Source organism: Neorhizobium huautlense (genome assembly GCF_030811685.1).
Lineage (GTDB): Bacteria > Pseudomonadota > Alphaproteobacteria > Rhizobiales > Rhizobiaceae > Neorhizobium > Neorhizobium huautlense_A.
In genome coordinates, this window is record NZ_JAUSRF010000010.1 from 57,672 (window position 1) to 114,033 (window position 56,362).

General features: G+C 60.2%; 55 protein-coding genes, 1 tRNA gene and 1 other RNA gene (1 of these 57 running past the window's edge). 22 read left to right on the plus strand and 35 right to left on the minus strand.

Annotated features, from left to right (window positions below; translation table 11 throughout):
• A protein-coding gene (locus tag J2T09_RS15655; protein ID WP_306836280.1) for an ABC transporter permease crosses the window boundary here: on the plus strand, positions 1 to 3 show its 3' end. Its footprint begins 750 nt before the window's first position; the window shows 3 of its 753 coding nt (coding positions 751-753); its start codon lies off the left edge, out of view; the stop codon is at positions 1 to 3.
• A gap of 74 nt (positions 4 to 77) precedes the next feature.
• Here J2T09_RS15655 and J2T09_RS15660 read toward each other — a convergent pair whose 3' ends face one another.
• Positions 78 to 1,184 carry a DUF475 domain-containing protein gene (locus J2T09_RS15660; RefSeq protein ID WP_306836282.1) on the minus strand — a complete coding sequence of 369 codons (1,107 nt, stop codon included), beginning with the start codon at positions 1,182 to 1,184 and terminating at the stop codon, positions 78 to 80.
• A 400-nt stretch (positions 1,185 to 1,584) separates the two neighbouring features.
• Here J2T09_RS15660 and rbfA point away from each other — a divergent pair, with 400 nt between their 5' ends.
• From rbfA to J2T09_RS15690, 6 genes are all read left to right on the plus strand, one after another.
• Positions 1,585 to 1,998 (plus strand): 30S ribosome-binding factor RbfA, encoded by a 414-nt coding sequence (gene rbfA / locus J2T09_RS15665; protein WP_306836284.1) that lies wholly within the window; start codon positions 1,585 to 1,587, stop codon positions 1,996 to 1,998.
• A gap of 6 nt (positions 1,999 to 2,004) precedes the next feature.
• Entirely contained in the window at positions 2,005 to 2,934 is a 930-nt protein-coding gene (truB, locus tag J2T09_RS15670) for a tRNA pseudouridine(55) synthase TruB (RefSeq protein ID WP_306836286.1), read from the plus strand.
• Between the two features lie 171 nt (positions 2,935 to 3,105).
• Positions 3,106 to 3,375 (plus strand): 30S ribosomal protein S15, encoded by a 270-nt coding sequence (rpsO, locus tag J2T09_RS15675; RefSeq protein WP_112729456.1) that lies wholly within the window; start codon positions 3,106 to 3,108, stop codon positions 3,373 to 3,375.
• Positions 3,376 to 3,701: 326 nt separating this feature from the next.
• The gene (gene pnp / locus J2T09_RS15680; protein ID WP_306836289.1) at positions 3,702 to 5,834 is read left to right on the plus strand and encodes a polyribonucleotide nucleotidyltransferase; all 2,133 of its coding nucleotides are present in this window, start codon (positions 3,702 to 3,704) and stop codon (positions 5,832 to 5,834) included.
• A gap of 104 nt (positions 5,835 to 5,938) precedes the next feature.
• The gene (locus J2T09_RS15685; RefSeq protein ID WP_306836292.1) at positions 5,939 to 6,946 is read left to right on the plus strand and encodes a class I SAM-dependent methyltransferase; all 1,008 of its coding nucleotides are present in this window, start codon (positions 5,939 to 5,941) and stop codon (positions 6,944 to 6,946) included.
• An 88-nt stretch (positions 6,947 to 7,034) separates the two neighbouring features.
• Complete coding sequence (locus J2T09_RS15690) at positions 7,035 to 8,090, plus strand: endonuclease/exonuclease/phosphatase family protein (protein ID WP_306836296.1); 1,056 nt, start codon at positions 7,035 to 7,037, stop codon at positions 8,088 to 8,090.
• A gap of 42 nt (positions 8,091 to 8,132) precedes the next feature.
• Here J2T09_RS15690 and J2T09_RS15695 read toward each other — a convergent pair whose 3' ends face one another.
• The 5 genes from J2T09_RS15695 to fabA form a co-directional block, all read right to left on the minus strand.
• A complete protein-coding gene (locus tag J2T09_RS15695) occupies positions 8,133 to 8,528 on the minus strand; it encodes a type II toxin-antitoxin system HicB family antitoxin (protein WP_306836298.1) in 396 nt (131 codons plus the stop codon).
• A 9-nt stretch (positions 8,529 to 8,537) separates the two neighbouring features.
• Entirely contained in the window at positions 8,538 to 8,720 is a 183-nt protein-coding gene (locus tag J2T09_RS15700; RefSeq protein WP_306836300.1) for a type II toxin-antitoxin system HicA family toxin, read from the minus strand.
• Between the two features lie 105 nt (positions 8,721 to 8,825).
• Positions 8,826 to 9,632, minus strand: coding sequence for an enoyl-ACP reductase FabI (fabI, locus tag J2T09_RS15705; RefSeq protein WP_306836302.1), 807 nt, complete (start codon positions 9,630 to 9,632; stop codon positions 8,826 to 8,828).
• A 6-nt stretch (positions 9,633 to 9,638) separates the two neighbouring features.
• Positions 9,639 to 10,862, minus strand: coding sequence for a beta-ketoacyl-ACP synthase I (fabB, locus tag J2T09_RS15710; RefSeq protein ID WP_306836306.1), 1,224 nt, complete (start codon positions 10,860 to 10,862; stop codon positions 9,639 to 9,641).
• A gap of 47 nt (positions 10,863 to 10,909) precedes the next feature.
• Positions 10,910 to 11,425, minus strand: a complete 516-nt coding sequence (gene fabA, locus J2T09_RS15715) for a 3-hydroxyacyl-[acyl-carrier-protein] dehydratase FabA (RefSeq protein ID WP_306836308.1) — start codon at positions 11,423 to 11,425, stop codon at positions 10,910 to 10,912.
• A gap of 312 nt (positions 11,426 to 11,737) precedes the next feature.
• On the opposite strand from fabA, the gene irrA reads away from it, so the two are divergent.
• Together irrA and J2T09_RS15725 are read left to right on the plus strand one after the other, a co-directional pair.
• Entirely contained in the window at positions 11,738 to 12,154 is a 417-nt protein-coding gene (gene irrA, locus J2T09_RS15720; RefSeq protein ID WP_373458488.1) for an iron response transcriptional regulator IrrA, read from the plus strand.
• 125 nt (positions 12,155 to 12,279) lie between these two features.
• Positions 12,280 to 12,750: a hypothetical protein gene (locus J2T09_RS15725; protein WP_306836311.1), complete on the plus strand. Its 471-nt coding sequence runs from the start codon at positions 12,280 to 12,282 to the stop codon at positions 12,748 to 12,750.
• Here the strand turns inward: J2T09_RS15725 and J2T09_RS15730 are convergent, their stop codons facing one another.
• The 10 genes from J2T09_RS15730 to J2T09_RS15775 all read right to left on the minus strand — a co-directional run bounded on the left by J2T09_RS15730 (position 12,751) and on the right by J2T09_RS15775 (position 22,073).
• Positions 12,751 to 13,476 carry a YoaK family protein gene (locus tag J2T09_RS15730; protein ID WP_306836314.1) on the minus strand — a complete coding sequence of 242 codons (726 nt, stop codon included), beginning with the start codon at positions 13,474 to 13,476 and terminating at the stop codon, positions 12,751 to 12,753.
• A 72-nt stretch (positions 13,477 to 13,548) separates the two neighbouring features.
• On the minus strand, positions 13,549 to 14,376 hold the full coding sequence (locus tag J2T09_RS15735; RefSeq protein WP_306836316.1) for an alpha/beta hydrolase: 828 nt from the start codon (positions 14,374 to 14,376) through the stop codon (positions 13,549 to 13,551).
• A 63-nt stretch (positions 14,377 to 14,439) separates the two neighbouring features.
• A complete protein-coding gene (locus J2T09_RS15740) occupies positions 14,440 to 14,997 on the minus strand; it encodes a winged helix DNA-binding protein (protein ID WP_306836319.1) in 558 nt (185 codons plus the stop codon).
• Positions 14,998 to 15,179: 182 nt separating this feature from the next.
• A complete protein-coding gene (locus J2T09_RS15745; RefSeq protein WP_373458477.1) occupies positions 15,180 to 15,731 on the minus strand; it encodes a DNA-3-methyladenine glycosylase in 552 nt (183 codons plus the stop codon).
• Positions 15,732 to 15,797: 66 nt separating this feature from the next.
• The gene (locus tag J2T09_RS15750) at positions 15,798 to 16,805 is read right to left on the minus strand and encodes an ABC transporter ATP-binding protein (RefSeq protein WP_306836320.1); all 1,008 of its coding nucleotides are present in this window, start codon (positions 16,803 to 16,805) and stop codon (positions 15,798 to 15,800) included.
• A gap of 22 nt (positions 16,806 to 16,827) precedes the next feature.
• Positions 16,828 to 17,889, minus strand: coding sequence for a Gfo/Idh/MocA family protein (locus J2T09_RS15755; protein WP_306836322.1), 1,062 nt, complete (start codon positions 17,887 to 17,889; stop codon positions 16,828 to 16,830).
• Entirely contained in the window at positions 17,886 to 18,725 is an 840-nt protein-coding gene (locus J2T09_RS15760) for a carbohydrate ABC transporter permease (protein ID WP_306836325.1), read from the minus strand. Before J2T09_RS15760 ends, J2T09_RS15755 begins: the two co-directional genes overlap by 4 nt.
• Positions 18,726 to 18,736: 11 nt before the next feature.
• A complete protein-coding gene (locus tag J2T09_RS15765) occupies positions 18,737 to 19,687 on the minus strand; it encodes a carbohydrate ABC transporter permease (RefSeq protein ID WP_306836327.1) in 951 nt (316 codons plus the stop codon).
• 179 nt (positions 19,688 to 19,866) lie between these two features.
• Entirely contained in the window at positions 19,867 to 21,132 is a 1,266-nt protein-coding gene (locus J2T09_RS15770) for an ABC transporter substrate-binding protein (RefSeq protein ID WP_306836329.1), read from the minus strand.
• A gap of 50 nt (positions 21,133 to 21,182) precedes the next feature.
• Positions 21,183 to 22,073, minus strand: coding sequence for an N-acetylmuramic acid 6-phosphate etherase (locus J2T09_RS15775; RefSeq protein ID WP_306836331.1), 891 nt, complete (start codon positions 22,071 to 22,073; stop codon positions 21,183 to 21,185).
• 207 nt (positions 22,074 to 22,280) lie between these two features.
• On the opposite strand from J2T09_RS15775, the gene J2T09_RS15780 reads away from it, so the two are divergent.
• Genes J2T09_RS15780 through J2T09_RS15800 form a run of 5 tightly spaced genes read left to right on the plus strand, consistent with a single transcriptional unit; the run spans position 22,281 to position 26,570 of the window.
• Positions 22,281 to 23,168, plus strand: coding sequence for a BadF/BadG/BcrA/BcrD ATPase family protein (locus tag J2T09_RS15780; protein ID WP_306836333.1), 888 nt, complete (start codon positions 22,281 to 22,283; stop codon positions 23,166 to 23,168).
• Entirely contained in the window at positions 23,165 to 23,929 is a 765-nt protein-coding gene (locus J2T09_RS15785; protein ID WP_306836334.1) for a GntR family transcriptional regulator, read from the plus strand. Before J2T09_RS15780 ends, J2T09_RS15785 begins: the two co-directional genes overlap by 4 nt.
• 14 nt (positions 23,930 to 23,943) lie before the next feature.
• Positions 23,944 to 24,972, plus strand: a complete 1,029-nt coding sequence (locus J2T09_RS15790; RefSeq protein WP_306836337.1) for an SIS domain-containing protein — start codon at positions 23,944 to 23,946, stop codon at positions 24,970 to 24,972.
• The gene (gene nagA / locus J2T09_RS15795) at positions 24,969 to 26,123 is read left to right on the plus strand and encodes an N-acetylglucosamine-6-phosphate deacetylase (protein ID WP_306836339.1); all 1,155 of its coding nucleotides are present in this window, start codon (positions 24,969 to 24,971) and stop codon (positions 26,121 to 26,123) included. Before J2T09_RS15790 ends, nagA begins: the two co-directional genes overlap by 4 nt.
• A 42-nt stretch (positions 26,124 to 26,165) precedes the next feature.
• Positions 26,166 to 26,570: a hypothetical protein gene (locus tag J2T09_RS15800; RefSeq protein WP_306836340.1), complete on the plus strand. Its 405-nt coding sequence runs from the start codon at positions 26,166 to 26,168 to the stop codon at positions 26,568 to 26,570.
• A 53-nt stretch (positions 26,571 to 26,623) separates the two neighbouring features.
• On the opposite strand, the gene J2T09_RS15805 is transcribed toward J2T09_RS15800, so the two are convergent.
• Positions 26,624 to 26,699: transfer RNA gene (locus tag J2T09_RS15805), tRNA-Ala, on the minus strand.
• 152 nt (positions 26,700 to 26,851) lie between these two features.
• Entirely contained in the window at positions 26,852 to 27,238 is a 387-nt protein-coding gene (locus J2T09_RS15810; protein WP_306836343.1) for a TIGR02300 family protein, read from the minus strand.
• A 264-nt stretch (positions 27,239 to 27,502) separates the two neighbouring features.
• Here J2T09_RS15810 and cmk point away from each other — a divergent pair, with 264 nt between their 5' ends.
• Together cmk and rpsA are read left to right on the plus strand one after the other, a co-directional pair.
• On the plus strand, positions 27,503 to 28,135 hold the full coding sequence (gene cmk, locus J2T09_RS15815; RefSeq protein ID WP_306836345.1) for a (d)CMP kinase: 633 nt from the start codon (positions 27,503 to 27,505) through the stop codon (positions 28,133 to 28,135).
• A gap of 159 nt (positions 28,136 to 28,294) precedes the next feature.
• Positions 28,295 to 29,998: a 30S ribosomal protein S1 gene (gene rpsA / locus J2T09_RS15820; RefSeq protein ID WP_306836347.1), complete on the plus strand. Its 1,704-nt coding sequence runs from the start codon at positions 28,295 to 28,297 to the stop codon at positions 29,996 to 29,998.
• Between the two features lie 84 nt (positions 29,999 to 30,082).
• Here rpsA and J2T09_RS15825 read toward each other — a convergent pair whose 3' ends face one another.
• The 3 genes from J2T09_RS15825 to J2T09_RS15835 all read right to left on the minus strand — a co-directional run bounded on the left by J2T09_RS15825 (position 30,083) and on the right by J2T09_RS15835 (position 33,775).
• Positions 30,083 to 31,840 (minus strand): hypothetical protein, encoded by a 1,758-nt coding sequence (locus tag J2T09_RS15825; protein ID WP_306836349.1) that lies wholly within the window; start codon positions 31,838 to 31,840, stop codon positions 30,083 to 30,085.
• Positions 31,841 to 32,021: 181 nt separating this feature from the next.
• A complete protein-coding gene (locus tag J2T09_RS15830; protein WP_306836351.1) occupies positions 32,022 to 33,065 on the minus strand; it encodes a hypothetical protein in 1,044 nt (347 codons plus the stop codon).
• Positions 33,066 to 33,151: 86 nt separating this feature from the next.
• A complete protein-coding gene (locus J2T09_RS15835) occupies positions 33,152 to 33,775 on the minus strand; it encodes a ribonuclease D (protein ID WP_306836353.1) in 624 nt (207 codons plus the stop codon).
• A gap of 438 nt (positions 33,776 to 34,213) precedes the next feature.
• Between J2T09_RS15835 and J2T09_RS15840 the strand changes: the two genes are divergently transcribed.
• From J2T09_RS15840 to J2T09_RS15855, 4 genes are all read left to right on the plus strand, one after another.
• Entirely contained in the window at positions 34,214 to 35,968 is a 1,755-nt protein-coding gene (locus tag J2T09_RS15840) for an alkaline phosphatase (RefSeq protein WP_306836356.1), read from the plus strand.
• 166 nt (positions 35,969 to 36,134) lie between these two features.
• Positions 36,135 to 36,566 (plus strand): hypothetical protein, encoded by a 432-nt coding sequence (locus J2T09_RS15845; protein ID WP_306836602.1) that lies wholly within the window; start codon positions 36,135 to 36,137, stop codon positions 36,564 to 36,566.
• 4 nt (positions 36,567 to 36,570) lie between these two features.
• Entirely contained in the window at positions 36,571 to 37,260 is a 690-nt protein-coding gene (locus J2T09_RS15850) for an ABC transporter ATP-binding protein (protein ID WP_306836358.1), read from the plus strand.
• Complete coding sequence (locus tag J2T09_RS15855) at positions 37,257 to 38,651, plus strand: ABC transporter permease (protein WP_306836359.1); 1,395 nt, start codon at positions 37,257 to 37,259, stop codon at positions 38,649 to 38,651. The genes J2T09_RS15850 and J2T09_RS15855 overlap by 4 nt, the downstream gene beginning before the upstream one ends.
• A gap of 18 nt (positions 38,652 to 38,669) precedes the next feature.
• Here J2T09_RS15855 and J2T09_RS15860 read toward each other — a convergent pair whose 3' ends face one another.
• From J2T09_RS15860 to rimP, 8 genes are all read right to left on the minus strand, one after another.
• The gene (locus J2T09_RS15860) at positions 38,670 to 39,662 is read right to left on the minus strand and encodes an Ldh family oxidoreductase (RefSeq protein ID WP_306836361.1); all 993 of its coding nucleotides are present in this window, start codon (positions 39,660 to 39,662) and stop codon (positions 38,670 to 38,672) included.
• 92 nt (positions 39,663 to 39,754) lie between these two features.
• Positions 39,755 to 40,708 (minus strand): energy transducer TonB, encoded by a 954-nt coding sequence (locus J2T09_RS15865; RefSeq protein ID WP_306836363.1) that lies wholly within the window; start codon positions 40,706 to 40,708, stop codon positions 39,755 to 39,757.
• The gene (exbD, locus tag J2T09_RS15870; RefSeq protein WP_306836365.1) at positions 40,705 to 41,217 is read right to left on the minus strand and encodes a TonB system transport protein ExbD; all 513 of its coding nucleotides are present in this window, start codon (positions 41,215 to 41,217) and stop codon (positions 40,705 to 40,707) included. The genes J2T09_RS15865 and exbD overlap by 4 nt, the downstream gene beginning before the upstream one ends.
• A 5-nt stretch (positions 41,218 to 41,222) precedes the next feature.
• Positions 41,223 to 42,428, minus strand: coding sequence for a tonB-system energizer ExbB (gene exbB / locus J2T09_RS15875; RefSeq protein WP_373458480.1), 1,206 nt, complete (start codon positions 42,426 to 42,428; stop codon positions 41,223 to 41,225).
• Positions 42,429 to 42,762: 334 nt separating this feature from the next.
• Positions 42,763 to 45,507: a translation initiation factor IF-2 gene (gene infB / locus J2T09_RS15880; RefSeq protein WP_306836367.1), complete on the minus strand. Its 2,745-nt coding sequence runs from the start codon at positions 45,505 to 45,507 to the stop codon at positions 42,763 to 42,765.
• A 101-nt stretch (positions 45,508 to 45,608) separates the two neighbouring features.
• Complete coding sequence (locus J2T09_RS15885; RefSeq protein WP_306836368.1) at positions 45,609 to 46,301, minus strand: RNA-binding protein; 693 nt, start codon at positions 46,299 to 46,301, stop codon at positions 45,609 to 45,611.
• Positions 46,298 to 47,914: a transcription termination factor NusA gene (gene nusA, locus J2T09_RS15890; protein WP_306836370.1), complete on the minus strand. Its 1,617-nt coding sequence runs from the start codon at positions 47,912 to 47,914 to the stop codon at positions 46,298 to 46,300. Before nusA ends, J2T09_RS15885 begins: the two co-directional genes overlap by 4 nt.
• A gap of 56 nt (positions 47,915 to 47,970) precedes the next feature.
• Positions 47,971 to 48,567: a ribosome maturation factor RimP gene (rimP, locus tag J2T09_RS15895; RefSeq protein ID WP_306836372.1), complete on the minus strand. Its 597-nt coding sequence runs from the start codon at positions 48,565 to 48,567 to the stop codon at positions 47,971 to 47,973.
• A 265-nt stretch (positions 48,568 to 48,832) separates the two neighbouring features.
• On the opposite strand from rimP, the gene J2T09_RS15900 reads away from it, so the two are divergent.
• The gene (locus J2T09_RS15900; protein ID WP_306836373.1) at positions 48,833 to 50,464 is read left to right on the plus strand and encodes an MFS transporter; all 1,632 of its coding nucleotides are present in this window, start codon (positions 48,833 to 48,835) and stop codon (positions 50,462 to 50,464) included.
• Positions 50,465 to 50,486: 22 nt separating this feature from the next.
• Here J2T09_RS15900 and J2T09_RS15905 read toward each other — a convergent pair whose 3' ends face one another.
• On the minus strand, positions 50,487 to 51,728 hold the full coding sequence (locus J2T09_RS15905) for a lytic murein transglycosylase (protein WP_306836375.1): 1,242 nt from the start codon (positions 51,726 to 51,728) through the stop codon (positions 50,487 to 50,489).
• 13 nt (positions 51,729 to 51,741) lie between these two features.
• Positions 51,742 to 52,347 carry a recombination mediator RecR gene (gene recR, locus J2T09_RS15910; protein ID WP_306836376.1) on the minus strand — a complete coding sequence of 202 codons (606 nt, stop codon included), beginning with the start codon at positions 52,345 to 52,347 and terminating at the stop codon, positions 51,742 to 51,744.
• A gap of 212 nt (positions 52,348 to 52,559) precedes the next feature.
• On the opposite strand from recR, the gene J2T09_RS15915 reads away from it, so the two are divergent.
• Complete coding sequence (locus J2T09_RS15915; protein WP_306836378.1) at positions 52,560 to 53,180, plus strand: hypothetical protein; 621 nt, start codon at positions 52,560 to 52,562, stop codon at positions 53,178 to 53,180.
• A gap of 12 nt (positions 53,181 to 53,192) precedes the next feature.
• On the opposite strand, the gene J2T09_RS15920 is transcribed toward J2T09_RS15915, so the two are convergent.
• From J2T09_RS15920 to ffs, 4 genes are all read right to left on the minus strand, one after another.
• On the minus strand, positions 53,193 to 53,804 hold the full coding sequence (locus tag J2T09_RS15920; protein WP_306836380.1) for a LysE family translocator: 612 nt from the start codon (positions 53,802 to 53,804) through the stop codon (positions 53,193 to 53,195).
• 70 nt (positions 53,805 to 53,874) lie between these two features.
• Positions 53,875 to 54,198: a YbaB/EbfC family nucleoid-associated protein gene (locus J2T09_RS15925; protein WP_306836382.1), complete on the minus strand. Its 324-nt coding sequence runs from the start codon at positions 54,196 to 54,198 to the stop codon at positions 53,875 to 53,877.
• A gap of 12 nt (positions 54,199 to 54,210) precedes the next feature.
• The gene (locus J2T09_RS15930) at positions 54,211 to 56,106 is read right to left on the minus strand and encodes a DNA polymerase III subunit gamma/tau (RefSeq protein ID WP_306836384.1); all 1,896 of its coding nucleotides are present in this window, start codon (positions 56,104 to 56,106) and stop codon (positions 54,211 to 54,213) included.
• Between the two features lie 75 nt (positions 56,107 to 56,181).
• An RNA gene (ffs, locus tag J2T09_RS15935) (signal recognition particle sRNA small type) lies at positions 56,182 to 56,278 on the minus strand.
• Positions 56,279 to 56,362 lie beyond the last annotated feature (84 nt).

Consider the following 56,362-nt stretch of genomic DNA (forward strand, 5'->3'; position numbering starts at 1 on the left):
TGACCCTTCGCCGCAAAAGAAAACCGCCTGTCACGGGTGCGACAGGCGGTTTTCGATTTCAAGCGATGTGTGACAGATCAGGCTTCGCTCGGCTTCACTTCCACCGGGCGGTCCAGCGTACCTGCCTGCTTGTCTTCTTCGACATGGCGGCGATTGTAGCGGATCGAGGACCACAGCGAGATACCGATCAGGGTCGCGCCGCCAAGGCCGGTAATGACTTCCGGAATGTGGAACATCGTCTGCACATACATGATCACCGAGAGGATCAGGATGGCATAGAAGGCGCCGTGTTCCAGATAGCGGTAATGCGTGAGCGTACCCTTTTCCACCAGCATGATCGTCATGGAACGAACATACATGGCGCCGATGCCAAGGCCGATCGCGATGATGAACAGGTTGTGGGTCAGCGCAAACGCGCCGATGACGCCGTCGAAGGAGAAGCTGGCATCCAGCACTTCGAGGTAGATGAACGCGCCGAGGCCGCCCTTGGCTGCCGCCGACATGGTCTGCTGCTGTGCATCCAGCAGGCCGCCGATCACTTCGACGATCAGGAAGGTCACGAGACCGTAGATGGCCGAATAGACAAAGGTATCCGCGTCTTCGCCGCCCAGAATGCGGGAGAACAGCAGGATCAGCAGCAGGACCACGGCGATCTCGATACCCTTGATGCCGGCAAAGCGTGCCATCGGGGTTTCGAGGAACGGAATCCAGTGCACGTCCTTCTCCTGGTTAAAGAAGTAGGACAGGCCCACCATCATCAGGAAGGTGCCGCCGAAGGCGGCGATCGGCAGATGCGCGTCATGCATGATGCGCGAATATTCTTCCGGCTGGCTGGCCGCCAGAACGATGGCTTCGATTGGCCCGATCTGGGCGGCAATCACGACGATCAGCAGCGGGAAGACGATACGCATGCCGAACACGGCAATCAGAATGCCCCAGGTCAGGAAGCGATGCTGCCATTCCGGGGTCATGTCTTTCAGCTTGTTGGCGTTGACGATTGCGTTGTCGAAGGACAGCGAGATTTCCAGCACTGCCAGAACGACGCAGATGAAGAAGATTGTGGCGGTTCCGCCGACCGTGCCGGTCGATTGCCAGCCGAGAACCCCGCCGAGGATCAGGCCGAGTGCGGTGACGATGAAAGCCCAGCGGAAATAGCCGAGCGTTGTGGTGGTGGACTGGCTCATGCACGTGTCCCCCTGGTGGAGTGAACAGGCATGCAGGAGATGGACATGCCGCACGCGGCATCCATCCCGAAAAGATGGGATTGTGTCATGACATTACTAATCCGCCGGCTATTTTGCAGGCGGTACCGACATCGCGAGAGCGCCGTAAAAACTCTCGCCAGAGGGGCCCGGCACCAGGTTTCTTTCGCGGGCTCGGTAATGCGCGCGAAGAGATTTGCGAAAAATCGGCTTTTTTGTGTTTCCCGTCAAGAGGGGCTCCTGTCATCCGGGGAGATGGTCGGCGCCGCGATCTTGACCTTTGCCCGCCAAAAAGGCATGGAGCACGCCTGCCCGCGCCAAACGACGATCTTTCTGATAGGATCAGCATCGAAGCGGACACGAAAAGAAAGAAAAACAACACATGAGCAAAGCAACGTCTTCCGCGCCTTCGCAGCGGATGCTGCGTGTGGGCGAACAGGTACGCGCCGCGATTACGCAGGTTCTCCAGCGTGGTGAAGTGCGCGACGATCTGATCGAAAAGACCGTGATTTCCGTTTCGGAAGTTCGCATGTCGCCGGATCTCAAGATCGCCACCGCTTACGTGACGCCGCTCGGCCTGCCGGACCACGAGGCGGTGATCGAGGCACTCAACCGCAATGCCAAATATATTCGCGGTCGCCTTGGCGGTCAGCTGCGCCAGATGAAATACATGCCCGAAGTGCGTTTCCGCGACGATACCAGCTTCGACAATTACAAGAAGATCGACGAACTCTTGAAATCGCCTGAAGTGCAGCGCGATCTCGGGGCGAAGGCCTCCGGCGACGAGCAAGAATAGAGAAGAATGTCCAAACCGCGTAAACCCAAGGGCCGGCCGGTTTCCGGCTGGCTTATCCTCGACAAGCCCGTCGATTTCGGTTCCACCGAAGCTGTTTCCAAGATCAAGTGGCTGTTCAATGCCCAGAAGGCCGGCCATGCTGGCACGCTCGATCCGCTGGCCTCCGGCATGCTGCCGATTGCGCTCGGCGATGCCACCAAGACAGTGCCTTACGTCATGGATGGTCGCAAGATCTATGAGTTCACCGTCACCTGGGGCGAACAGCGCTCTACGGACGATCTCGAAGGCGACGTGATCGAGAGCTCGGATAAGCGTCCGGCCGAGCAGGACATTCGCGATATCCTGCCGAACTATACCGGTGTCATCAGCCAGATCCCGCCGCAGTTTTCGGCCATCAAGATCGCCGGCGAGCGCGCCTACGATCTCGCCCGCGGTGGTGAGGTGGTCGAAATCCCGTCGCGTGAAGTCGAAATCTTTCGCCTGACATTGCTCGGTGCCGAAGAGAACTGCGCACATTTCGAAGTCGAATGCGGCAAGGGCACCTATGTTCGCGCGCTTGCCCGCGATTTTGGTGTCGATCTCGGTTGCTTCGGTCACATCTCGAACCTGCGCCGCACCTTCGTTGCTCCGTTTGCGGAAGAAAAGATGGTGCCGCTGGCCGAGCTCGTGGCGCTGGAAGCCATCGAGGACCGCGACGAGCGACTGGCAGCTCTGGATGCGCTGATGGTCGATACGGTCGAGGCGTTGTCGGACCTGCCGCATCTGCCGCTCAGTGAAGATCAGGCCTATCGCATCCGCATGGGCAATCCGGTCATCGTGCGTGGGCGTGATGCTCCGCTCGAAGCGCCTGAAGTCTATGCCACATCCAAGGGGCGTCTGGTTGCCATTGGCGATATCGCCCAAGGTGAGTTCCGTCCGAAGCGGGTGTTCGGCTGATAGGCCGCCAGCCTCTTCAAAATGCGGGCCTCTTCCCATTCCATGCCGAATGGTCTATAGGCAGCGCCAGCTAGGTGCCGCCAATTGGCATGTTCCCGGCATTCACGGCCAAGGCTGACCGACATCTCGGCCTTTGGCGACCCTATTCCTCTTCATATAAAGGATCATACGATGTCGATCACTGCAGAGCGTAAGGCCGAACTCATCAAGGAATACGCAACCGTTGAAGGCGACACTGGTTCGCCGGAAGTACAGGTTGCGATCCTCACCGAGCGCATCACCAACCTGACCGAACACTTCAAGGGCCACAAGAAGGACAACCACTCCCGTCGTGGCCTTCTGACCATGGTTTCCACGCGCCGTTCGCTTCTTGACTACGTCAAGAAGAAGGATGAAGCCCGTTACACCAAGCTGATCACCAGCCTGGGTATCCGTCGCTAAGACCTTTTCCGGCGGGCGCTCCTTAGCGGAGTGTCCGCCGGACCTGTTTCCGGGCTTTGCCCGATCATTGCCTGTCGCGTTCATGATGTGCGCGAAAACTGTCGGCGAAACCGGATGGCCGGTTTGCCAGATCAACCCCGACCTGTCATGGGGCAGGATTGCCGGATGCTTTGTTGGCCGAGATTTTTGATAAATCTTGGCCAATGTCTCCCTTCAAGAGGGATAGGAGCTTCTCGTTGTCTTGCCCGTGATGTGTCACATCTGCGGTCGATTGTGCCGGCGCCCTTAAACGGGTTCACGTCATTCCCGCATTGAAGGACAACTTGATGTTCAATACCCACTCTGTTGAAATCGAATGGGCTGGCCGCCCGCTGAAGCTGGAAACGGGCAAGATCGCCCGCCAGGCAGACGGCGCCGTCCTCGCGACCTACGGTGAAACCGTCGTTCTCGCCACCGTTGTTTCGGCCAAGTCGCCGAAGCCGGGCCAGGACTTCTTCCCGCTGACCGTCAACTACCAGGAAAAGACCTACGCTGCCGGCAAGATCCCGGGTGGCTATTTCAAGCGCGAAGGCCGTCCGTCGGAAAACGAAACCCTGGTTTCGCGCCTGATCGACCGTCCGATCCGCCCGCTCTTCCCGGAAGGCTACAAGAACGACACCCAGGTCGTCGTCACCGTCGTCCAGCATGACCTCGAGAACAACCCGGACATCCTGTCCATGGTTGCCACCTCGGCCGCCCTGACGCTCTCGGGCGTTCCGTTCATGGGCCCGATCGGCGGCGCCCGCGTCGGTTACATCAACGGCGAATACGTTCTGAACCCGCATCTCGACGAGATGGACGAGTCGGTTCTCGACCTCGTTGTTGCCGGCACCCAGGACGCCGTCCTGATGGTTGAATCGGAAGCCAAGGAACTCAACGAAGAGATCATGCTTGGCGCCGTCATGTTCGGCCACAAGGGTTTCCAGCCGGTCATCGACGCGATCATCAAGCTCGCTGAAGTTGCTGCCAAGGAACCGCGTGATTTCCAGCCGGAAGATCATTCCGAACTCGAAGCCGATATGCTGAAGCATTTCGAAGCCGAGCTTCGCGAAGGCTACAAGATCACCCAGAAGGCTGATCGTTACGCCGCCATCGACGCCGTCAAGGCCAAGGTCAAGGCGCATTATTTCCCGGAAGGCGTCGAGCCGAAGTACACCGCCGAAGTCATCGGCGCGATCTTCAAGCACCTTCAGGCCAAGATCGTTCGCTGGAACATCCTCGACACCAAGAGCCGTATCGACGGCCGTGATCTGTCGACCGTTCGCGCGATCACCTCGGAAGTCGGCATCCTGCCGCGTACCCACGGTTCGTCGCTGTTCACCCGTGGTGAAACGCAGGCGATCGTTGTTGCCACGCTCGGCACCGGCGAAGACGAACAGTACGTCGACAGCCTCACCGGCATGTACAAGGAGCGCTTCCTGCTCCATTACAACTTCCCTCCCTACTCGGTTGGCGAAACTGGCCGCATGGGTTCCCCGGGTCGTCGCGAAATCGGTCACGGCAAGCTCGCATGGCGCGCTATCCGTCCGATGCTGCCTTCGGCTGAGCAGTTCCCCTACACGCTGCGCGTCGTTTCCGAGATCACCGAGTCGAACGGCTCGTCCTCGATGGCAACCGTCTGCGGCACTTCGCTTGCTCTGATGGATGCCGGCGTTCCGCTCGCAAAGCCGGTTGCCGGCATTGCCATGGGTCTGATCCTCGAAGGTGAACGCTTTGCCGTTCTCTCCGACATTCTCGGCGATGAAGACCACCTCGGCGACATGGACTTCAAGGTAGCCGGCACTGCCGATGGCATCACCTCGCTGCAGATGGATATCAAGATCGCCGGTATCACCGAAGAGATCATGAAGGTCGCTCTTGCCCAGGCACAGGGCGGTCGTACCCACATCCTCGGCGAAATGGCCAACGCCATCTCCGAAGGCCGTTCGCAGCTCGGCGAATTCGCACCGCGCATCGAAGTCATGAACATCCCGGTCGACAAGATCCGTGAAGTCATCGGTTCGGGCGGCAAGGTCATCCGCGAAATCGTCGAAAAGACCGGCGCCAAGATCAACATCGAAGACGACGGCACCGTGAAGATCGCATCTTCCTCGGGCAAGGAAATCGAAGCGGCCCGCAAGTGGATCCATTCCATCGTTGCCGAGCCGGAAGTCGGCGTGATCTACGAAGGCACCGTTGTGAAGACCGCCGATTTCGGCGCCTTCGTCAACTTCTTCGGCGCCCGCGACGGTCTGGTCCACATCTCGCAGCTCGCTTCCGAGCGCGTTGCTAAGACCTCCGACATCGTCAAGGAAGGCGACAAGGTCTGGGTCAAGCTGATGGGCTTCGATGAGCGCGGCAAGGTTCGCCTGTCGATGAAGGTCGTCGACCAGGCTACCGGCCAGGAAATCAAGAAGGCCGAAGGCGAAGCAGCCGAATAAGCTTTCGTCTATCGAGAGATCGAGGCGCGGAAGCTCTGTCTTCCGCGCCTTTTCTTTATCCGTTCAAGAAACAAAACCGCTCCCAATTCCCAAGGTCCGACATCATGAGCCGAGACGCCCTCAAGACGCTTTTCCATCCCTTTGCCACCGATGCGGTGCCGATGCCGGGCGAGGGCGAGCGTGTGCTCTTCCTTGGCGCCGAGGCCGGCCATGCCAAGCCTTCGGACTTTCTGGGCGATATCACTGCCGTGCAGCCGTTCCGTCCGCTGTTTCGCGCGCTGGGCGACAACGCCTTCCCGGAAGCTGACGGTGATGATTACGATTTCGGCCTCGTGCTTTGCGGCAAGCACCGCGGCGAAAATGAAAACCGCGTTGCCGAGGTTCTGGCCCGTGTAAAAGTCGGCGGCATCGTTGTGATCGCCGGTGGCAAGGAAGATGGCATCCAGTCGCTCCGCACGACGCTGCTGAAGCTCGGTATCATTCTCGACTACGCGCCAAAATATCACGGCGTCGCCATCTGGTTCGGTCGTCCTGAGGATGCGTCCTCCAGCATCAAGGCGCTGCGCAAGACCGCAGGCATGGTCGAGGGACGCTTTGAGACCATTCCTGGCATCTTCTCCCATGATCACGTCGATCCGGGCTCAGAGCTTCTCGCAAGCCGCCTGCCGACCGATTTCGACGGCAATGCTGCGGACTTCGGCGCAGGCTGGGGTTACCTCTCCGTCATGCTGGCCGAAAAGTCACGCCGCACCAACCGTATCGACCTCTTCGAGGCCGATTGGCAGGCGCTGGAATTCGCCAAGCGCAACGTCGCCGGCAATTGCCCGGATCTCGCCACCCGTTTCTTCTGGCAGGATCTGGGGGCAGAGCCACCGAAGGAAAAATACGACCTCGTCATCATGAACCCGCCTTTCCATGAGGCGCAGGCGGCCGATCCCGAGCTTGGCAAGACGATGATCCGCACGGCAGCCAGTTCGCTGCGCAGCGGTGGCCAGCTGCTGATGGTGGCCAATCGCGGCCTGACCTATGAGCCGGTCCTCGCTGAAGCGTTCAGGGAAAGCGGTGAAACCTGCCGCAATTCGAAATTTAAGGTTCTCTGGGCGAAGAAGTAACCGAGCCCGCCAGCGGCGTCATCATCCTGTAGAAATCCGATCGCACACTTCCCTCCATGGTGGAAAAAACCTTGGAAGGGAACGTGTGATGGCGCTTAAACGGCTGACGATCGGGACTTTTAATCTTCTCAATCTCAATGAACCGGGCTTGCCGATCTATACCGGTGCCGGCTGGACAGAAGAACAGCACGATCGCAAGATCGAATGGACGGCGCGCAACATCAGACAGCTGAAACCGGACGTTTTCGGATTTCAGGAAGTCTGGCACGTCACCTCGCTTGAAAAGGCGCTGACGAAATCCGGTCTTGCCGATGACTACGATCTCATCGTGCCGCCGGATACCGCAGGCAAACGGATCGTCTGTGCTGCCATCGTCCGCAAGGGCCTTCTGACCGGCACGCCGGAATGGATCGTCAATTTTCCGGACAAATTTCGCCTTGAAAGCTCTGGTGACGACCCGCAGACAAAGGCGATCTCCGTATCGATCGACAGTTTCTCCCGCCCCGTCCTGCATTTCACCATCAAGCCGCATGCCGACCATGAAGACGCGCATGTTTATGTCTGCCATTTCAAATCCAAGGCGCCGACACGGATCGATGCCGAGGACTGGTATCGCGACGAAAAGAGCGTCTACAGCAAGCATTCGACGGCAATAGGCGCTGCCATATCGACGATTCGTCGCACGGCCGAGGCTGCGGCATTGCGTTTCCTGCTGACGGATCAGATGAAGGGCAACCGCAAGTCCGTGGTGGTTCTCGGCGATGTCAACGACGGCCAGCTCAGCAATACCGCCAATATCCTGACAGGCCAGCCGCGCTTCCTCGTGGGAGACAGCCTGGGCGGCGGTGATACGGCGCTCTACACGGCGCAGACGCTGCAGGAATATCGCAGCACGCGGGATATCTATTACACCCACATCCATCAGGACATGATGGAATCGCTCGACCACATCTTTGTCAGCGAGGAATTTTACGACAACAGCCGCCGGCGCATCTGGATGTTCGATGGCCTGACCATCAATAACGACCACCTTCATTTTGACGATCACAGGGAAAGCGGGACGAACGACCACGGCATCGTCTGCGCCGCCTTCAAATACAAGCCGATGAAGACGGAAGCCGCGGATATCGTCGGGAAGAGTTGAAGACTTGTCTTCCGCCCGGGATAAGCGTGGATGAGGCCGTTTTCAGGCGGCCTCGATCTCCTTGCGGGCAGCGCTTGCAAGAAAAGCGGAGCGTGTCAGGCCGCGTTCGCGGGCGGCGGCGTCGATCGCATCCAGCATACCCTTTTCGAAGGTCACGTTGGCGCGCACGACGCGCGTGTCGTCCTCGATATAGGGAATGCGCACAAGAAACGCGCCTTTTGCCAGTTCCGCCCTGATATCGTCGCGGGTGGTGATCTCTTCAAAACTGGCGGGTGTCGGCAGGCTGTCGTCTTCGGCCCACAGCCGCAGCGCTTCGATCGCGTTTGCCATCAGGTCGTCCTCATCGTCTGCCGCCGAAAAGACGGATGGAAGATCAGGGAAGCTGACGCCGAAGGCGCTATCCTCATCCTTGTGTACGAGCGCGATGAAATGCTTCATGACCTTCCCTCAAATCCATCCTGCCTGTTTGGCAATTGCCGAAGCGGTGCCCATAGGCAGGTCCTTTTTCGGATGTGGAACGATGATCGTGCGGGAGCCCTTGCGAAACTTGTGATGTGATCCCTTCACGGAGATCAGTTCGAAACCCTCGCGCTTCAGGCGGGCGATGATTTTCTGGCTGTTTCGCTCCATGGGGAGGCTCCAACATTTGACGTGATGGTAATGTCCGCATCCCCAAAACACAAGAGGCGTGTGCATCATGATGCGCACGCCTCTTGTTCTGATATATTTTCGCTCTTACTCGACGTCGGCCTTGCGCAGCTTGTCGAGCGTCGGCAGCGAGGTGATGCTGTAGCCGGCGTCAACGTAATGCACTTCGCCGGTCACGCCACGCGACAGGTCGGACAGCAGATAAAGAGCCGAACCGCCGATGTCTTCGATGGTGGCCGTGCGGCGCAGCGGTGCGTTTTCCTTGTTCCAGGAATAGATCGCACGGGCATCCGAAATGCCGGCACCGGCGAGTGTGCGCACCGGGCCTGCCGAGATCGTGTTGACGCGGATGTCCTGCGGTCCGAAATCAGCTGCCAGATAACGCACGGAGGCTTCCAGAGCCGCCTTGGCAACACCCATGACGTTGTAGTTCGGGATGACACGCTGCGAGCCGTTATAGGTCAGCGTCAGCATCGAACCGCCATTGGTCATCAGCGGTGCCGCGCGTTTGGCGATTTCGGTGAAGGAAAAGCACGAGATCACCATGGTGCGCGAAAAGTTTTCGCGCGTGGTGTCGGCATACTGGCCCTTCAGCTCGTTCTTGTCGGAAAAGCCGATGGCGTGGACGATGAAATCGAACGAACCCCAGCGCTCCTTGATGGCGTCGAAGGTCGCATCGACGGATGCGATATCTTCCACGTCACACGGGATGACGAAGTCTGAACCGACTTCGGCAGCCAGCGGCTTCACACGCTTGCCCAGCGCATCACCCTGATAGGTGAAGGCCAGTTCTGCGCCCTGTGCAGCGACCGCCTTGGCGATGCCCCAGGCGATGGAGTGGTTGTTCGCGACGCCCATGATGAGGCCGCGCTTGCCCTGCATGATACCGGTCATGGGCGATTATCCGTTATAGCGCTGGAAAACGAGCGTGGCGTTGGTGCCGCCGAACCCGAAGGAGTTGGAAAGAACGGTGTCGATCTTGGCATTGTCGATGCGGCTGCGCACGATCGGAACGCCGTCGAATTCCGGATCCAGATTCTGGATATGAGCGCTTTCGCCGATAAAGCCGGCCTGCATCATCAGAAGGCCGTAGATCGATTCCTGCACGCCGGCAGCGCCGAGCGAGTGACCGGTCAGCGACTTGGTCGACTGGATATGCGGGATATTGTCACCGAAGACGGTGCGGATCGCGCCGATTTCCTTCGAATCGCCCACCGGCGTCGAGGTGCCGTGGGTGTTGATGTAGTCGACTTCGCCCTTCACGGTGGACAGCGCCTGGCGCATGCAGCGGATCGCGCCTTCGCCCGACGGGGCGACCATGTCGTAGCCGTCCGAGGTTGCGCCGTAACCGGTGATTTCCGCGTAGATCTTGGCGCCACGGGCTTTGGCATGTTCCAGTTCTTCGAGAACCAGAACGCCTGCGCCGCCGGCGATGACAAAACCGTCGCGATCAACGTCATAGGCGCGCGAAGCGCTCGGTGCGTTGTCGTTGTATTTCGAGGACATGGCGCCCATGGCGTCGAACAGGTTCGACATGGTCCAGTCGAGATCCTCGTGGCCGCCGGCGAACATGATGTCCTGCTTGCCCCACTGGATCATTTCTGCGGCATTGCCGATGCAATGTGCCGAGGTCGAGCAGGCCGAGGAGATCGAATAGTTGACGCCGTGGATCTTGAACCAGGTGGCGAGTGTGGCGGACGCCGTCGAGGACATTGCCTTCGGCACGGCAAACGGGCCGATGCGCTTCGGGCTGTTGTTCTTGATGGTGATGTCGGCAGCTTCGATCAGCGTGCGGGTGGAAGGACCGCCCGAACCCATGATGATGCCGGCACGCTCGTTTTCGGCGTAATCCTTCTCTTCCAGACCGCTGTCGGCCAGCGCCTGCTTCATCGCAACGTGGTTCCAGGCGCCGCCCTGAGACAGGAAGCGCATGGCGCGGCGATCGACGAGATCCGTCGTATCGATGTTCGGCTTGCCCCAGACCTGGCACTTGAAACCGTGCTCGGCAAAATCGGAGGAAAAGGAAATGCCGGACTTTGCCTGACGCAGGGATTCGGTGACTTCGCCAGCATCGTTACCGATCGAGGAAACGATCCCCAGGCCCGTGACTACTACCCGTCTCATGTGATCAAACCTTTGTTGTTTTCGTCGACCGCTTATCAAGAAGCGGTTCAGGCCGTCTTGTCTTTGGACAGACCGACGCGCAGGTCGGTTGCCTGATAAATGGTTTCGCCATCGGCCTTCAGCCAGCCGTCGGCAGTGCCGAGCACGAGGCGGCCCTTCATGACGCGCTTGAAGTCGATGCCGAATTCAAGAAGTTTGGTGGTCGGGCGGATCATGCCCTTGAACTTTACCTCGCCGGTGGAAAGCGCCATGCCGCGACCTTCTTCACCCAGCCAGCCGAGGAAGAAGCCGGTCAACTGCCACATGCCGTCCAGACCAAGGCAGCCCGGCATGATCGGGTTGCCTTCGAAATGGCAGGGGAAATACCAGTCGTCGGGCTTCACGTCGTATTCAGCACGGATGTAACCCTTGTCGAAGGCGCCGCCGGTTTCGGAAATGTCCGTGATGCGGTGGACCATCAGCATGGGCGGCAGCGGCAGTTGCGCGTTACCGGGTCCGAAGAGGTCACCGTGTGCGCAGGTGAGGATTTCTTCGTAGCTATAGCTGGACTGTCTGGTTGCCATCAGGATTATCCATTACTCCGTCTGTCTCGGCCATCCGAAGCTATAGAGCAGGATCGGCACAAAATTAAGAGAGCTGACCCGATCCGCTTGTCGCCGATCAATCGGGCCTGCCCCATTCGATCACGAGGGCATATAGGAAGCGAGGCCGCCAAACCAGAGGCGCAACAGGCAAAAATGCGTTTTTTCGCCGATACAAAGGGGTCGCATGACGGCTTGGCCATGGCGCGAACATGTGCGCTATTGAAACCATTCGTCGCTAAAGTTATATCGAGTGTTGAACTTTATCAAAGCTGACAGGAGTTTGCTTGCATGATGGCTGAAGCCAGCATGGACGTGGAAACGAGATTGCGGGTATGCGGGCTGCGTCCAACGCGGCAACGTATCGCACTTGCAGATCTCCTGTTTGCCAAGGGTGACCGCCATCTGACGGTCGAGGAACTGCACGAAGAGGCGACATCCGCCGGCGTGCCGGTTTCTCTCGCCACCGTCTACAATACCCTGCACCAGTTCACCGAGGCCGGCATGATCCGCGTCCTTGCTGTCGAAAGCGCAAAGACCTATTTCGACACGAACACGTCCGATCACCATCACTTCTTCGTTGAAGGACGAAATGAAGTGCTGGATATCCCGATCAACAACCTCGCGATCGATAACCTGCCGGCACCGCCGGAAGGCATGGAAATCGCGCATGTCGACGTGATCATTCGTCTCCGCGAAAAGAAAAGCTGATCGCAACCCATAAGAGTTGTGTCGTCAGCGCCGCGCAAGCGCCATCTGGGACTATGGGATATTGGGCAGCCGTGGATATGGCGCCCTGACCAATTTGTAAGCACGCCGTTCCCGGGGCCATTTTGATGAAGATATTGTCTGTTCTTGCCGCGCTGCTCTGCCTGATCGCTGCAGCGCCCGTGTCCGCGCAGCAGCAATTGCTGAGCGATCCCGAAATCTACGAAAAAGATCATTTTCGCAAACAGTGCAAAACGGCCGAGTTCGGGGCCGATTTCATCACCCGGCTGGATATCAACAATGATGGCCTGATCGATGCGATTGCCAATCACGGTGCCTATACATGCGATGGCGTAAAGGGCCCGGCCTGCAGTGCAGAGGAAGGTTGCCCCTATAATTTTTATCTGCAGGTGAAGGAGGGCGGTTATTTCATGATCGCCACTGCCCGCATCTTTTCCTACGATTTCATCAAGCGCTTCGGCAACATGGTTTTTGTCTTCAAGATGGCGCCGAAATATTGTGATCGCACCGGCGGTAAGCCCTGCGAAATGACGGTTCGCGTGCGCGGCGCCAAGTTTGTCACCATCTCCAAGAAATAGTCAGGCTGCCGGGGACGAATCCCTGTGGCTTGAGGGCGCCGGGCGCTGATTGTAGCGGTTCTGCAGCGAACGCGGAATGAACAGCGTGACGACGGCAAAACCGAGCGTCAGACACGCGGCCATTTGCAGTGCCTGATCGGGCAGCCCGATGGCCAGCGCCGCACCGCAAAGCGCGCCCGCCGCCATGCCAAGCCAGGGCACGATCTGCACGGTCCAGCCAAAACTACGTTCTCCCAGCATCATGCGGCCGATGCCGCGCCCGAGACGCGAAAGTGCGCCGGTCACATAGGTCAGCCCGATCGGCAGGCCCTCGATATGTTCTACCGCCGCATTGACCAGCCCCATTGCCAGCACCACGGCATTAAAGCGCCAGATCGCCATATCCGGTGCGGTCAGCGCCGATGCGAGCGTGAGAAACAACCCGACCGTGACCAGCACCGCAAAAATGCGTCTTTCGAACAGATGCGCGACGATGATGCCGAGCGCATTGCCGATCACGAAGGTGGCGATCGCCCCGACCAGCACGAGCGCGTGGGCATAGTCCCCCTGTTCGAAGGAGATCGCGGCGCGTGTCGTATTGCCGGTCATGAACGAGACGAAATCGCCGGAAAGCTGCAGCCCGATCGCATCGGTCAGTCCTGCCAGAAAGGAGATAGCCGCAACAAGCGTAATGCCCAGGCTCGTGCGTCTGGTGCGAATGATGCGACGTCGCCTCTGTATCGTCATGGTCCCTGTTCCTTTTGCACGGGGCCTATCAGGCGAGAATGAATGCCGGATGCATGCGAGTCTTGATGAATATCAAGACAGAAGTGTTTTTGTCAGCGGATGGTCAGGATCGGCCAGGCCATCGACCACGTTGAAGTGGTGACGATCCGGCTCGTGGTAGCTGCCGGTGACAGCGCCAAGTCCGGTCCAGATATTGGCGAGAAGGTCGTTCTGGCGGATGAACTCGGCCCGTTCGTTGGCGCCCACCCAGCAGAACAGCCGCGTATTCGCTCCGGGTGTCAGAAGTGCGGGGCTCTCTCGTTCCGCCTCTTCCGGCGTCAGCTGCAGCTTGTCGTTCAATCGCGTGGTGAGCAGCGGTCGCAGGTCATGCACGCCGGAAATCGAAACGGTGTTGTGGATGCGTGCGCGGATGTCCGGCGCAAGCGGCGATGTTGCCGACACCATGCGCGACACGAGATGCCCGCCTGCGGAATGTCCGGTCAGGTGAAGCGGGCCGTCAAACCGCTTTACCGCCAGCGTGATCGCTTCGGAAATCTCGCGGGTGATGTCGGAAATGCGGGCCTCCGGGCAGAGCGTATATTGCGGCATTGCCACGGCGTAACCGTGGGTCACCGCACCATTGGCCAGATGCGACCAGTAGGATTTGTCGAGGTTTTGCCAGAAACCGCCATGGACATAAACGACGAGACCTTTTGGTGTCGCTTCCGGCAGAAAAAGATCCAGCCGTTGCCGCGGTTTTGGCCCGTAAACGACGTCGAGCTCGGTGCGACCCAGTGCCGTTAGCGTATCCCGATAGGTTTTGGCAGGGGCCACCCAGGCTTGCGGCCATTGGCTGCCGTTGGGAATGTTCGGCCCGTTGGAATAGGCATCGTCCCAGTCCGAAACCGCGTGAAAAATCATGCATGCACCCGTCGTGATGGTTTTATCCCATCACCGTAGCGATGCATCAGCGGTTGGAAAAGGTCAGGATTGACCGGAATAACTTGCCGGCAGCGAACTGCTCGCCACGCGGCGGGTGGCGGCTTCATAAAAGCTCGTCAGCAATTCCAGCATTTCGGTGGTCGATTGCAGATTGTTGTCAGAGTGCTCGATCTTCTGGATCATCGATACAAGCAGGTTTTCGCGGACTGCGCGATACTCCTGGGTCAGTTTTTCGCCGGTCGAAGTCGGGATGTAGAGCGTATCCTTGCGCGATCGGCCCTTGACGCGCTCGATCATCTTCAGGCCCTGAAGTTTCTTGATGGCATATTGCACATTGGCTGTGTCGTCGCGGCCGAGCAGGCGGCAGATCTCACTCAATCCCTTGGGCTTCTGGCGGTACCGGATCGTATGCAGGACGGCGGTTTCTAGCCCGCTGATGCTGGTGCCGGCCAGATCGGTGCTGCATTCCGACTGCCACCGCAGAAAGGCGGCGGAGATACGCCATAACGACCATTCGAATGCGGTCAGTGCATCTTCGGCAAGGGTGAGGTCTGCCGAATGATCTTGGGCCGCTCCTTCGGCTCCGGACATGTCGTTCATAGGGGGTCTCCACGCGTCTTGCGTGGTATATTGCATTAAGTTTTGCGAAAATACAGTAGTTGTTTGATTTAAATACTCTACTTTATTCGGTAACAAACATGGAAAATTACCCTGTATAGAGAATGTCTCACACGAAAAGAGTTGCAATACATCGATATCGGGCGGTGAGGCTGGAAAAACAGTCAAACAAACTTGCGGCTCACATGGACGGACCCATGCAGACCGAAACGCCAAGGCCGGTCCATGGCCTTCGATATGCCGATCCGGGTACCGACATCGATGATCGGTGGCAGCGGTGGCGGTGTGAGCGAGAATGGTGGCTGCGACAGGGGCAGGCCGTCCTGTTCAGCGCTGATCGCCAACGCCTGGCAAAGCCTGCCCGGACCGGAGCATAGAAGTAGCGGATCTGTCTTGCCGCGTCGTTCTTCCATCTCCGGCAGACCTGACGTCGGCTGCAAGGCTCGTATCAGCACGGCGCTTGAAGGGCGACAGACAAAATTCAGGCACCAGTGAATGCCATAGGAGCGGTAGACATAGGCATGCGCCGGCGGACCGAACATCGTGCGCGTGCGTGGGGTCACGCCGCGAAAACTGTGCGAGGCCGGATCGTCCGGCTCGTAAGCTTCCGTTTCGACGATTATCCCGCCTGCGCCACCAAAAATAAGCTCGGTGCCGATCAACGCACGCGCCACCTCGACCGAAGACCGGTCGAAAAATTTCTGCAGATCCATCATGTCTCACCGTTTCATCGGTGAAGATATCGGCTCGTTCGCAAATGTCGGCAAGCCTCAGGGCATCGTTCAGGAAGCAGCAATCGCCTTGTCGCCGGCATCGAAGCGATGCAGCCGGCTCCTGTCCGGCGTGGCGAAGACGATGTCGTCGGCCCCATAACGGTGTTCACCGAACAGCCGAACGGTCAGAAGTCCTGCGGCCTCCGTCTCGAGATAGAGAATGGTGTCGGCGCCCAGATGTTCGGCATGCACGACCTTGCCCTTCCAGTCGCCGCTCTCGCGCGAAAGCGCGATATGTTCGGGGCGGATGCCGATAGTTTTCGCCTGTCTGTCGCCCAGACGTTCGGCGTCGATGAAATTCATCTGAGGCGAGCCGATAAAACCAGCGACAAACGTGTTGGCCGGTTTGTTGTACAGATCCATCGGCGAGCCGACCTGCTCGATTGCGCCGGCATTCAAGACGACGATCTTGTCGGCCAGCGTCATGGCCTCCACCTGATCGTGGGTGACGTAGATCATCGTCGCCTTCAACTGCCGGTGCAGCCGGGCGATCTCCAGACGCGTCTGCACGCGCAGCGCCGCATCGAGATTGGAAAGCGGCTCATCGAACAGGAACAGTTTTGGCTCGCGCACGATGGCGCGACCGATCGCCACGCGCTGGCGCTGACCGCCGGAAAGTTCGGCCGGACGCCGCGCCAGATAGGGCGCGAGGGACAGCATGCGCGAGGCTTCGGTTACGCGGGTCTCGATTTCGTCCTTTGGCGTGCCGGCCTGTTTGAGGCCAAGCCCCATATTGTCCTTGACCGTCAGGTGCGGATAAAGCGCGTAGGATTGAAAAACCATGGCGATGCCGCGCTTGGCCGGCGGCACGGAAGCGACTTCCGCGCCATCGATCTGCACGCTGCCGCTGGTCGCATCCTCAAGACCGGCGATGACCCTGAGAAGCGTGGATTTTCCGCAGCCGGACGGGCCGACAAAGATCACGAACTCGCCGTCCTCGACGACAAGATCGATGCCTTTGAGAACCTCGTGATTGCCAAAGGCTTTGGTGATGGATGTCAGTTTCAGGGAACCCAAGAGCTTATTCCTTCACGTGATCTCAAAGGCGAACCGGTTGACCGGTGCGCACGCTTTCGTCAGCCGCCAGCGCGATGCGCAGCGATTGCACCGCGTCATCCATATGCCGCGTCAGGTCGATATCTTCGCGGATCGCCTTCAGCATATAGGCCTGTTCCAGATCGCAGAGTTCCTGATGGCCGGGTTCCCCGTCCATCTTGAGGTCTTCGTCGGGCGCAAGGAAACGGCCATCCGGCCCGGTTTCGGCGCGGTGCACGCGGATGACCGAGGTTTTCGTGTGTGTGTCGATATCGGCCGACCTGGCGTTTTCATCGACACGGATCGACACCGACCCCTTTGGCGACATCACGTCCTTCACGAAAAACGCCGTCTCCGACATCATCGGTCCCCATCCGGCCTCGTACCAGCCGACCGAGCCATCTTCGAACAGCACCTGCAGATGGCCGTAATTGTACATGTCCTCGGCGATCTCGTCGGACATGCGCAGGCCCATGCCACGCACTTCGACGGCGCGCGCATCGGTGATCTGGCACATCACGTCGAGATAATGCACGCCGCAATCAACGATCGGCGCCGTCGTTTGCATCAATGCCTTGTGCACGTCCCAATGCGCGCCGGAAGACTGCTGGTTAAGGTTCATGCGGAAGACATAAGGCGGCCCGAGCTTTCGCGCTTCGGCGATCAGCCGTATCCACGAAGGGTGATGGCGCAGGATATAACCGACCACCAGTTTTTTGCCCGCCGTCTTGGCGGCAGCCACCACGCGCTCGGCATCTGCGACCGTCGTTGCCAGCGGTTTTTCCAGAAACACATGGGCGCCGGCCTCGAATGCCTGGATGGCATAGGCGGCATGGCTGTCGGAATAGGTGTTGATCGAGCAGACATCCGGTTTCAGTTCGGAAAGTGCCGTCTCGAAATTGTCGAAGAAAGGATAATCGCCGAGTTCTGCCGGCAAATCAGGCTTGCTGCGGTTCACGAGGCCAACGATCTCGAAGCCGGGATTGTTGTGATAGGCCAGTGCATGGCTGCGGCCCATATTGCCGAGACCGGCCACAAGCACGTGAAGAGGGGGATGAAAAGTCATTTGACGGCTCCCGAGGTAATGCCACGGATCAATTGGCGTGAGAAAATGACGTAAAGAACCAGAACCGGCAGAATGGCGAGCGACAGCGCTGAGAGGACTGCGTTCCAGTTGGTCACGAACTGACCGATGAACATCTGCGCGCCCAGCGTCACCGTCTTGGTTTCCTCGCCGGGTGCAAGGATCAGCGGGAACCACAGGTCGTTCCAGATCGGGATCATGGTGAAGACGGCAACCGTTGCCATGGCGGGACGCACCAGTGGCAGGACAAGGCGGAAGAAGATCGCATATTCCGACAGCCCGTCGATCCGCCCGGCATTTTTCAGATCGTCGGAAACATTACGCATGAATTCCGAAAGAATGAAGATGGCGAGCGGCAGCCCCTGCGCCGTATAGACCAGAACCAGCGCCGTCAGCGTGTTGACGAGACCGGCGGCCACCATGCCCTGCAGGATGGCGACGGTGCCAAGCCGGATCGGGATCATGATACCGAGCGCCAGATAAAGCCCCATCAGCAGGTTGCCGCGAAACCGGTATTCGGAGAGCGCAAACGCCGCCATGGCGCCGAACAGCAGAACGAGAGCGATCGAGAAAACGGTAACAATCAGACTGTTCTGGAAATAACCAAAGAAGTCGCCCTGTGCGAGCACGGTCTCGTAACCGATCAGACTGAAGGTGGACGGTGTGGGGACAGCCATCGGATCGCGAAAGATGGCATTGCGGCTCTTGAACGAATTCACCAGCGTCAGGAACACCGGAAACAGCGCTATCAGCGTGTAGCTGATCAGAGCGAGATGGATCAGTCCGCTGCGGATAAGCGAGGTGCGCGCCTTGGCCATGGTCGCCTCCTTCAGAACTGGTAGCGGCGCATGCGCCGCTGGATGACGAAGAGATAGAGCGAAACGCCGGCGAGGATGATCAGGAACATTACCGTGGCGATGGTGGCGCCCATGGAGCGGTCGCCCATCTGGTTCTGGAAGCCAAAGAAGGTGCGGTAGAGCAAGGTGCCCAAAATGTCGGTAGAACCGTCGGGGCCTGCCAGCGCCCCTTGCACCGTGTAGATCAGGTCGAAAGCGTTGAAATTGCCGACAAAGGTGAGGATCGAAATGATGCCGATCGACGGCAGGATCAGCGGCAGCTTGATCTTCCAGAACTGGCTCCAGCCGGTAATGCCATCGCATTCGGCGGCTTCCAGCACCTCTTCGGGAATGTTCAGGAGCGCCGCATAGATGAGCATCATCGGAATGCCGACATATTGCCAGACGGAGATCAGCGACACGGCAATCAGCGCACTGTCCGGTCGGCCGAGCCAGGGCGCAAACAGCCATTTCAGCCCGACCATATCCAGCATTCCCGGCGCAATGCCCCAGATCGGCGAAAGGATCAGTTTCCAGATGAAACCGACGATGACGAAGGAGAGCAATGTCGGCACGAAGATGGCGGTGCGATAGAAGGTGGCGAACCTGAGTTTCGGGATCGACAGCATGGCGGCGAGCGCAATGCCGACCGGGTTCTGCACCAGCATATGGATGACGAAAAAGATCAGGTTGTTGCCGAGCGCATTCCAGAAGCTGGCGGAAAGGCGCGGATCGGAAAACAGCGTCACGAAATTGGAAAGGCCGACAAAAGCCGTCTGCCCATCGACGAGATTGTAAAGTGACAGCCGCAATGTCTCGATCAGCGGCAGGATCATGATCGCCGTGTAAACGAGCACGGCGGGCGCCAGAAACACGGCGATATGCCAGCGGGTGGGGCGCTTGATCGGCGCGATCGCAGGATCGGCAGTGTCTGTGTCGCTCATGTTTCCGAACTCTGGTTGAAAAATGGATGCGTCATCCCGGCCTTGAGCCGGGATCCAGCAGTCACGCGTCTGCGTGACGAAAGAGCCTCTTTCAGCTCAAGGACTTGAGCTGGCTGGATTCCTGTGACGAGCACAGGAATGACGGAGGCTGATGATCAGCCTCCGTCTCCTCATTCAGCTCACTTCGCCGGCTTGTACCAGCTGTCGAGACCCTTCTGGGTCTCTTCAGCCGCCTGTTCCGGTGTCTGTGTGCCATTGATGACGTTGGCCGATACACGCCACATTTCCAGATCGAGGTTCGGCTTGCCACGGCCGACGATCGCCGCACTCGGGCGGATGGTCGGCTTGCAATTCTGGCGCCAGGAGACGAATTCCTGCGCCAGCGGGTCTTCCATCTTCACCGCCGTCGAATTCAGGCTGAAGAAGCCCGGCAGCGAATTGGCGTAAAGCGTGGCGAATTCCGGTGAGGCGACCCAGGCGAGGAATTTCTTTGCCGCTTCCGGGTTCTTGCCCTTGGCGTTCAGGCCGATACCGATGTCGTTATGGTCGGAAATATAGCAGGTATCGCCGGCCTTCTTCACCGGTGGCGGGAAGGCGCCCATTTCGAAATCGGCCTGCGCCTTGAACGGTGCGATTTCCCAGGAGCCGGCCGGATAGATGGCGGCACGACCGAGCGTGAACAGGTTCTGGCTGTCCGGATAGGTCTGGGCCTCAAAGCCGTCGCCGAGATAGGGCTTCCACTTGGCAAGCGTCTTGTAGGGCTCCACCCAATCGGCATCCGTCAGTTTCTGCGTGCCGGCGATCAGAGCCTTGCGGCCTTCCTCGCCCTTCCAGTCATTCGGGCCGATATTGTAATAGCCCATGGTTGCGGCTTCCCACTGGTCCTTGGTGCCCATGGCCATCGGGATATAGTTGCCGTCCGTCTTGATCTTTTCCAAGAGCGCGAAGAATTCATCCTCGGTCTTCGGCACCTCGACTTTCAGTTCTTCGAACGCCTTCTTGTTGTAGATGAAGCCGTGAATGACCGATGCCATCGGCACGCAGAACGTGGTCTTGCCGTCATCCGTGGTCCATGCGGACTTGGCCGTGTCGGAGAAATTACCGATGCCGTCGAGATCGTTCAGGGGCGCCAGCTGGCCCTTTTCGAACATGGCCAGCGACAGGTCGAACGGACGGCAGGTGATGAGATCGCCCGCCGTGCCGGCTTCGAGCTTGGCGTTGACGGCGGAATTGTATTCGGTTGGCGCCATCGGCGCAAAGGTCACCTTGATGCCGGGGTTCTTGGCCTCGAAGGCGGGGATCAGCTTTTCCTGCCAGATCGACAGGTCGTCGTTGCGCCAGCTTTCGATGGTCAGCGCGGTATCGGCAGCCTGTACGGTGCCGGCCAGTGCCGCAGGCACCAGCACGGTCGTGGCAAGCATCAAACCTTTCAGCATGCGGGTCATGACGTTCTCCCGGTTATTGCGCCCGCGGGCGCGTTTTCAGTTCCCAGTTATTATTTTTCGAACTCGGCAAGTGCCTGCCGTAGAACCTGTCCCGAGCGGGCAAGCGCTGCCTGCGCCACCTCGGCATTGTGTGCGCCGGCTGCCAGCAGCACGGCTATTTTCACGGAGCCGTCGGCGCTTTGCATCCGTTCAACGGCGGCATCCATGTCGATACCGGCGATTTCGGAAACGATGCGGGTGGCGCGGATGCGCAGCTTTTCATTGTCGGCCCGCACATCCACCATATGCCCGTCATGCACATGGCCGAGCTTGATGGCGGTGAGTGTCGACAGCATGTTGAACGCGATTTTTTGTGCAGTGCCGGCGCCCATGCGGGTCGATCCGGCTACCACTTCCGCCGGCGTCGCCAGAAGAACGGCAACATCGGCCATATCGAACAGGGGGGCGTCGGCATTGTTGGCGATGCCGATAATCTTGGCTCCGCGCGATCCGGCAATGTTGACGATGGTGAGCGAATAGGGTGTCGACCCGCTGGCGGTGACGCAGATCACGCAGTCGCCGGCTGATATCACTGCCGCATCTTTTTCAGCCAGAACGGTGTCGTCTTCCGGCCCGCCGGCCAGATTGGTCAGGCTGGAAATTCCACCGGCCATCAAAACAAGAATCCGGTCGCGGGCGATGCCGTAGGTGCCGGGCAGTTCGAGCGCATCGGCCATGGCCATCAGGCCGGAACTGCCTGCGCCGACATAGATCAGCCGTCCACCATTGCGCAGGGCATCGGCCGCCAGTGCGGCCGCAGCAGCAATCGCCGGAATGGCGTCCGTTACTGCCTGCGCCGCAGCCTGCTGGCCTTCCGCGAGCAACCGCAGCACGGCAGCCGGCTCAAGCTGATCGAGCCCGATCGCATTGTCATGTCTGGCTTCGGTGGCGTTTTTGCTCATCCGATTTCTCCCTCGGCAGAAATGATGCCAAAAAAATACCAATTGTCCAGATGCAAATTAACGATCGCCTAAGTTGAATCGTCGAAGGGCCGTAAATTTTCAAAAATGCGTTTGAAATTCAGCAAGTTGTTATGAATTCAAAATGCGCATTGCAAATCGCCCTTGGCTATTGGTACTTTTTTGGTATTGTCTTGGCCGGAGGTCTTCATGGTGCACTACATTCTCGGGATCGATGGCGGGGGAACCAGCTGCCGCGCGGCGGTGGCGGATGCCGACGGCCGCATTCTCGGTCGTGGCAAAAGCGGTGCCTCCAACATCCTGTCCGATCCCGACAATGCGCTGCGCCATATCGATGAGGCTGCGCGTCTGGCCTTTCGCGATGCCGGTCTGTCAGAAGATCTGGTGAAATCCTCTTCCGCTCTTCTCGGGCTGGCCGGCAACAATGTCGGCGATGCGGTCAATTATGTTCTGACCCGCCTGCCATTCAAGCGCTCGAAAATCGTAAATGACGGGCTGATCGCGCTGCAGGGTGCTGTCGGCGCAGAAGATGGCGCCATCGCCATTCTCGGCACCGGCACGATCTGCCTGGCGCGCCGCGGCAGTGAACTCACCTCCATTGGCGGCTGGGGTTTTCAAGTCAGCGATCTCGGTAGCGGTGCCCGTCTTGGCCACGCTGCCTTGCAGGAATGCCTGCTGGCGCATGATGGCGTCCGCTCGGTAACGCCGCTCTCCGCCGAATTGCTGGCGGAATTCGGCAATGATCCCGAACAGGTGGTCGGTTTTGCCCGCAAGGCCAGCCCCGGCGAGTTTGGCCGTTATGCGCCACGCGTGTTTTTTGCGGCCGAGCGCGGTGATGAAACGGCCCTGCGCATTCTCCATGCTGCTGCGGGCGAGGTCGATGCCGCGCTCGATGCCGTGGCGGCTATCATGCAAGGGGAGGGGCGTCTCTGCCTGCTCGGTGGTCTTGCCGGTCTGTATCCGACCTATCTGGCACAGCGCCATCGCAACCGCCTGTCCGAGCCTTTGGCCGATGCGCTCACCGGCGCCGTCTCGCTTGCCGTGTCCGAATTGGTAGCAGAAGGATTCGGCCGATGAGCGAAACGCTTTCCGCCCTTCTGCCGCTCGACGGTTTTCAGGCGGCAAGCGCCGGTCCGCTTTATCTGAAACTGCGGCAGACGCTGGAAGATGCGATCCGTTCCGGCCGGCTCGCCCATGGCGCGGCGCTTCCGGCCGAACGCGATCTTGCCGATTACGCCAGCGTCAGCCGCGTCACCGTGCGCAAGGCGGTGGATGATCTGGTGAAAGACGGCCTGCTGATGCGCCGCCACGGCTCCGGCACGTTTGTGGTCAAGCCGGTATCGCGCGTCGAACAGCCGCTATCGCACCTGACCTCGTTCACCGAGGATATGGCGCGGCGCGGCCTTGCCACGCGGTCGGAATGGCTGGAGCGTGGGCTTTACCATCCCTCGCCGGAGGAAAGCGTCATGCTCGGCCTTGCGCCCGGCACACTGGTCGCCCGTATCGGCCGCCTGCGCATCGCCAATGACATGCCTCTTGCCATCGAGCGCGCCAGCCTATCGGCGGAATTTCTGCCCGATCCGACCCGCGTCACCACGTCGCTTTATGCCGAGCTGGAAAAGACCAGCACGCGCCCGGTGCGTGCCATCCAGCGCATCTCCGCTTGCAACGTGAAAAACCCGGATGCCGGGCTGTTGCAGATGTCGGTCGGTGCCGCAGGTCTGTCGATTGAACGTATTTCCTATCTCGGTTCCGGCCGGGTGGTGGAGTTCACACGCTCCCTCTACCGGGGCGATGCCTATGATTTCGTGGCCGAGCTGACGCTTGGCGACCGCTGAAAACGGAGACCACGATGACCACCCAGACCCATATGCGCCGCGAGATCGACGAGATCCCGGATGCCGTCGCCCGCCTGCTTGATCGCTCGGCCAAAGACCTGAAAACCGCAGGCCTTGCCCTGCGTGAAAAGGATCCGGCTTTTTTGATCACCATCGCCCGTGGTTCGTCCGATCACGCCGCCACCTTTATCAAATATGCGGTTGAGCTTACTGCCGGCCGGCCGGTGGCCTCGCTCGGTCCGTCGCTTGCCTCCATTTATGGGGCAAAGCTAAAACTTTCCGGTGGCGCGGCGATTGCCATTTCGCAATCGGGCAAAAGCCCGGATATTGTCGCCATGGCGCAATCGGCCACCGCTGCCGGTGCGGTCACGGTGGCGCTCACCAACACACTGCCGTCGCCGATCGCATCCGCGTGTGCCCACGCGCTGGATATCCAGGCCGGACCGGAACTCGCCGTTGCCGCCACCAAATCCTTCGTCAATTCCATCGTCGCCGGTCTGGCGTTGCTGAGCGAATGGACGGATGACGCCGATCTGCGCGCCGCGCTGCGGAACCTTCCCGAAATATTCGGTAAGGCGGTCACCCTGCAATGGGATGATTTTGCCGCCGAACTCGGCGAGGCCGAATCGCTTTACATGCTTGGCCGTGGCCCGGCGCTTGCCATCGCCAGCGAGGCGGCGCTGAAATTCAAGGAAACCTCCAACATGCATGCCGAAGCCTATTCGGCCGCCGAAGTACTGCATGGGCCGGTGGCACTGGTGGAAGACAAGTTTCCGCTCCTCGCCTTTGCCGCGCGCGATGCGGCGGAAAATTCGGTCGTCGAGATTGTCGATAGCCTTGCCGGCAAACGCGCGCTCGCCTTCGCCACATCGGACAATGTCAAATCCGCCCGTAAACTGCCCTTCGTGGCCACGGGCCATCCGCTCACCGACGCACTGGCTCTGATCCTGCCTTTCTACGGGTTCGTTGAATCCTGGTCGCGCAGCCGCGGTTTTAATCCGGATGCACCGGTGGCGCTGAAAAAAGTAACGGAAACACGATGACCAAAAAGGCATTTTTCGGCGCGCGCATTTTCGATGGCGAGGCGTGGCATGACGATTCGGCCTTGATCGCCGCCGGCGGCAAGGTCACGGCGATCTCCGCTGTTTCCGCGCTGCCGCAGGATGCGGAAAAGGTGACGCTTGATGGCGGCATTCTTCTGCCCGGCTTTATCGACTTGCAGGTGAATGGCGGTGGCGGTGTCATGCTCAATGACCAGCCGAGTGTCGAAGGCCTGTCGCGCATTTGTGCCGCCCACGCCCGTTTCGGCACGACGGCGCTTTTGCCGACGCTGATCACGGATACAGCGGAGATCACCCGTGCCACGATAGACGCCGGCAGACAGGCGCGGCGTGAGCGCATCCCTGGTTTTCTCGGCCTACATCTCGAAGGCCCGCATCTTTCCGTCGCCCGCAAGGGCGCACACGATCCATCATTTATTCGCCCGATGGAGGAGGCCGATCTTGAGCTGCTTCTATCTTCGGCAAACGATCTCGGTGTTCTCCTGACCACGATCGCGCCGGAAAACGTCACCGAGGCACAGGTCGCAAAACTGGCTGAGGCGGGCATCGTCGTCAGCCTTGGTCATACCGAATCGAGTTTCGAGACGGCCGGGCGTTATGAGCGGGTCGGTGCGCGCATGGTCACGCATCTGTTCAATGCCATGAGCCCGCTTGGCCACCGCGAACCCGGCCTCGTCGGCGCGGCGTTAGAGAGCACCACGCTCCACTGCGGCCTGATTGCTGACGGCATCCATGTCGTTCCACCCTCCATGGCCGTCGCCCTGCGTGCAAAGCAGGGGCGGGGTCGTATCTTCATCGTTACCGATGCCATGTCGCCCATCGGCACCGATGTGACGAGCTTTATGCTCAATGGCCGCGAAATCCTGCGCAAGGATGGCCGACTGACATTGGCGGATGGCACGCTCGCCGGTGCCGATATCGACATGCTGTCATCGGTCCTGTTCGTGCACCGGAAGCTTGGCCTGCCGCTGGAAGAAGCGGTGCGCATGGCCACCGTCTATCCGGCGCAAGCGGTCGGCATTTCGCACAAGGGTCTTTTGCAGTCCGGTATGGATGCGGATTTTGTGGTCCTGAACGACGACCTGTCGATGAACGCCACCTTTATCGGCGGCACCTGCGTGCATCGCCAATAGACGCTCTTCTGTCTGGGCAGTCTCGGTGGTATGGGCTGGCGCATGCCCGCCACCGCGCCAAACATCGAGAACCGAACCTGCGGCACCTGCACGCTCTGTTGCCGGCTGCCGGATATCGATCATTTCGACAAGCCGGCGAATGCGTTGTGCAGCCATTGTATCGAAGGGCAGGGCTGTTCGATCTATGCGAACCGCCCATCGCTCTGTCGCGATTTCCTCTGTCTCTGGCGCACGGATGATTCTCTGCCGCCCGAATGGGATCCGACAATCTCGAAAATGATGATCTATGAACAGGGACCGCAGATCACGGTACTTGCCGATCCCGACCACCCGGAAATCTGGCGCAGCGAGCCTTATCGCAGCCAGCTCGAATCATGGGCGGCAAAGGCCGAACCATCGGGCGGTTACGTGATCGTGTTCTGCGGGGAAGAGGTGTTCAAGATCTGACACACAAGGGTGCTAGATGATCTTATATGGGTCGAAAAGTGTCTGGGAAAATTTGGTGGAGCTAAGCGGGATCGAACCGCTGACCTCTTGCATGCCATGCAAGCGCTCTCCCAGCTGAGCTATAGCCCCATCAGGGTGGTCCGGTATTTTCCGGTCCTGGGAAACTCCGTGGCGGCGTTCGCTTCGGGAGTGGCGGCTAAGTACTTCGTGTTTCTGAGAAGTGCAAGCCGAAAAATGCGACCCGGTGAAAAAATCTTGTCCGGGCCGCATTTTAAAGAAGATCAGCCTTCTTCGTCGTCGCCGCCGACGCCGATGATGCCCGACATGTCGTCGTCATCGTCTTCTTCGGTTTCGAGGAAGGTGTCGTCGTCGTCGCCGTCGAGCTCGACGTCGTCATCGCCCAGATCATCCGGGATGTCGTCGTTGTTGCTGCCGTCGTCGTTGTCGTCGTGCGAAACCATTTCGGCTTCGTTGTTTTCGGTATCGACTTCCTGGACGTCCTCTTCCTCGGCCTGTTCCATGATGGCGGCCGCCGAGTTTTCCTCGAAGAAGGAAAGTGGCCAGGATTTGCCGCTGTAAGGCGACACGACCGGGTCACGATTGAGGTCGTAGAATTTCTTGCCGGTATCCGGATCTACGCGTTTGGTTCCAAGTTCCGCTTTTGCCACTGTCGAAAGCCTCGTGAGAATGGGCCGAATAGTATCGGCAATGCCGCATTGTTGCGGTCGTCATATTCAGGTGAAAATGCTAGCCGGTCCCCTTAGTCGTTGTCCTTTTGCATGTCAAAGGCAATTTGGCTCGGCCAAATCCGGTGGTTTTGCACCATGCGGCAGAAACGGCCGATTCTGCAATATGTTGCATCACCGGCATGTCGCCGCTTATGAAGGCGCAGAAAAACATGGTTTGCAGCCGGACCGGCAGGAGAGGCTCTCTTGAAACATATCACGATCGCCATCGATGGACCCGCCGCCGCCGGAAAGGGGACATTGTCCCGTCGTCTGGCGGAGACCTATGGCTTTCATCATCTCGATACGGGCCTCACCTATCGCGCCACGGCGAAAGCGCTGATCGATACCGGCCTGCCTTTCGATGACGAAGCGGTGGCGGAAAGAATGGCGCTGGACGTCGATCTCGCCGGCCTCGACCGTTCGGTGCTGGCAAGACATGAGATCGGCGAAGCCGCCTCCAAGATCGCCGTCATGCCCTCGGTTCGCCGCGCGCTGGTGGAAGCGCAGCGTGCCTTTTCGAAAAAGATGCCGGGCACGGTGCTCGATGGCCGCGATATCGGCACGGTGGTCTGCCCGGATGCGGCGGTAAAGCTTTATGTCACAGCCTCGCCGGAAGTGCGCGCCCGTCGCCGGTATGACGAGATCGTCGCCTCGGGGCAGGCCGCCGATTACGATGCCATCGTCGAGGATGTGAAGAAACGCGACGACCGCGATATGAACCGCGCCGACAGCCCTTTGAGGCCTGCGGATGATGCGGTCTTGCTAGATACCTCGGAAATGAGTATAGAGGCCGCGTTTCAGGCGGCAAAACGCATTGTCGATGCTGCCCTGAATTGAGAATTGATGGTCGCCGGTTTTCCGGCAGCCGGCATGCCCCGCAGTTCCAGTCCCCGCGCCGGATTGCTTTTCTTTTGAGAGAAGCGGACTTGAACTTCGGGTATTTTTAACTCGAACCCCCCGGCGCTCAGTGTCCAGTGGACACGCCCAGGAGATTTCATGTCAGTATCTACCCCGTCGCGCGAAGATTTCGCAGCCCTGCTGGAAGAATCCTTTGCCAAGACCGATCTCGCCGAAGGCTATGTAGCCAAGGGTATCGTCACGGCGATTGAAAAGGACGTTGCCGTCATCGACGTCGGCCTCAAGGTCGAAGGCCGTATCGCGCTGAAGGAATTCGGTGCAAAGGGCAAGGACGGCTCGCTGAAGGTCGGCGACGAAGTTGAAGTTTACGTCGAGCGCATCGAAAACGCTCTTGGCGAAGCTGTTCTGTCGCGCGAAAAGGCTCGCCGCGAAGAAAGCTGGGTCAAGCTCGAAGCCAAGTTCGAAGCTGGCGAGCGCGTCGAAGGCGTTATCTTCAACCAGGTCAAGGGTGGCTTCACCGTCGATCTCGACGGCGCCGTTGCCTTCCTGCCGCGTTCGCAGGTCGACATCCGTCCGATCCGCGACGTTACCCCGCTCATGCACAACCCGCAGCCCTTCGAAATCCTCAAGATGGACAAGCGTCGCGGCAACATCGTTGTTTCGCGCCGTACGGTTCTCGAAGAGAGCCGCGCCGAGCAGCGTTCTGAAATCGTTCAGAACCTCGAAGAAGGCCAGGTTGTTGACGGCGTCGTCAAGAACATCACCGATTACGGTGCGTTCGTTGACCTCGGCGGCATCGACGGCCTACTGCACGTCACCGACATGGCATGGCGCCGTGTGAACCATCCGTCGGAAATCCTGTCCATTGGCCAGCAGGTCAAGGTTCAGATCATCCGCATCAACCAGGAAACCCACCGCATCTCGCTCGGCATGAAGCAGCTCGAGTCGGATCCGTGGGATGGCATCTCGGCCAAGTACCCGGTCGGCAAGAAGATCTCCGGTACCGTCACGAACATCACCGACTACGGTGCATTCGTAGAGCTGGAGCCGGGCATCGAAGGCCTGATCCACATCTCCGAAATGTCCTGGACCAAGAAGAACGTACACCCCGGCAAGATCCTGTCCACGAGCCAGGAAGTCGACGTTGTCGTTCTCGAAGTCGATCCGTCCAAGCGCCGTATCTCGCTCGGTCTCAAGCAGACCCTCGAGAACCCGTGGCAGGCATTTGCCTTCAGCCACCCGGCCGGCACTGAAGTCGAAGGCGAAGTCAAGAACAAGACCGAATTCGGCCTGTTCATCGGCCTCGAAGGCGACGTTGACGGCATGGTTCACCTGTCGGATCTCGACTGGAACCGTCCGGGCGAGCAGGTCATCGAAGAGTTCAACAAGGGCGACATCGTCAAGGCTGTTGTTCTCGATGTTGACGTCGAGAAGGAGCGTATCTCGCTCGGCATCAAGCAGCTCGGCAAGGACTCGGTCGGTGAAGCTGCCGCTTCCGGCGACCTGCGCAAGAACGCTGTCGTTTCGTGCGAAGTCATCGCCGTTAACGACGGTGGCGTTGAAGTGAAGCTCGTCGACCACGAAGACATCGTTTCCTTCATCCGCCGCGCTGACCTCGCTCGCGACCGCGACGACCAGCGTCCGGAGCGTTTCTCTGTTGGTCAGGTTTTTGACGCTCGCGTCACCAACTTCTCCAAGAAGGACCGCAAGGTCATGCTGTCGATCAAGGCTCTCGAGATCGCAGAAGAGAAGGAAGCCGTTGCTCAGTTCGGTTCGTCCGACTCGGGCGCTTCGCTCGGCGACATCCTGGGCGCAGCCCTGAAGAACCGTGGCGGCGAATAATCGTCTCGCTTAGAACTTTCTGAAATGAAGAGGCCGCCGGATGAAAATCCGGCGGCCTTTTCGTGGTCATCATGCGGTTTCGATTTATTCCAGCGAAGCCAGCCGCCGATAAAGATCTTCGGCGCTCGGAGCCGGATGATCCGACAGATGCTGGCGCGGCGCCTGCTTCGGGTCCGCTGTGGTTGGCATGCTGCCAGGCATATCCGCATGCACTTCCTCGTCGCCGGACAGTATCTGTTCAGCGGGCTGTTCCTCGCCATTCGGCTGTTGTTCCTCACCACCTGATGGCTGGTGAAATCCCTGATGTTCGCGCCGCGATGGCTGCCCGTCGTCACCGACGGGCGATTTGCGCCTGATCTCGTGGTCTTGGGCATCATCGAATTCCGGCGTGCCGTCTTTCGCAATAAGCGGGTGCCCGGGCACCTCGCGCGGCAAAAGTGTCATGCCAAGCAGCGCCTTTTCAAACGCGGTATCGGGTTGTGCCGCAATCGCCGCCGCTGTTGAAAGGGGATTGGCAGTCTGCGGCAGCGGGCCGATGATCGGCGCATCCTCTTCAGCATGCGCGAAAACAGTTGCCTGCTTCACCCCAGGTGATGTGCCATCCTCTGGCGCATTCGTTTCTTCGCCGGTTGGGGCGAGGGGTGTGTTACCCTGTGCCGGCACAAGATGCCGCGTGTTTCGTGCTTCGGTCTCGCCCGCCAGAAGCTCGGCAATCCAGCCGGCCTGAACTCCGTCAACGATGGCTCTGGCAATTTGATTTGTAGCTGCGGCCGTCGGCTTGCCGTTTTCTCCATATGCCAGACGCGCCAGGGCGGCAGCATCATAAATGGAGGCCGGTTTCTGTTCTGTCCTGCTGCTGGACGGCGTTTCCGCAGCATGCACCGGGTTTTGAGACGTGGCTTCCCCTCGTATCGGCTGTGGGCGGGCATCGGCTGCCTGCGCCGCCTTCCCCTCCGAGGACCGATTATTTGCAGGAAGGCGATCGGCCTGCGCCGTGTTGCCATCGGTGCCGGTTTCGTTGTCAGGCGACAGATGACCGGCGCCATCTTCACCGCGCGTTTCGTCCGCCGCCTGTTTGGAGATTTCAGAGTTGGTTATCGCCGATGATTCGGAAGCCGTTACCGTCGCTCCGGCACCGGCATTGATGGCCTGCCTGGTGGCGGGTGCATTTTCTTTCTGCGCCGAGCCGGACAAATTGCTGTCGGCATCGTGCTGCGGCACTGTTGCCACGTCCGCTCTGCCATCGGCAGCCTCGGCGGCGGCACCATGTGGCATTGCTGTGGGCGTCGCGTTGCTATTGGCGGGCAGGGCAGGCAGGTCGTTGCCATTGTTCTGGCGGTAGGAGCTCACCGCGTGACGGGCGGCGAGATCACGTCCCTGATTATGTTCCTGATATTGGGCGATCTCGATCTGCACCGCCAGCCGCGCGGCTGCCGGGCCTGCCGGGTCTTTCAGCAGTTCCGTGAGCAGGCGAAGTGTCGCCCCTTGCATGATCTGGTTCAGCTGCGTCTGCAGGCGTGCGCGCTCGGTCGCGCTCAGCGTGCTGATGGCTGCCGCCAGCCGCTTGCTGTAATCGGCAAGGGCTTCGCCTTCACGGCGCGGCAGTTTGAGAAGGCTGCCAAGCGTTTCGGCAAAAACGGAAAGGCTCTGCGCCAGCCGCATCTGGCCGGAAAGGCCAAGCAATTCCATGCTCGAACTCGTGCCAGCCGCGATCGGGCGAACGGCATCGAGCGCCGATTTGGTCGAAACAGGGGTTTCGAGCTCGACCACCTGGGTCGATGCCTGACGCTGGTTCGCCTGCATGGCATTGGCGACGGATGTGGCGGGAACAGGGGGCAGCATGGCCGGCTCCACGTCGGAGAGGCAGGTCCTCGTGTTGAAGAAACAGGCCGGCGAGACGGTGTGAAAGAGATTTGCGCTCTTGGCGGTCGTAACCGTCGCGCCTCATGGCGACTTTCATGCCGGATAATTCCGCTTAATATGCCGGAAACATCCCTAATGTTTTGCTAATGCGAACGCGGTCTCAGGCGAGAGTTGCGGAATGCCTGCGCTTCAGGATGTCATATATGCCGATATCGTCGATCTCGATGCGCGCTGACATGCCTTGATCGTCAGCATCGGCCTCTTTTCCCGCGGCCGCGCGTGCTGCAAGCGTTTCCTCAGTCTCCTGTGAGACGAGGGCGGAATCACCTGATTCCGACGCGTCAGACACTGCCTCGTCCGCTCTGGCCTCTGCCGACACGCCTTGTGATGGCTCGGCCATCTCCGCCTCGGCCGTCAGGGCCATCATCAGGATATCGTCTATGGTGCCGGCAGCATCGGATCCGCCTTCGGTCTTGTCCTGCGTCCGGTCGTGCAGACGGCGCTCATTGATGGCATCCTGCGCTTGCTTGACATCGTCGAGCTTCTCGGCGGCTTCCTTCGCCTTGATGTCATCAAGGCGCTCGGCGCGTGTTTCCTCGTCGACCACCCGGGTCGGGTCACTATATTGCGGCCCGAGCTTCAGTTCCTCCAGCGTGCTGGGATCGGAAACCTCATCGAGGCGCTGGAGAATCTTTGCCCGCTCGTCGGTCGTGGTCTTGCCGTCGCCATGCTTTCGGTCGAGCGCTTTTTCCAGCCTGTCGTTTTCTTCGCCCCAGGGATTCTTGATCGCTGCCACGAGATCCGTCAGGGAAATGTCGAGCTCGTCCAGTCCGAGCTCCTTGCTCAGATCATCGAGGCCCGAAGCGCCAACCGATTTCAGCGCACCTTCGATGGCACGGCCATAGGCATAGGAAGACATGCCGTCCTCGCGGCTGATGCCCAGCTTTTCGCCGACCTTGTCCATCAACTGTATCTTCAGTTCGTTGATGTCGACCTTGTTCATGCCGAAAAGGGCTTCGGCAATGCGGCCCTGTGCACGTCGGTTCTCCGCGCCGGCACTGATCCGTGCCTCCAGAAGCGGATCCTTTTTCTGGCCCGTCTTCTTTTCATCCTCCTGGCGACGCCGTTCCTCGATCGTGTCGATCATCGACCGCATGCTGTCGGTGATGGCGGCGCTGGCCGCGACCTGTGTTGGAAGTAGCATTGTCCTGCGCTCACGTTCCCATGGTTGCCGGAAGGCTAAGCGCGCAGGCTTAACGCTCCATTAAACAACCATGGTGAGAAACAGCGTCAGCTATGGGCAAAAATGTCCGTTTCGTCCCAGCCCAGCAGGTCGAGCTTGGACCGTGTCGGCAGAAACGCGAAGCAGGCCTCCGCCAGTTCCATGCGCTTGTCGCGGATCAGGCGGTTCACCTGCTTGTCGCGCAGCGCATGCAGGTGCAGCACGTCCGATGCCGCATATTCCAGCTGCGCCTGCGAAAGCACGTCGGCGGCCCAGTCCGTCTGTTGTTGCGCCTTGGAAATATCGACTTCCAGCAATTCGCGCAGATTGTCCTTCAGTCCGTGCCGGTCCGTATAGGTCCGGGTCAGCCGCGAGGCGATCTTGGTGCAGAAGACCGGTGCCGTCGTCACCCCAAAGGTGTGAAACAGCACGGCAATGTCGAAACGCCCGTAATGAAAGATCTTCTCATGGGTCGGATCGGCCAGCAGCGCCACCAGATTGGGCGCCTCTTTCTGGCCGGCGGCGATGCGGATCACATCCGCCGTGCCGTCACCGGGTGAAAGCTGCACGACACAGAGGCGGTCGCGGCGCGGCACCAGTCCCAGCGTTTCCGTATCGATGGCAACGGCGCCGGTGTAACGGGCAGCGTCGGCGGCTGAAATATCGCCTTGATGATAACGAATCTGGGCCATGGGATATCCTCTTTCGACTGTTGCCACGCTATACCGCAATCGCGAACGGCACCGCCATCTCTAAATGCTTTGCCTCGTTTGGAGTCAGGAAATTGGGCAGGGTTGCGCAGAACGCATTGCTGCGTTGCAACAAATTAGTTTCCCATTCCACTAAAGCATGGCTATAAGCAAATCATCGAAGCGGCACACTCCTCCTCCCAGTGCCGCCCGATACGGATCGACAACATCCTCCTCCTCCCAGTTGTCGGTCAAGTTTAAAGCCTGCCGCACCTCCTCCCGCGGCAGGCTTTTTCATTTTCAGCCCCTCGTTTCTGAGGGAGCCGTTGCTGATATTTTTCTCTTCTGTCGATGTTGTGAAGATGCGTCACGTAAGTGTCATCCGGCGCCGATATACCCCACCTCGCCTTCACTTTTACAAATCCTCAGCGAGGTTCCACCATGCGCAAAATTCTTGCCGCCCTGGTCGCTACGACCGTTCTTGCCGGCGCTGCTCAGGCTGCCGAAGTTTTCCCGCTCGATCGTGCCACGATCCTTTCGGGTTCGCCGTTCGACTTCAAGGTCGAGTTCGATGCCGTCGTGAAGCCGGAAGACGTGAAGATCACCGTCAACGGCCAAGACTACAAGGCGGCTCTCGGCGGGCAAGTCGAGTTCATCGCCGAGGAGAAGAACAAGGACAAGGTTCTGGGTTCGGCCGTCATCCTGCGCGGCGTCACCATCGCCAATGCCGGTGATTACAAGGTCGAGGTGTCGGCCGGTTCGGAAACCAGGAACGTCAGCTGGAATGTTTACGGCACGCCTGATCAGGCCAAGGCCAAGAACGTCATCTTCCTGATTGCCGACGGTCTTTCGGTCGCGCATCGCACTGCCGCCCGCATCATGTCCAAGGGCATGACCGAGGGCAAGGCCAATGGCCGCCTCAACATGGATGACGTGCCTCCGGTCGCCTTCATCGGCACCTCGGCCACCGACGCCGTTGCAACCGATAGCGCCAATACCATGTCGGCCTACATGACCGGGCACAAGACCGCCGTGAACGCCATCGGCGTTTATGCCGACCGCACGCCGGCCTCGCTGGACGACCCGAAGGTCGAAAACATCGCCGAAGCCCTGCGTCGCCAGACGAAGAAGTCGATCGGTATCGTGTCGACATCGGAACTGCAGGACGCAACGCCGGCCGCTGTCGTTGCCCATACCCGCAAGCGTGGCGACAAGGCCGACATCAACGGCATGCTGTTCGACGTGAAGCCGGAAGTCTTGCTCGGTGGCGGTTCGGCCTATTTCCTGCCGCAGTCCACCGCCGGTTCGAAGCGCAAGGACGACAAGGATTTTATCAAGCTGTTCCAGGATGCCGGTTACAAGCTGGCCACCAGCAAGGGTGAACTGGCAACGGTTGCCGGCGACAATGACGGCAAGATCCTCGGCCTGTTCCACACCGGCAACCTCGACACCACGCTCGACCGCGAATTCCTGAAAAAGGGCACGGTTGGCAAGTTCCCGGAACAGCCGGGTCTCGTTGAAATGACCAAGGTCGCCCTCGACACACTGTCGAAGAACCCGGAAGGTTTCTTCCTGATGGTTGAAGCCGCCAATGTCGACAAGATGTCCCATCCGCTGGATTGGGACCGTGCCGTTGTCGATACGATCGAGTTCGACCAAGCGATCGGTGTTGCCCGCGAATTCGCGGCGAAGAACCCCGACACGCTGATCGTCGTCACCGGCGACCACACCCACGGCGTTTCCATCATCGGCACCGTCGATGACGAAAAGCCGGGCACCGACATGCGCGAAAAGGTCGGCACTTATGCCGAAGCCGGTTTCCCCAACTATGAGGATACCAATGGTGATGGCTATCCGGATCGCGTCGATGTGTCCCGTCGCCTTTTCCTGAACGCCAATAACGGCCCGGACCATTACGAAACCTTCCGCCCGAAGCTTGATGGCCCGTTCGCTCCGGCCATCCAGAACGAAAAGAAGGAATATGTCGCCAACGAACAGTACAAGGACGTGCCCGGCGCCGTCTTCGTACCGGGCATCATCCCCAAGAGCGCAGACAGCGGCGTCCATGCCGTTGATGATGTGGTTCTGCAGGCCGAAGGCCCGGGCGCCGAAGGTTTCCGTGGCTACATGGAACAGAGCGACGTCTACAAGGGTCTCGCCGAAGCCTTCGCCCTTGGTGCAAAGCAGACCAACTAAGACCTGAACATTGCGAGGGCACGCCGTCATGGCGTGCCCTTGGCGTTGTCGCTCTTGCATCGCTCCTTGGTTGGGATCACGATGCCGGAGACATTTTTCAATAAGGAGAATGGTCATGAGCAAGCCGGTTCAGGCGCGGTTCAATCGCCGCCAAACCCTTCAGACCATGGGCTTGGGTCTCATCGCCAGTCTGCCCCTGCTTGCCACCGGAACGCGTGCGCAGGCGGCCAATAGCGACATCACGTTCGATGAGCTTTACGGCAAGGTCAGTGTGCTCGGGCTGGAGTTTTCCGAAAAGGTCAAGCAGCTGAACGGCAGGAAAATCGCCATGCGCGGTTTCATGGCGCCGCCGCTGAAGGCCGAAGCACAGTTTTTCGTGCTCACCGAAATTCCCATGTCGATCTGCCCGTTCTGCTCCACCGATAGCGATTGGCCGGACAATATCGTCGTCGTTTATCTTGGTGAAAAACAGACCTTTACCCAGCCCAGCCAGACGATCGAAGTGCGCGGCAAGCTCGAAATGGGCTCCTGGACAGATCCGGAAACCGGCTTTGTCAGTCTCCTGCGCATTCGTCAGGCCGAATACGCCACGGTTTGAAAACATGTTGTCGCTGAAAATCGAAAATCTCGCCGTCACCTTTCCCGGTCTGGCGGCGCCGGTGCTTGAGATCGATCACCTTGAAATCGCCGCCGGCAGCCATGTGGCGCTGACGGGTGGTTCCGGTTCCGGCAAGAGTACGCTCATCAACATTGTGGCAGGGCTGGAGCGCATCCGCACTGGCCGCGTGTTTTGGGGCGAGCAGAACCTCGCCGATCTTTCCGAAGGCAAGCGCGACCAATGGCGCGCCCAAAATATCGGCCTTGTCATGCAGGATTTTCATCTGTTTCCCGGTCTCTCCGCGCTCGACAACATTCTGCTGCCGGCACGTTTGTCGCGCGTCGCCAATGCTGAACTGCTGAAACGTGCGCGCACTCTGTTCGAAACGGTCGGCCTCAAGCGCCCCGAGCAGCACATCGAAACCATGTCGCGCGGCGAAATGCAGCGTGTGGCGATCGCTCGCGCTCTTTTGCGCAAGCCAGGCGTCATCATCGCCGACGAACCGACTGCAAGCCTCGATCTCGAAAGCGGCGAAGCGGTTGGTGATCTGCTTTTGTCCGTCGCCGCCGACGCGGGCTCAACGCTTATCGTCGCCAGCCATGACCAGCGCCTTGTCGAACGTCTCGGCCGCCGCCTGTCGCTGAAAAGCGGCCGTATCATCGGCGATGTCCCTGTTGGGGAGATCGCGGCATGATCCGTTTCATTCTTGCCGATCTGCGCCGTCTCTGGCTGGGTGGCGCCGTCGTCATTCTTCTGGTGGCGCTGGCAACGGCGCTCGGCGTTGCCGTCACACTTCAGGAACGTTCCCTGCGCCTGGGCAGCGCGCGGGCGGCGGATAAATTCGATCTCGTCGTCGGTGCCGCCGGCAGCGAAACCCAGTTGATCCTCTCTTCGATCTTCCTGCAGCCCGCGCCACTGCCGCTCGTGGATGGTTCGGTGCTGACCAAGCTGGCCGCCGATCCGCGCGTGTCCTGGGCGGCACCGGTCGGTTTTGGTGATTCTTTCGGCGGTTATCCGATTGTCGGAACAACCACCAGCCTGATCAATGGCACGACAACCGGTTTTTCTGCAGGAAAAATGTTCGCGCTGGAAGGCGAAGCCGTTCTCGGTGCCGCTGTCGATTTGTCCATCGGGGCGGAAATCAAGCCCATGCATGGCACGGCCGAAACCGGTGGCCATACCCATGCGGGTGCGGCCTACAAGGTGGTCGGCAAGCTGCAGCCCACCGGCACGCCATGGGATCGCGCCATTCTGGTGCCGATTCAGGCTGTCTGGCACGTTCACAATCTTGGCCATGAGCATGGCGAGGAGGAGCATCATGACGAAGACGGTCATGACCATGCCCACGAAGGCGAGGAAGGGCACGGCGATACACATGCCGATGATGCAATGGAGCCGACGGCCCAGCCTGCTGCTCAGGTGGCCACGCAGCGGCAAGAGCAGAAATATGCCTTCGCGCTTGGCGCTGCTTCCTCGAAGCATGTCGAGGAAGAACATCACGGCGCAATCGATGCCGACGCGCCCATCGTCGAGACCTTTGGTTCATTCACGCCGGGCCTGCCGGCCATTCTCGTAAAACCCAAAACCATCGCCGATGCCTATCGCCTGCGTCAGGAATACCGATCGGGCTCCACGCTCGGTGTCTTTCCTGGCGAGGTTTTGACCAGCCTTTATGCCACGCTCGGCGATGCCAAAATGGTGTTGAGCGCCGTTGCTGCCGGCTCGCAGGGTCTGGTCGCTGCAGCACTCGTGCTGGTGACAGTGATTCACGTGGGTCAACGCCGCCGCCAGATCGGTGCCTTGCGGGCGTTCGGTGCGCCGCGCAGTTCGGTCTTCCTTATCGTCTGGCTGGAACTGTTCCTGCTCGTCGCGCTCGGTGTCGGCATCGGCTTTCTGATCGGTCTGGGTGCGGCCCATATTGGCGCGCAGATGTTCACCGCCAAGAGCGGCGTCATCCTGCCTGTCGGCTTCACCCGCGAGGATGCGCGGCTGGCGCTGATCCTGCTCGGTTTTGCCGGTATTCTGGCCGCTGTGCCGGCCCTGCTTGCCTATCGCCAATCACCCGCTCAGGCCCTCAGAGCCTGAGCAAAGCCGGCATCCGTCTCAACGAAGGGCGGTGATCGCGGCCATCACGTCTTCTTCGATCGTCAGGCCTGCCTCCAGCGCAGTCCGGCGCAATCCGCGACCACGGCGACCCGGAAGCCGCACACCCTCTTCACGGGCCATCTCCGCGGCAAGGGCAGCTATCCGCTCCGTCGCGCCACCACCTGCAGTCGCCTCCGGATCGATGGCGATGATCATCTGGCCAAGCGACGGGGCAGGGCCGTGTTCATCGAACAGCGAGCTGGCCTGATAGGAAAAGTTTGCCCCCGTCAGACCGGCAGCCAGAACCTCGACCATCAGTGCCAGAGCCGCGCCCTTGGCGCCGCCGGCCGGCGCCATCGTGCCTTTCAGCGCTTCTGAAGCATCGGTGGTCGGATTGCCATCGGCGTCAAAAGCCCAGTCGTCCGGAATGCTGGCGTTTTTCTGGCTTGCCGCCATCACTTTTCCACGCGCGACCTTGGAGAGGGCCAGATCGATCACCAGCGGATCGCTGCCTGCCACCGGCACGCCGAAGGCAATCGGGTTGGTGCCGTAGAGTGGCGTCTTGCCGCCCCATGGCGCCATGGCCGCCGGCGCATTGGCAAACATCATCGCCACCAGCCCCTGTTCGGCAAACCGTTCCACCGTCAGTGCCATAACCCCGGCATGGTGCGAACGGTTTATGGCGGCAAGCGCGATCCCCTGTTCACGCACGATGGCCGGTAGCATGTTCACGGCCAGATCCAGCGCCGGATAGGCAAAACCATGACAGGCATCGATAGCCAGAATGCCGGGCCTTGGTCGTGAAGGCAGCGGTTTGGCGCGGCCATCCACCTTGCCGCTCTGCACCTGTTTCACATAGGCCGGCACACGGCGAAGCCCATGGCCGGATTGGCCGGCGGCTTCCGATTGTGTGAGCGCGCGGGCAACCGAGGCCGCTGCCGGGGCATCGACGCCGTTATGCTCAAAGACGGAGGATATGAGACGTTCGGCTTCTGCCAGGGAAATGGTCATGAACTGCACCTTTTGCGATGCAGCAAAGTTAGCAAGCGCCAACTCGAAACGCCACCGCCGCAACCGACAAGTTCGGTTGCGGCGCAAGGTTTTTAGCGAAGGGTGAACTGCATCGGGAAGGTGATGGTCTTGTTTACGCCGTTCGGCGGAGCCGGAACCGGCGAGGCGCGCTTGACGAGCGCCAGCACTTCCTGGTCCAGCGCCGACGAGCCGGATGAACGCGACAGCGAAACCGACAGGACGTTGCCGCCATTGTCGATCTGGAAACGGACATAGACCGTTCCTTCCTCGCGATTCGAGCGGGCTGCCTGCGGATACCTCTTCCTGCGCTCCAGATGCGCGGCAAGGCGTCCCTGCCAGCGCTGCGGCGACATCGAAGATGAGCGGGAATTGCTCGCCGACGTCTGCTGCGCCGCCGTCCGGTTGGACTGGTTGGCATCCACCTTGGCTTCCTGCCGCGCCTGCGAGGCTTGCACCTGCTTTTTCGGGCGCGGTTTCTCGGCCACCTTCTTCTTCACCGGCACTTCGGGTTTCTTTTCAACCGGTTCGGGCGGGCGCATCGTTGGCAGCGGCACTTCGACATTGTCGAGCGCAGCCATCTGTTCTTCCACGATCGGGTCGACCTGCGGCTCCGGTGGTTCTTCCGGCACGGTTTCCGTCACTTCCTGAACCGGTTCGGGCTCGGGTTCCGGTGGCGGTTCTTCGATAACCGGCTCCGGTGGCGGCGGCTCCGGCGGCGTTACCTCTTCCGGAGGTGTTTCCGGCGGCTGCTCCACGGGTTGTGGCGTGTCGCTCTTGACCTCTTCCGTGGTTTCCGTCTGCTCGGCGATCTGCGTTTCTTCCGGTTTGGCTGCTTCGGGAACCGGTGCAAGTTCGATCATGATCGCCGGCGGCGGCGCGTTGTCGCCAGCCGCCATCTCGGGTTCGCGCATCAGGTAGAGGCCTGCGCCGACATGCAGGGCAAGCACGACGAGACCCGCCGAGCACCATAGCGCGGCCTCCCCAACACGCCCGGCCGGCGAAGGATTGAAGCGGACCGAGTTCACGGGTTTGCACCTCCGGCAGGAGCGGGAGCCGCCGAAGGCTGGGCTGCTGGTGCAGCCGGCGCTGCGCCATCCTGGGCCGGCATCGGTGCTGGCAGGCTTTCCAGACCCACAAGCGCGATCTTCAGGTAACCGGCGTCACGCAGAAGGTTCATGACCTCCATGAAGTGGCCGTAATCAACCATCTTGTCGGCACGCAGGAAGATGCGGGTGTCGCGCTTGCCCTCGGTCAGGCGATCGAGCGTCGTCGCCAGTTCCTCGCGTGCAACGACATCATTGCCGAGGTTGAGCGTCAGGTCCTGCTTGACCGTCAGATACATCGGCTCGTCCGGTCTTTCAGCAGGTCTGGCGGTGGAGGCTGGCAGATCGACATTGACGTCGACGGTTGCAAGCGGCGCTGCCACCATGAAGATGATCAGGAGAACCAGCATGACGTCGATGAACGGCGTCACGTTGATTTCGTGGTTATCCGGCATTTCCTCGCCGTGATGTTCGCGGATGCCTCCAGCCATGGTACTTACTCCCCGGCGACGAGCGAAACCGGCTTGGCGCGGCCGCCTGGCGGCACCTTGCGGAAGTCGAGATCACGGCTGACCAGACGCTCGACACCAGAAGCGGCATCGGCCAGAAGCTGGCGATAACCGGTCACCGAGCGGGCAAACAGGTTGTAGATCACCACGGCCGGAATGGCGGCCACGAGGCCGATGGCCGTTGCCAGAAGCGCTTCGGCGATACCCGGTGCCACAACGGCAAGATTGGTGGTGTTCGATTCCGAAATGCCGATAAACGAGTTCATGATACCCCAGACGGTGCCGAACAGGCCGACAAACGGGCCGACGGAACCAATGGTCGCCAGAATGCCGGTACCACGCGCCATGCGACGGCCTGCAAAGGCTTCGATACGCGAGAGAACGGAGGAAACACGTTCCTTCACGCCATCACCTTCTGCATGTTCGATCGCGGCTTCGGAAATTTCCATTTCCTCGGCGGCTGCGCGCAGCATCGTGGCGGCCGGGCCACCGCGGCCCTCGGTTGCCTGCACGGCTTCCGCCAGCGTGCGCGAATTGCGGATGGCCTTGATCGTCCGCTTGGCGCGGGCGCGGGCGCCTGCCAGTTCCAGCGTCTTGGCAAACCACACGGTCCAGGTCAGAAGCGAAGCGATGGCAAGGCCGATCATCACGGCTTTGACGACCCAGTCGGCCTGCATGAACATGCCCCAGGGCGAAAGATCGTGCGGCAGGTCGGCGCGTGGTGCTTCTTCACCTGTGGCAGGTGCGAGATCGGTAACTTGCGGCGTCTGTTCTGCACCCGGCTGTGCCGTTGCGGCAGCGCCGGCAGGCTCCGTGCCCTGTGTTGCAGGGACGGACTGTTCGGATGTTGTTGGTGCGCTCGGGGTAACACCTGCCGGCGGTGTTGCCGGTGCAGCGTTGGTGTCTGCTGGCGCCTGCGTGGACCCGGCCGGAGTGGACTGTGGCGGAGCCGAAGGAGCCTGATCCGTCGGCTGAGCCTGTGGCAGACGGCCCGTCGGGGCCTGTGCTGCCGGGGCTTGCGCCGTTGGCGCCTGCTCGGGCGTGCTCGGCTGAGAAGCTGCGGGCGTTTCCGCCGGCGGCGTCTGCGCATGCACAGAAGCGGTCATCAGCGTTGCGGCAATGAGCGCCGTGCAGGAAAATAATTGCATGCCACGGCCACGGGTGGTCGAAACGCGATTTTCGGCAATGGACATTCAGAAATTCTCCGGACTCGAAACAGGCTTGCACGATGCATCCCATCGTGTGCCATGCCCGGGCGAATGCATTGGCATTCAATCCGTCAGCGAACATGCCCCAGGCGACGCTCGTACCGTTCGGTTACCCGATAGTAAACTTGACTACATTTGGCAACAATAAATTGCTGCGCCACGGTAAAATATGCTTGTCCGAATCAAGTTTTCGCGCACTCACCACTGCTGCCTTTCCGCAAAAGCTGCTGCGAATTTGTGCGCCGGGAAATGCGGATGCCCAAATAAAAAAGCCGCCCGACATGCCCGGGCGGCTTTCCGTTTTTCAGTCCTGTCCGGCTTAGAGCGAACGGGTGATGTGTTCCACGCGGAAGCACTCGATGACGTCGCCTGCGCGGATGTCTTCGTAGTTCTCGAAGGCCATACCGCATTCCTGGCCCATCGGCACTTCGGACACTTCGTCCTTGAAGCGCTTGAGCGTCTTGAGCTTGCCTTCGTGGATGACGACGTTGTCGCGCAGAAGGCGGACACCTGCACCACGCTCCACCTTGCCTTCGACGACGCGGCAACCCGCGACCTTGCCGGTCTTGGTGATGTTGAACACTTCCAGGATTTCGGCATTGCCGAGGAAGGTTTCGCGGCGTTCCGGCGAAAGCAGACCCGACATCGCTGCCTTCACGTCATCCACCAGATCGTAGATGATGTTGTAGTAGCGAAGTTCGATGCCACCGCGTTCGGCCGCCAGACGGGCCTGTGCATTGGCACGAACGTTGAAGCCGATGATCGCGGCATTGGATGCTTCGGCAAGCGAAAGATCCGATTCCGTGATGGCACCTGCGCCTGAGTGAACGATGCGGGCACGCACCTCGTCGGTGCCGAGCTTGTCGAGCGATGCGATGATCGCTTCGACCGAACCCTGCACGTCGCCCTTGATGAGCAGCGGGAACTCCTTGTAGCCGGTGTTCTGCAGCTTGCTCATCATCTGTTCGAGCGAACCGCGCTGACCGGACTGACGGGCAACCGCCTTGTCGCGGGCCAGACGCTGGCGATATTCGGAAATCTCGCGAGCACGGGCTTCGTTTTCGACAACGGCGAAACGGTCACCGGCAGCAGGCGTACCCGACAGGCCGAGGATCTCGACCGGCATGGCAGGTCCCGCTTCCTTGACGTGGTCGCCCTTGTCGGTGACGAGAGCACGAACACGGCCCCACTGGTCGCCGGCAACGATGATCTGGCCTGGCTTCAGCGTGCCCTTCTGGACGAGTACGGTCGCAACCGCACCACGACCACGATCGAGCTGGGCTTCGATGACGATACCTTCGGCAGTACGGACCGGGTCGGCCTTGAGGTCGAGGATTTCGGCCTGCAGCAGCACGGCTTCGAGCAGCTTGTCGAGGTTCAGCTTGTTCTTGGCAGACACTTCGACGTCGAGCACTTCACCGCCCAGCGATTCAACGAAGACTTCGTGCTGCAGAAGCTGCTGACGGACCTTGTCCGGGTTGGCTTCGTGCTTGTCGATCTTGTTGATCGCCACGATGATCGGAACGCCGGCAGCCTTTGCGTGGCTGATGGATTCGATCGTCTGCGGCATCACGGCGTCGTCGGCTGCAACCACCAGGATCGCGATATCCGTCGCCTGCGCACCACGGGCACGCATGGCCGTGAAGGCGGCGTGGCCGGGGGTGTCGATGAAGGTGATCTTCTGGCCGTTCTGTTCGACCTGATAGGCACCGATATGCTGGGTAATGCCACCGGCTTCACCCGATACGACATTGGCCTGACGGATGGCGTCGAGCAGCGAGGTCTTGCCGTGGTCGACGTGACCCATGATCGTCACGACCGGAGGACGCGTGATCATTTCGACGGCGTCGTCGGCCACGTCGAAGATACCTTCTTCAACGTCGGATTCCGAAACGCGCTTGACCGTGTGGCCGAATTCCGAGGCGATGAGTTCGGCCAAGTCGGCGTCGATGACGTCGCCCGGCTTCATCATCTGACCTTCCTTCATCAGGTACTTGATCACATCGACAGCCCGTTCGGACATACGCTGCGACAGTTCCTGAATGGTGATGGTTTCCGGCAGGATGACTTCGCGGATAACCTTTTCACGGGTTTCCTGCATCTGGCTGCGGCGGAACTTTTCCTGGCGGCGGCGCATGGCAGCCATCGAGCGGCCACGGTTGTTACCGTCGTCGTCCGTGCTGGCAGCAGTAATCGTCAGCTTGCCCTGGCGGCGACCATCGTCGGCCTTCGGGCGTGCCGGTGCCTTGGCCGGAACAACGACAGTTGCCTTGCCACGGTTCGGAGCGCCACCGCGCGGCGGGCCGCGACGGTCGTCTTCTTCGCCGACATTGCGGCGGCCGGGAACGGCAGCGGCGCTGCCGGGTGCGGCAGGACGCGTGGTCTGCGGACGATTTTCCTGATTGCGGGTCGCGGCCGCAGCGGCTGCAGCCGGCTGAGCGGCAGGTGCCTCAACAACAGGTTCAACAACCGGTTCGGGCTTCGGCAGGGCTGCAATGCGTGCAGCTTCAGCTTCGGCTTCGATACGGCGCTGTTCTTCCTCGACCTTGCGACGAGCTTCGTCTTCGGCGCGCTTCTTGGCTTCCTCGACTTCGCGGGCCTGTGCTTCCACAAGCGCGCGGCGACGTGCGTCCATTTCGCTGGCCGACAGATCGTGCAGCACGGCGCCACGCGGGCGTTCCGGCTGGCGAACCGGCGTCGGGGCCGGACGATGCGCCTGTGTCTGCTGATGAACGCGGGTCTGCGTCTGAGCCGGGGCAGGTGCTGCCGCACGTGGTGCGGCTGCCGGAGCGGCCGGGCGTGCTGCAGGCGCAGCTGAAGCCGTCGGCGAAGCGGCAGATGCCGTAGCCGGCGTTTCAGCGCGCGGTGCTACCGGCGTCGTGATCGGGGTGATCGGCTTTTCGTCCTGCGGGCGGGTCGGGCGGCGTTTTACCGTTTCGACGACGACCGACTTCGTACGGCCGCGCCCCATATCCTGGCGCACGGTACCCTGGCTCATCCCTGATGGTTTCAGGGTGAGGGTCTTCTTTACGCCGCCTGTCTTGTCGTCTTTGTTGTCCGTCATTCCGTTCCTGTTCCTTCGCACAGGACCGGATGAAGACCATCAGACCCTGTGTTTCAATACACGTCGTTCAATGCGGCAGCCGGCTTTTGCCGGTAACCGTGTCATGTCTCTGACCGGCCAGCGCCGCCATTTGCTCCGGAAGGACCGTTATGACGGTACGTTTCGAGCATGGTTGCGCGCTTCACTACACCTTCACCTGCCTGGCCTGCAAGCGCCACGGCATGGATAAAAGCATTCTGGCCCATCAGTTCGTCCATTTCGGCTGCGGTGAACAACGAGAAGGAAGGGATCTCCTCCTCCAGATCGTTTCCGAGCCGCCAGGCCTTTCGGGCCTGGTCGATCTTGCGTTTGCCGTCCGCAGCGGCGTCCAGCGCGTGAAACACGGCCAGAGCCTCGCCCGAGCGGACAGCGGCATCCACCTTCGTCGCGCCGGTCACGAACTGGCCTGCCTTGCGGGCCATGTTCATCATGCCGGCCACCTGAACGACCAGAAGCTGGTCAACCAGGGCGCCGAGTTCCGGCTCCGCACGCACATCCTTGTTCTTCAGAGCGCGTGCAAAAATCTTGCGGGCCACGGCCTTGTCGACCAGAGCCCGTTCCGCCTTCACCCAGCAGCCGCGACCGGGCAACTGGCGTTTCAGGTCGGGAACCACCGTCCCGTCAGGGCCGGCCACGAAGCGGATCAGCGTTTCCGGTGATCCGGCCTCGCGCGTCACGATACAGGTGCGGTCGTTGAAAACCTCGTCCGCAGCCTGATCTTCGTGATCACCGTTGGCAGAAGCCTCGGCAATCATTCCTGTTCAGCGGCTTCCGCCTCCTCCGAGGTCTCGGCAACTTCTTCTTCGGCCGTTGCAAGGTCAGCCTCGGTGATCCAGCCGGCCAGAAGGCGGGCCTGAACGATCATGTTTTCGGCTTCAACACGGGAAACGTCGAACTTCGAGAACGTGCCCTCGAACTTCTTGGTCTCGTTGTTCTTGCGCTCCGACCAGCCGACGAGATCGTCGGCTGCGCAGCCGGCAAAGTCTTCGACCGTCTTGATGCCTTCTTCGCCGAGCGCCACCAGCATCTGGGCGGTGAGGCCATCGATCTGCTTCAGCTCGTCCTGAACGCCGAGCGCCACGCGCTTGGCATCGTTTTCGGCTTCGATACGCTCCAGGAATTCCTTGGCGCGGGTCTGGATCTCGTTGGCGGTGTCTTCGTCGAAACCGTCGATCGAGGCGATTTCGTCGAGTTCGACGTAAGCCAGTTCCTCAACGGCGGCAAAACCTTCCGAAGCAAGCACCTGGCCGACCATTTCGTCGACGTCCAGCGCTTCCATGAACAGGTTGGTGCGCTCGTTGAATTCCTTCTGACGGCGTTCCGACTCTTCGGCTTCCGTCATGATGTCGATATCCCAGCCGGTCAGCTGCGAAGCGAGGCGGACGTTCTGGCCGCGACGGCCGATGGCCAGCGACAGCTGCTCGTCCGGAACCACGACTTCGATACGCTCGGCATCTTCGTCGAGAACGACCTTGGCGACTTCAGCCGGCTGCAGGGCGTTGACGATGAAGGAAGCCGGATCCTGGCTCCACGGAATGATGTCGATCTTTTCGCCCTGAAGCTCGCCGACAACGGCCTGAACGCGCGAACCGCGCATACCGACGCAGGCGCCGACCGGATCGATCGAGCTATCGTTCGAAATGACGGCGATCTTGGCGCGGGAACCCGGGTCACGGGCAACCGACTTGATCTGGATGATGCCGTCGTAGATTTCCGGCACTTCCATGGTGAAGAGTTTCACCATGAACTGCGGATGCGTACGCGACAGGAAAATCTGCGGGCCACGCTGTTCGCGGCGCACGTCGTAGACGTAGGCGCGAACGCGGTCGCCGTAACGCATGTTTTCGCGCGGGATCATCTCGTCGCGACGGATGATGCCTTCGCCACGGCCGAGATCGACGATGACGTTGCCGTATTCGACGCGCTTGACGGTACCGTTGACGATTTCGCCCATGCGGTCCTTGAACTCGTCGAACTGGCGATCACGCTCGGCTTCGCGCACCTTCTGCACGATGACCTGCTTGGCCGACTGGGCGGCGATGCGGCCAAAGTCCATCGGCGGCAGCGGGTCGGCGATGAAGTCGCCGAGCTTGGCGTCGACATTGCGGTCGCGCGCCAGTTCCAGCGGGATCTGCGTGCCGTAGTCTTCGGCCACTTCGACCACTTCGAGAAGACGCTGAAGGCGGATTTCGCCGGTCTTCGAGTTGATGTCGGCGCGAATATTGGTCTCAGAGCCGTAACGCGAACGTGCGGCCTTCTGGATCGCGTCGGCCATGGCGGCCAGAACGATTTCCCGGTCGATGACCTTTTCGCGCGCAACTGCATCTGCGATCTGCAGAAGTTCAAGCCGGTTCGCACTCACTGCCATAGTCGTTGGTCTCCGTAGGTCGAAATGCTGACTGCCGTCAGGCAGGGTTTCGTTTGTTATTCTGCGTCTTGTTCGTCTGCGTCGTCGTTCTGGTTGGCCGCCTGCTTGGCAAGCTTGTCGGCCTTCAGAGCGTCGCGGATCAGGTCGTCCGTCAGGATCAGCTTGCCTTCGGCCAGAGCCGAGTACGGAATGGTCACGCGTGGCTCTTCGCCGTAGGCCACCTGGTCACGCTCAAGCACAAAGCCGTCTTCGTTGGTCTCGCCGATCTTGCCGCGGAACCGCTTCTTGGTGTCGATCAGGATCGAGGTTTCGATCTTGACGAGATGACCGGTCCAGCGGGCAAAATCGGACTTGCGTACCATGGGGCGATCGATGCCCGGCGACGACACTTCCAGATGATACTCCCGATCGATCGGATCTTCCACATCGAGAACAGGCGAAATCGCGGTCGATACGGCTTCGCAGCCCTCGACATCCATCGTGCCGTCTTCGCGCTCGGCCATGATCTGCAGCGTCATGCCGTTCTGGTTCATCATGCGCACGCGCACCAGACGGAAACCCATGCCGATCAGCGTGGGTTCGATGATTTCCGCGATCCTGAGGTCAAGGCCGGTCTCGACGATGAGACGTGGCTCCAGTTCGGTAGGCTGCATGTTTTATCCGGCGTGTTATCGCTTGAAAGCGAAGCTGCTCCCGCGACCGGCTAATAAAAAAGAGCGGGTCCTTGCGGGCCCACCCTCCATCAACCGATCAAGAATTTAAAGGCTATATACGCCTCAAGCCGCAGGATTGCAAGGGTTGTACGATCAGCGGTTTAGCCTCGTCTAAACCATATCGGCATCGGCCCCTCTTTCAGCTTGCCCTCATGCGCCATGTCTCTAGGTTAGGGGTAACCAAGAATCATTCAGGAACAGCACAGTGCCCGATCGGGTGTCGCCTCTCGCGCCTTTCAGCCACCAGACATTTCGCACCGTCTGGTTCGCCAGCATCTCCTCCAATCTCGGCGGGCTGATACAGGCGGTGGGTGCCGCCTGGATGATGACCTCGATCAGCAACTCGCAGGACATGGTGGCGCTGGTGCAGTCGTCGACGACGCTGCCGATCATGCTGTTCTCGCTGATTTCGGGCGCTTTGGCCGATAATTACAATCGCCGCGGCATCATGCTGACCGCCCAGATCTTCATGCTGGTCGTGTCCTCGCTTTTGACGCTCTGTGCCTATCTCGACGTCTTGACGCCCTGGTCTCTCCTGACCTTCACCTTCCTGATCGGCTGCGGCGTGGCGCTCAACAACCCGTCCTGGCAGGCATCGGTGGGGGATATGGTGCCGCGCGAAGTGCTGCCGGCCGCCGTGACGCTCAACAGCGTCGGTTTCAACATCACCCGCAGCGTCGGCCCGGCCATCGGTGGCGCCATCGTCGCCGGTGCAGGAGCTGCCGCCGCCTTTGCCGCCAACTCGATCAGCTATTTTGCGCTCATCTACGCGCTCGCCCGCTGGCGCCCGCAATATGTAAAAACAAAACTGCCGCGCGAAACCATGATGCGCGCCATCTCCGCCGGCATCGGTTATGTCGCCATGTCGCCGAACATCCTCAACGTGATGTTCCGCTCCTGCATTTTCGGCCTTTCCACCAGCATCATTCTGGCCCTGCTGCCGATCGTCGCGCGCGATCTCGTCTCCGGCGGCCCACTCACCTACGGCATCATGCTCGGCGCCTTCGGCGTCGGCGCCATCGGCGGCGCATTCGCCAATGCCGGTCTGCGGGAACGGTTCTCGTCGGAAACCATCGTCCGCATCTCGTTTTGCGGTTTTGCCATCAGCGCCGTCGTCACCGCTTTCAGCACCAATGCATGGGTCACCACGGCCGTCATGCTCATTCCCGGCGCCTGCTGGGTCATGGCGCTGTCGCTGTTCAATGTCACGGTGCAGATGTCGACGCCGCGCTGGGTGGTCGGCCGCGCCCTGTCGCTCTACCAGACGGCGGTTTTCGGCGGCATGGCCGGCGGCAGCTGGATGTGGGGCCTCGTCGCGGAAGATCACGGCGCCCCGGTCGCCTTCCTCTGTTCCGCCGCCGTCATGGTGCTCGGCATCGTCATCGGTTTTCGCATGCGCCTGCCGCAGTTCGAAAGCCTCAATCTCGATCCGCTGGGCACATTCAACGAACCGTCTTTGCGTCTCGACCTGAAGGCCCGAAGCGGCCCGATCGTGCTGCTGATCGATTACACGATCGGCGAAAAGGACGTGGCTGAGTTCCTCGAACTGATGTCGCAGCGCCGCCGTATCCGTATCCGTGATGGCGCCCGCCAGTGGACGCTGATGCGCGATCTGGAAAACCCGGATATCTGGACGGAAACCTATCACACCGCCACCTGGGCGGATTACGTGCGCCACAACCAGCGCCGCACCCAGGCGGATGCCGATGTGTGGAAACGTATCCGCGAACTGCATGTCGGCGAAGTTGGTCCGCGCGTTCACCGCATGATCGAACGTCAGGCTATTCCGCCACGCGATGATATTTTTCACAAGGCCCCGATCGACCTGCAGCATTGAGGCAGGTCGGCAAAGCCTCGGCTTATCGCAATTTGCCCTTCAGCGAGGCGTCGGGATAGCAGGTCTGCGCCAGACCGTTTTTGGCCTGCCAGTCGCCCAGCGAACGGCGGGTCTTGAAACCCGGTAATCCATCGACATTGCCGACATCGTATCCCTTGGCGACCAGCGCCTTCTGCATGGCCAGTACATCGGAGCGCAGCATCTTGCCGACATCGCCCCATTTCGCCTGGAACGGTCCCGCCCCATAAGCGATGCGATCGGCCAGATTGCCGATGAACAGCGCATAGAGGTCGGAATTGTTGTATTGCTTGATGACGTAAAAATTCGGCGTCACCAGAAATTCCGGTCCACCACGACCGGCCGGCACTAGCATCATGCCATCGGCCTTCAGGTCGGCAGAAGGAAACGCCTTGCCGGAAATGCGCGTGATGCCCATGTTGCCCCAAGCGGAAACCGGCTTGGCCAGATCAGGCCCTTCCTGCGCGCAGGAGACGTTTTGCGGAATACTGACCTCAAAACCCCAGTCGCGGCTGCGCTGCCAGCCTTCCTTTTGCAGGTAATGGCCGATCGAGGCGAGCGCATCCGGCACCGAGTTCCAGATATCGGCGCGGCCATCGCCATCGAAATCCACGGCATATTTCAGATAGCTGGTCGGCATGAACTGCGGCTGGCCGAGTGCGCCGGCCCATGAACCCTTCATGGTCGCGGCACTGACATCGCCGCGCTGGATCATCTGCAAGGCTGCTATCAGTTCTTCGCGAAACATGTCCTTGCGGGTCGACATGAAGGCTTTTGTCGCCAGAACCTGCACGGCTGAATAAGGCAGGCGCGCCTTGCCGAAACCGGATTCCCGGCCCCAGATGGCAACGATCACCTCACCTGGCACGCCGTAAGCGGCCTCGATCTTTTTCAGCGTCGCTGCGTGTGTGCTGGCGAGGCCGCGGCCGGTCGCCGCCAGTCCCTGCAGGCGCTTTTCGTTGAAGTAGGCGCCCGGTGAGGAAAATTCCGCCTGGCTCTGGTCCTGTTTTTTCGGCGGCTTCGCTCCCGGCGGCACCAGATCCGGCAGGTCCCAGTTCAGCGAAACGCCATCGAAAGCGGCCTTGATCGTGCGCTCTGAAACACCAGCCTTTTTTGCAGCTGGAGAAAGATCGCTGGCGATCCATCGCTGGAACTGTTTTTCGACATCCGGCTTGTTTTGGGCAAGTGCGGGGAGGGGAAGGAAAGCGAGAAGGCAGGTCAGAGCCGCTGAAAATCGTGCTTTCATCGAAAAATCCTCCTCAGATCGCCGTGCGCGCCCGAAGCGCTGCACTCAGCGTGCCTTCATCGAGATAATCCAGCTCACCACCCACCGGCACGCCATGCGCCAGACGAGTAATGGCAACGCCGAGATCGGCCAGCCGGTCGGTAATGTAATGCGCCGTCGTCTGCCCTTCGACGGTGGCGTTGACCGCGATGATGATTTCCTTGATGCCGCCTTCGCTCACCCGGTCGATCAGCCCCTTGATGTTCAGATCATCCGGTCCGACGCCATCGAGCGGCGACAGCGTGCCGCCCAGCACGTGGTAGGCAGCGTTCATCACGCCCGCCCGCTCCAGCGCCCAAAGATCTGAAACATCCTCAACGACGATGATGACCGACTGGTCGCGACGATCGTCGGTGCACACGGTGCAGGGATCGATCGTATCGACATTGCCGCAGCGCGAGCAGACTTTTACCTTGTCATAGGCCTCGCCCATGGCGGATCCGAGCGGACCCAGCAATTGGTCCTTTTTCTTGATCAGGTGAAGTGCTGCCCGCCTTGCGGAGCGGGGCCCAAGTCCCGGCACTTTCGCCAGAAGCTGGATGAGTTTTTCAATTTCGGGACCGGTCACGCGTTTTGCCATGCGCCGCTTGTAGCCGATTCATCGGCACCTGTCCTCATAAACGGAGGGGCTTCAGAAACGGTCGGAGAAACTCTTTCGTTCGTAGAAATACGGCAGAAAGATCGGCGATCAGGCTTCTGGGACCCAATATCACCAATCCGTGATGTTTGGTGATGTGGCGCGAGCGGTTTTGCGCCCTATACCGCTTGGGTGATGGCCATGCGGAGCTTTTTATGAGTGTTTTGAAGCGCGTTCCCTTTGTGATCCTGCTCGGCGGGCTGAGCTTGTCGTTTTGCGGCGCGGTCAGTGCCGTCGCCGAGGAAACGGACGAGATCACGCATGACCAGTCGGTTTTCCTTTTCGGCGGTGGTATGACGGATGGTGACATGGCCGAGTCGGCCAATCCGTTCGGGGTTGGTTATGAAGGGCATCCGCTCTTTGGTATCGGCTACCAGATGTTTCCCTACGAGATCGGCGCCGTGAAGCTTGGTGTCGAAGCCGGCATTGCCGGGCGGTTTGGCGGCAATGCCAATGCGGAAATCTGGGGCGGTGTCGTCGGCCGTTACGAAGGCATTGAAATCGCCAATACCGTTCGCATCGTCCCATCCTTCACCTTCGGTCTCAGCCATGTGACGAAAACCATGAATGGCCGCGAACGCAAGAACGAGGAAGAACGTAACGGCAATGCCGGCACGCTCTTTTACCTCGGTCCGGAGATCAGTTTCAGCACGGTCTCCCGTCCCGATGTCGAGCTGTTCTGGCGTCTGCATCACCGCTCCGGCGCATGGGGCACCTTGGGTGACATGCATGGAGGCTCGAACGCCAATGTTGTCGGCGTACGTTACAAGTTCTGACGAAGAGGATTGTCAGCGCGCCGCGATCGCTGCCGCAGCACCCGCCATGGTGCCGGCTGAAATGCGGTTGGCGATCTTGACTGCACGCGGGCTTTTCAAAAACTGCCGCGCCTTGGCCGCCAGCGCCATCCAGGCAACGTCTACGGTTGCCAGAACCACGATCATCGCCGCCACCAGTTCGGCCCAGCCAATCAGCGTCACGCCGGCAAGGTCGATGATGGAAGGCAGAAGCGCCACGTAAAACATCATGATTTTTGGGTTGCCGAGCGTCACCGTCAGGCCGGCCAGAAACAGTTTTGTCGCAGAGCGGCTTTCCGGCAGGTCCTCATCGCCAACGGTCGCGGGCGCAGTCCACATTTTCCAGGCCAGATAGAGAAGATAGGCGACGCCGGTCCACTTGATGGCCACGAAGATAGGCTGAAAGCTTTCCGCCACGGCGGCAAGACCGGCCACGGCGAGCGACAGCCAGATCGCCTCACCCACCCACATGGCGGCGATGAAAGGCAGCACGTTGCGCCAGCCCTTGGAAAGCACGCGGGCGACGAGTGCGGCGATGCTTGGGCCCGGTGAGCCTGCAGCCACGAAAAGGGCTGCTGCGAAAACCAGAATGGATGTGAATGTCACGGCCGCGCTCCTTCCGGCACAGAAAAAATCGGGCGCATTCCGTATGGAATGCGCCCGATCCTGTTGAGAATCAGAACGGGAACTTCATGCCCGGAGGGATCGGCAGGCCGGCGGTCAGTTCGCGGGTCTTTTCCGCGGTCACGGCCTCTGCCTTTTCCTTGGCGTCCTTGTGGGCGGCAATCACCAGATCTTCCAGAATCTCGACCTCGTCTTCCTTGAACAGCGACGGATCGATCTTCAGGCCGAGCATTTCGCCCTTGCCGTTCAGGCGCACGGTCACGAGACCGCCACCCGATTTGCCTTCGACTTCGAGAAGGGCGATATCCGCCTGCATCTTCTCCATCTTGGCCTGCATTTCCTTGACCTTGCCCATCATGCCCATGATGTCGCGCATCAGTAATCTTCCTTATTGATCGGTGTCGATGTCGTCGCCGGACAAAATATCGCCCTCGGCGGTTTCGATCACGGCCGGTGGGGCCGCGGTCTCGTCGTCGTCGGTTGTGTCGTCAACGCGAATGCGCACGTCGATAACCTTGGCGCCGGGAAACTGACCAAGAATGGCCATGACATCCGGGTCGGTACGGGCATCGACCAGACGCGTCTCACGCGCCGTATTGTCGATCTCCACCAGTGTCGCCGAACCTTCTTCGCGGCTGAGCGAGACGATCCAGTGAATACCGGTCCATTCCTTCAGCTTGACGCCGAGTTCGCCCGGAAGCGAGGCTGGTCCGCCTTCGGTCAGGCGCATGTCCAGACGGCCGGGCTCTACCTTCACCAGTCGCACGAAATTGCGCACCAGCGCCTTCAGCTTGGCATCGCGGTTTTTGACGCAGAGATCGACGATGTCGTTCAGCGAATTGACCGATATCTGCGGTGCAGCCTTTTCCGCCGGCTGCGGTTCGATGCGGCCAACCGGCATTTCCTGACGGTCCGGCATCGGCACTGAATGCAGGCGCGCCGTCGCACCACTGCCGCCAATGCCTTGCGGCATGCCGATGGCACGCGCGCTCGTCATCGGAGCAGATTGCATAGCTTGCGATCCTCCCCCGTTTCCAGGGCCATTGCCGTTCGGTGCGCCTCGCGGAGCGACACCTTCGCCGCCGCCATTGGCGATATCCAGCATGCGTTTTGCCGCCTCTTCCGGTGAGGGAAGGTGGGCAGCATGCGTCAGGCGGATCAGCACCATTTCGGCGGCACCGGCAGGACGGGAGGAATTTTCCGCTTCCGGAATGCCCTTGAGTAGCATCTGCCATATGCGCGACAGCGTGCTCACTGCCACCGATTGCGCATATTCGGCACCACGCGTGCGCTCCACTTCGCTGAGCGAAGGATCGTTGGCGGCGTCGGGAATATATTTGAAACGGGTAACGAGATGGGTGAAGTCGGCCAGATCCGTCAGCACCACGACCGGGTTGGCCCCGGCCTCGTATTGCGCGGTGAATTCCGAAAGGGCTGCCGTCACATCGCCTGCCACCACATGGCCGAACAGATCGACGATGCGGGCGCGGTCGGCAAGACCCAGCATGCCACGCACGGTATCGGCATGAACACTGCCGCCGCCATGGGCAATCGCCTGGTCGAGCAGCGACAGGCCGTCACGCGCAGAACCTTCGGCGGCGCGGGCGATCATCGCCAGAGCTTCCGGCTCGGCGGTTATGCCTTCCTTCTGCGCGATCGTGCCGAACAGGCCGACAAGATCGGCGGCACTGATGCGGCGCAGGTCGAAACGCTGGCAGCGGGACAGCACCGTGATTGGAACTTTTCTGATTTCCGTCGTCGCAAAAATGAATTTCACATGTTCCGGCGGCTCTTCGAGCGTCTTCAGCAGGCCGTTGAAGGCCTGGGTGGACAGCATGTGCACTTCGTCGATGATATAAACTTTGTAGCGCGCCGAGACCGGGCGATAACGCACCTGCTCGATGATCTCGCGGATATCGTCGATACCGGTATGCGAAGCGGCGTCCATCTCGATCACGTCGACATGGCGGCCTTCCATGATCGCCTGACAGTGTTCGCCGGGTTCACGCAGGTCGATGGTGGGGCGATCCATCTCGGCGGTCTTGTAGTTCAGGCCCCGCGCCAAAATGCGGGCTGTCGTGGTCTTGCCCACACCGCGCACGCCGGTCAGCATATAGGCCTGGGCAATACGGCCGGTCTCGAATGCGTTGGTAAGGGTGCGGACCATCGGCTCCTGGCCGACCATCAGGTCCGAAAAATCTTTCGGGCGATATTTGCGCGCCAGCACCCGGTAACCGCTGCCGGTGGTCGAATTGGTCGTCGAAGGGGTGCCGGTATCGCTCATAAAAATCCTGCCAGCTTACGGGCCATTCCGGCCGCAAGGTTCTTGACCGGACCGGACGCTGGCCAAGATGAGAGGGTGGGAGGCTGGCACGGCGACCCGTGCCTGGCTCGTTAGGGCTGCTTCCTTCCGGACCTGACCCGGTTGGCGAGTGGCTCGTCCACCACCAACCTCCCACCGCTCATATCGTCAATATCGCTGGTAAATGCAAGCCAAGCCTGTAAAAATCTGCGCACGGCGTTTCGAACGCCCAGAAAAA

Bases quoted from the DNA above. Each gene is read 5' to 3' on its own strand.
- J2T09_RS15660 (WP_306836282.1), bottom strand. From the start codon at position 1,184: ATGAGCCAGTCCACCACCACAACGCTCGGCTATTTCCGCTGGGCTTTC.
- rbfA (WP_306836284.1), top strand. From the start codon at position 1,585: ATGAGCAAAGCAACGTCTTCCGCGCCTTCGCAGCGGATGCTGCGTGTG.
- truB (WP_306836286.1), top strand. From the start codon at position 2,005: ATGTCCAAACCGCGTAAACCCAAGGGCCGGCCGGTTTCCGGCTGGCTT.
- rpsO (WP_112729456.1), top strand. From the start codon at position 3,106: ATGTCGATCACTGCAGAGCGTAAGGCCGAACTCATCAAGGAATACGCA.
- pnp (WP_306836289.1), top strand. From the start codon at position 3,702: ATGTTCAATACCCACTCTGTTGAAATCGAATGGGCTGGCCGCCCGCTG.
- J2T09_RS15685 (WP_306836292.1), top strand. From the start codon at position 5,939: ATGAGCCGAGACGCCCTCAAGACGCTTTTCCATCCCTTTGCCACCGAT.
- J2T09_RS15690 (WP_306836296.1), top strand. From the start codon at position 7,035: ATGGCGCTTAAACGGCTGACGATCGGGACTTTTAATCTTCTCAATCTC.
- J2T09_RS15695 (WP_306836298.1), bottom strand. From the start codon at position 8,528: ATGAAGCATTTCATCGCGCTCGTACACAAGGATGAGGATAGCGCCTTC.
- J2T09_RS15700 (WP_306836300.1), bottom strand. From the start codon at position 8,720: ATGGAGCGAAACAGCCAGAAAATCATCGCCCGCCTGAAGCGCGAGGGT.
- fabI (WP_306836302.1), bottom strand. From the start codon at position 9,632: ATGACCGGTATCATGCAGGGCAAGCGCGGCCTCATCATGGGCGTCGCG.
- fabB (WP_306836306.1), bottom strand. From the start codon at position 10,862: ATGAGACGGGTAGTAGTCACGGGCCTGGGGATCGTTTCCTCGATCGGT.
- fabA (WP_306836308.1), bottom strand. From the start codon at position 11,425: ATGGCAACCAGACAGTCCAGCTATAGCTACGAAGAAATCCTCACCTGC.
- irrA (WP_373458488.1), top strand. From the start codon at position 11,738: ATGGCTGAAGCCAGCATGGACGTGGAAACGAGATTGCGGGTATGCGGG.
- J2T09_RS15725 (WP_306836311.1), top strand. From the start codon at position 12,280: ATGAAGATATTGTCTGTTCTTGCCGCGCTGCTCTGCCTGATCGCTGCA.
- J2T09_RS15730 (WP_306836314.1), bottom strand. From the start codon at position 13,476: ATGACGATACAGAGGCGACGTCGCATCATTCGCACCAGACGCACGAGC.
- J2T09_RS15735 (WP_306836316.1), bottom strand. From the start codon at position 14,376: ATGATTTTTCACGCGGTTTCGGACTGGGACGATGCCTATTCCAACGGG.
- J2T09_RS15740 (WP_306836319.1), bottom strand. From the start codon at position 14,997: ATGAACGACATGTCCGGAGCCGAAGGAGCGGCCCAAGATCATTCGGCA.
- J2T09_RS15745 (WP_373458477.1), bottom strand. From the start codon at position 15,731: ATGATGGATCTGCAGAAATTTTTCGACCGGTCTTCGGTCGAGGTGGCG.
- J2T09_RS15755 (WP_306836322.1), bottom strand. From the start codon at position 17,889: ATGACTTTTCATCCCCCTCTTCACGTGCTTGTGGCCGGTCTCGGCAAT.
- J2T09_RS15760 (WP_306836325.1), bottom strand. From the start codon at position 18,725: ATGGCCAAGGCGCGCACCTCGCTTATCCGCAGCGGACTGATCCATCTC.
- J2T09_RS15765 (WP_306836327.1), bottom strand. From the start codon at position 19,687: ATGAGCGACACAGACACTGCCGATCCTGCGATCGCGCCGATCAAGCGC.
- J2T09_RS15770 (WP_306836329.1), bottom strand. From the start codon at position 21,132: ATGACCCGCATGCTGAAAGGTTTGATGCTTGCCACGACCGTGCTGGTG.
- J2T09_RS15775 (WP_306836331.1), bottom strand. From the start codon at position 22,073: ATGAGCAAAAACGCCACCGAAGCCAGACATGACAATGCGATCGGGCTC.
- J2T09_RS15780 (WP_306836333.1), top strand. From the start codon at position 22,281: ATGGTGCACTACATTCTCGGGATCGATGGCGGGGGAACCAGCTGCCGC.
- J2T09_RS15785 (WP_306836334.1), top strand. From the start codon at position 23,165: ATGAGCGAAACGCTTTCCGCCCTTCTGCCGCTCGACGGTTTTCAGGCG.
- J2T09_RS15790 (WP_306836337.1), top strand. From the start codon at position 23,944: ATGACCACCCAGACCCATATGCGCCGCGAGATCGACGAGATCCCGGAT.
- nagA (WP_306836339.1), top strand. From the start codon at position 24,969: ATGACCAAAAAGGCATTTTTCGGCGCGCGCATTTTCGATGGCGAGGCG.
- J2T09_RS15800 (WP_306836340.1), top strand. From the start codon at position 26,166: ATGCCCGCCACCGCGCCAAACATCGAGAACCGAACCTGCGGCACCTGC.
- rpsA (WP_306836347.1), top strand. From the start codon at position 28,295: ATGTCAGTATCTACCCCGTCGCGCGAAGATTTCGCAGCCCTGCTGGAA.
- J2T09_RS15825 (WP_306836349.1), bottom strand. From the start codon at position 31,840: ATGCTGCCCCCTGTTCCCGCCACATCCGTCGCCAATGCCATGCAGGCG.
- J2T09_RS15830 (WP_306836351.1), bottom strand. From the start codon at position 33,065: ATGCTACTTCCAACACAGGTCGCGGCCAGCGCCGCCATCACCGACAGC.
- J2T09_RS15835 (WP_306836353.1), bottom strand. From the start codon at position 33,775: ATGGCCCAGATTCGTTATCATCAAGGCGATATTTCAGCCGCCGACGCT.
- J2T09_RS15840 (WP_306836356.1), top strand. From the start codon at position 34,214: ATGCGCAAAATTCTTGCCGCCCTGGTCGCTACGACCGTTCTTGCCGGC.
- J2T09_RS15845 (WP_306836602.1), top strand. From the start codon at position 36,135: ATGGGCTTGGGTCTCATCGCCAGTCTGCCCCTGCTTGCCACCGGAACG.
- J2T09_RS15850 (WP_306836358.1), top strand. From the start codon at position 36,571: ATGTTGTCGCTGAAAATCGAAAATCTCGCCGTCACCTTTCCCGGTCTG.
- J2T09_RS15855 (WP_306836359.1), top strand. From the start codon at position 37,257: ATGATCCGTTTCATTCTTGCCGATCTGCGCCGTCTCTGGCTGGGTGGC.
- J2T09_RS15860 (WP_306836361.1), bottom strand. From the start codon at position 39,662: ATGACCATTTCCCTGGCAGAAGCCGAACGTCTCATATCCTCCGTCTTT.
- exbD (WP_306836365.1), bottom strand. From the start codon at position 41,217: ATGGCTGGAGGCATCCGCGAACATCACGGCGAGGAAATGCCGGATAAC.
- exbB (WP_373458480.1), bottom strand. From the start codon at position 42,428: ATGTCCATTGCCGAAAATCGCGTTTCGACCACCCGTGGCCGTGGCATG.
- infB (WP_306836367.1), bottom strand. From the start codon at position 45,507: ATGACGGACAACAAAGACGACAAGACAGGCGGCGTAAAGAAGACCCTC.
- J2T09_RS15885 (WP_306836368.1), bottom strand. From the start codon at position 46,301: ATGATTGCCGAGGCTTCTGCCAACGGTGATCACGAAGATCAGGCTGCG.
- nusA (WP_306836370.1), bottom strand. From the start codon at position 47,914: ATGGCAGTGAGTGCGAACCGGCTTGAACTTCTGCAGATCGCAGATGCA.
- rimP (WP_306836372.1), bottom strand. From the start codon at position 48,567: ATGCAGCCTACCGAACTGGAGCCACGTCTCATCGTCGAGACCGGCCTT.
- J2T09_RS15905 (WP_306836375.1), bottom strand. From the start codon at position 51,728: ATGAAAGCACGATTTTCAGCGGCTCTGACCTGCCTTCTCGCTTTCCTT.
- recR (WP_306836376.1), bottom strand. From the start codon at position 52,347: ATGGCAAAACGCGTGACCGGTCCCGAAATTGAAAAACTCATCCAGCTT.
- J2T09_RS15915 (WP_306836378.1), top strand. From the start codon at position 52,560: ATGAGTGTTTTGAAGCGCGTTCCCTTTGTGATCCTGCTCGGCGGGCTG.
- J2T09_RS15925 (WP_306836382.1), bottom strand. From the start codon at position 54,198: ATGCGCGACATCATGGGCATGATGGGCAAGGTCAAGGAAATGCAGGCC.
- J2T09_RS15930 (WP_306836384.1), bottom strand. From the start codon at position 56,106: ATGAGCGATACCGGCACCCCTTCGACGACCAATTCGACCACCGGCAGC.